The organism is Sessilibacter corallicola (assembly GCF_021290925.1).
GTDB lineage: Bacteria > Pseudomonadota > Gammaproteobacteria > Pseudomonadales > Cellvibrionaceae > Sessilibacter > Sessilibacter corallicola.
This window is the reverse complement of record NZ_JAJSLX010000002.1, coordinates 1,082,401-1,140,071: the sequence shown is the minus strand read 5'-3', so window position 1 is coordinate 1,140,071 and position 57,671 is coordinate 1,082,401. Positions and strand designations below refer to the sequence as shown.

Sequence of the window (57,671 nt, the reverse complement as noted above, 5' to 3'; positions counted from 1 at the left end):
CTTCGTCGCCATTACCGGCTTCAATGACGGAATAATCCGAATCCATTAATTGTTGGCGAACCAATTTTCGAAGGTCGGCGTTGTCTTCTACCAATAACACCAAATTGGTGTCTGATGAATGTGTTAACGTGTTGTCTACCGATTCAGTAATCACTTTATGATCGGTGTGATCTGTGGTTATGGGCAACAACAAATCGACGCGTGCCCCCAACGAGTTATCGTGTCGATTTTGAATACGCAAATACCCTTTTGACTGTTTAACAAAACCGTAAACCATACTTAAACCCAACCCAGAGCCTGCACCGACGGATTTTGTCGTAAAGAACGGCTCATAAGCTTTGCTTAACGCTTCTTCCGAAAACCCTGTACCTTCGTCTAACACGCTAATCATCACATAAGTGCCGGGTTCAACGGTTTCGTCAAATGTGGCCTTTAAAATACACGTCGAATCGGCCTGAATAGAGGTAACCAATAATCGTAATTCGCCCCCATTAGGCATTGCATCGGCCGAATTAAGCACTAAATTTACTAAGGTATCTTCCAATTGCGCCGCATCCACATACACATTGGGCACATTGGAATGTATTTGGGTGTGCAAGCGAATATTTTCTGGCAAGGGCGCAACAAGCAAATCAATTAATTCGCCAATTAAGGTTTCTGGTTTTACAGAAGACGGCTGCAACGGCTGCTTGCGCGCAAACGCGAGTAAACGTTTGGTCATGTCGGCACCGCGTCTTGTAGCACGAATGGCAGGCGTTAAATACGCCAATTGTCCACCGTCCATAGAGTAATGGTTTTGCAACTGCATTAAATTACCCAAAATAATGCTCAGCAAATTATTAAAGTCGTGCGCCAAACCGCCCGACATTTGCCCAACCGCTTTCATTTTACTGGCTTCGGCCATGCGCCGTTCGGCCTCACGCTCGTGGGTAATATCAATCGATAAGGTAAGAAAACCATTGACCTCATTTTTATCATCCAAAAAAGGAATTAATGTTCGCCGCGTAATAATTTCTTTGCCCTGGTACTGCAATCGATACTCATAGACCGGATGCTCGCCTTTTTTAGCTTGATCAATATAAGGACAAATTGTTTGGTACATCTCTTGCCCGAGCACATCCACCAAAGCTTTGCCTTGAATATCGCCCTCAGACTGATGAAAAACTTCTCGATATTTTTCATTCGCAAATACAATATTCAATTGCGAATCGAAATACGCAATTTGTGCAGGTAGCGCATCCAAAATCATACGCTGGCGACGCTCAACAATTTTTAACTCAGTTTGTGTTTTTTCGAGTGAGTCTACCGCTTGCAATAATTGCACATTAGATTCCGACAACTCTCTTGTTCTTGATTTAACACGGACATTTAAGGTATCGATATTATCTTTTAGTCGATCTACCATTAAATCGAAGGATTCTGCCAGGGAACCGATTTCATCATTGCGGTTAATGCCAGTTTTTGCCGACAGGTTACCACGGCTGATTTTATAGGCCGTTAACGACAGTTTTTTAATCGGCGTTGTTAACCATTCGGCAAACAAAAATGCGGCACCAATAGCGGCGATTAATCCCAGCAAACCCATCGCCATAATGCGTTGACTTAACTGAACGGAACTGGCTTTTAAATCATCTAAATAAACCGACGAACTGATATACCAATCAAAGCCCGACAAATGCCGAACCAACGATAATTTTTCGTAAATGTACTGCCCTTGGTCATCTGGCCGATCCCACTTGTAGTAAAGCTCTTCACCAGAATCGGCGGCTTGAATTAAATCTAAGTAAATTGGATTTTGAGTCACGGGATTAAGCAAACGCTTAAAGTTGATGCCGTGAATATTGGGGTTGGGATGAAACAACATATTGCCTGCGGCATCAAACACAAATAAATAGCCGTTTTGGGCAATGGTGACATTTTCTAATGCCTTATTGATTTCTAAAATGGCTTGCTGCTTTTGCGCCTCAACTTCTTGTTCGATATCTTCAATATAAACACCTGCGCCAATCACAAAATTCCACTCGGGATAATTGCGAACGTAGGAGTATTTATCGATAACATCGGTGCTGTCTAAGCGGCTCCATTTGTATTTATAGAAGCCCTCGCCCTGCCCTTTCACCGATTGAATAATGTCGGGAATAATGCGTGTGCCTGTGGGGTCAGAAAAATCAGACATGTCTCGCTGATGAAACCGATCCGACGGGTGAGAAATCAGTTGGGCGTTGTAATCGGCAATCCATAAATAGTCATTATTGCCGAAATTAAATTGCCGCAATTCAGAAAAAATCGTCGCCCAAATTTGTTCTTCTGGAATACCCTGCTTACGACCTTTGTCTAAGGTTGTCTCAATAAAATTTTCGGTGACATTTAAAATTGAGCCCAGCCGCTGCTCGTGGGATTTCAACGTGGTGTCGACGTAGGTCTCGGTGCTGGCGTACATGCGGTTAGCCAAATCATAGACGATATTCAACACCTGACGATTGGCGTGCAGTTCCAGACTGAATACGTTGTCTTTAATCAGCGGAACTGTAAACCAATAAATCGAGCCAAAAATGCTCCCGATTAAGACCATAAGCATTAAAAATAAACGAATTGTAATGGGTGAGCGGCGATACACTATCTATTCTTATTGTTGTTATGTGAATAATTGTTGTGTGGATTTTTCTGTGCCAATCAATGCTCGTAAAGCACAACTGAGAATGTATCACAAAGTTAACAAACCGAGCAGTTTTGTTACATTTCGTTAGATTTCGATATTCTCGGTTAGATTTACCAAACAGTTTCGCAACGATTGTGACTTATCGTCTGCTCTTAACAATATGCAAGTAACGCAACTATTAATGCTGCTATTTAAGTAAATATCTGCGATATAACAATAAGAGCAACGACCCGATGACGCATGCAAAGCAAGATTATATTCTTGAAACTGAGCAACTCACCAAATCATTCAAAGGCTTCACCGCTGTTAGTAGCGTTAATCTGAACATAAAACGCGGCCACATTCATGCACTTATTGGCCCCAATGGCGCCGGTAAAACCACGGTTTTTAACCTTCTGACAAAGTTTTTGCGACCCACCTCTGGCACTATACGATTTAACGGCGAAGACATTACCCGCCTAGAGCCCGCAGCCATTGCCCGCAAAGGCGTTATTCGATCGTTCCAAATCTCCGCCGTTTTCCCACACCTAACGGTACTTGAAAATGTGCGCATTGCACTGCAACGCAAAGAAGGCACCAGCTTTCATTTCTGGAAACACGAATCCGTTCTCAACACGCTCAACCAAAAAGCTCAGGAGCTATTAAAATCCGTTGGCTTAGAGCGTTTTGCTGACACCATTACCGTGGATTTATCCTACGGCCGCAAGCGCGCCCTAGAGATCGCCACCACCCTCGCTCTCGAACCCGAATTAATGTTACTGGATGAACCCACTCAGGGCATGGGTCACGAAGACGTAGGCCTAGTCACGGATCTTATCCAGCAAGTTTCAGAAAACAGAACCATTTTAATGGTTGAGCACAATCTGCACGTTGTCTCCCAGTTAGCGGATCGAATTACTGTATTGCAACGCGGCGCGATTCTGACCGAAGGCGATTACGCCACGGTATCCAGTGATCCCGAAGTGCGAGAAGCCTATTTAGGAACCAGCGACGAAAACCAAGACCAACACAGCTCGGTAGAGGTGGCTTCATGAATCAGCACGTCAACATTGATCACCAAACCCAGGCCCAAACCGGCAATCACCGAGAAAAAATTCGAATCAGCAATTTGCACGCTTTTTACGGCGAATCACACATTCTTCACGGTATCGATATGACCGTTAATCAAGGTGAATTAGTCACTCTGATTGGTCGCAACGGTTCGGGTCGATCAACCACGTTAAAAGCCATCATGAATATGGTGGGTAAACGCAGCGGGCAAATTGTTATTAACGGACAAGACACGCTCAATTTACCAGCGCACAAAATTGCCCATTTAGGGTTGGGGTTTTGCCCGGAAGAACGCGGCATATTCGCGAGTTTAAATGTTGAAGAAAATTTAATGTTACCGCCCAAAGTCCGTTCCGATGGCATGAGCGTTGAAGAAATTTACACCATGTTTCCCAATCTGTTAGAGCGCCGCACCAGCCAGGGCAATAAGCTTTCAGGCGGCGAACAACAGATGCTGGCCTTGGCAAGAATCTTAAGAACCGGTGCCAACATTTTATTGTTAGACGAAATTACCGAAGGTTTAGCGCCGGTTATCGTTCAAAAACTTGGCGAGGTTCTCAATCAATTAAAAGAACGAGGACTCACCATTTTATTGGTGGAACAAAATTTCCGTTTTGCAGCACCGATTGCAGATCGACATTACGTGATGGAACACGGCCACATTGTCGAGGAAGTGAAAGCAAATCAGTTACAAGAAAAAGCTGAGTTATTAAATACATACCTCGGTGTTTAACCCCAAAAGACTTGCCAAAAAAATAATAAAAACTCATTGGAGCCAATCATGAAAACTGTCCGAAAGTCCATCGCGAGCGCAATTACCACTGGCGTTATCGCCACCGCCTTATCCATGAATTCCTTCGCCGTCGCAGATGGGAAAGTAAAACTGGGAATACTCGCCGATATGGGCGGCACCTACGCCGATATTTGCGGAAAAGGCTGTGTTACTGCCGCAGAAATGGCGATTGAAGATTTTGGTGGAAAAGTGCTGGGAAATAAAATCGAACTGGTGTCCGCCGATTCGCAATTAAAACCCGATATTGCTTCTTCGATTGCTCGAAAATGGGTAGAAAATGAAGGCGTCGATACCATCGGTGGTTTGGTTTCCTCGGCGGTTTCGGGCGCGGTTTCAAAAGTGAATGTCGACAATAAAAAAATCACTCTGATTTCTGGCTCGGCCTCAAACACCTTCACCACCAAAACCTGTAATCCCTACAATGTGCATTGGACCTACAACGTTGTCGCGTTGGCTAACGGCACGGTAAAACCGATGGTCGAATCCGGTAAGAAAAATTGGTTTTTCATTACCGCCGATTACAGCTTTGGTCACGCGTTAGAATCGGTAGCTTCAAAAGTAATTAAAGAAAAAGGCGGTAAAGTTGTTGGTCATGTGAGAGCACCACTGGGCACAACGGATTTTTCATCCTACGTGTTGCAAGCTCAAGCATCAGGAGCCGATGTTGTTGCATTGGCTAATGCGGGTAACGATACAGTGAATGCATTAAAAGCGGCCACCGAATTTGGATTAACCGAACAAATGGACATCGCCGGTTTGCTGGTATTTACTCAGAACGCACAGGCGATGGACCCAGCCGTTGCCAGTGGTATGCGATTAACCACGGGTTTTTATTGGGACATTGACGACAAAGCCCGCGATTGGAGCCAGCGCTTTGAACAGCGTCACGGCGGTATACCGAGTATGATTCACGCGGGTGTGTACTCTGCAACCACCCACTATTTAAATTCCGTAAAAGCAGTTGGCAGTGACGATTCCGACAAAGTCATCAAACACATGAAACAAACAAAACCCGATGATTTCTTTTCTAGAAACGCACAACTGCGCGCCGATGGTCGCATGGTTCACGACATGCTGTACGTTGAAATCAAAAAGCAATCGGAACGTAAAAATAAAGGCGACATTTATAACGTCATCAAGGTTATTCCTGGGGAAGAGGCGTACAACCCCATTCAAGCAAGCTGTAACTTTTCTTAACGACATGCTCGGATTTAGGAAACAAGGACGTTTCCCACCTAAAAACAGACACTATTTTTAAGTATTTGTACGGCATTAGAGATTTTCTATGATTACCGTCTTTGGTATTAATTTATTTGCATTATTTGGACAATTATTAGTTGGACTTATTAATGGTTCATTTTATGCGTTATTGAGCCTCGGCTTAGCGATTATTTTTGGCTTACTAAAAATAATTAACTTCGCCCAAGGGGCTTTATACATGTTGGGTGCCTTTTTAGCGTTATTGGCGTTAAAGTATTTGGGCATTAATTATTGGTACGCATTAATACTGGTACCCATAGCGGTTGGAATGGTTGGTATCTTAATGGAACGCTTTTTAATTCGTCCCATTGCAAACGAAGACCACTTATACAGTCTACTGCTTACCTTTGGCTTAGCGTTAATTATTCAAGGCGCGTTCACTCACACCTTTGGTTCATCGGGATTGTCCTATTCGGTTCCCGAAGCATTAAAAGGCGGCACTCGTCTACCGTTTATGTATTTACCGAATTACCGGGCTTGGATCATCGTCGCATCAATCGTTGTTTGTTTTGGCACTTGGTGGATGATCGAAAAAACTCGGCTCGGCGCTTATCTTCGCGCTGGAACTGAAAACCCAAAACTCATGCAAGCATTCGGAATCAACGTGCCATTAATGGTAACTCTTACCTTTGGCTTTGGTGTTGCGCTTGCTGGATTCGCGGGCGTAATGGCGGCACCGGTGTATTCGGTTTCTCCCGACATGGGTTCGAACGTATTAATTGTTGTCTTCGCCATTGTTGTTATTGGTGGCATGGGTTCTATTGGCGGTGCGATTATTACCGGGCTGGGTATGGGTATCATCGAAGGTCTCACCAAGTATTTTTACCCAGAGGCATCAAACACCATTATTTTTCTGGTAATGGTTGTCGTGCTACTACTTAAGCCTGCGGGCTTGTTTGGCAAAGAGGCATAATCATGAACGACACAAAACTCAATCTTATTCTACTTGCCATAGCACTCGTTGCACCCACAATTTTTTATCCGGTGTTTCTCGCTAAAATTTTATGTTTCGCGCTGTTTGCCTGTGCATTCAATTTATTGTTAGGGTACGCGGGATTACTGTCTTTCGGTCACGCCGCCTTTTTAGGAACCGGCGGTTACGTTACCGGTTATTTAATGATTAATACCGGTTTATCCCCTGAACTGGCGATTATTTTAGGGATGATTGCCGGCGGCATGCTCGGTGCAATCTTCGGTAAATTAGCAGTTAAACGCGAAGGCATTTATTTTGCCATGGTTACCTTAGCTCTCGCACAATTAGTGTTCTTCTTCTACTTGCAAGCACCATTCACCAACGGTGAAGACGGCATGCAAGGCGTTCCGCGCGGAGCGGTATTCGGTCTTGTCGATTTAACCAATAATTTCGCCATGTATTATTTTGTACTCGCCATTTTTATACTCGGCTATTGGCTGATTAATCGCACCGTGCATTCACCGTTTGGCCAAGTATTAAAAGCCATCCGTGAAAACGAAGACCGGGCGATATCATTGGGTTATGAAGTGAATCGCTATAAATGGGTGGCCTTTATTATCTCTGCCGCACTGGCATCACTGGCGGGCTCAACCAAAGCGTTGGTCTTTAATTTGGCGTCGCTGACTGATGTTCATTGGCATATGTCGGGCGAAGTTATTTTAATGACTCTCGTCGGCGGCGTTGGCACCATGCTCGGTCCAATTTTAGGGGCAGGATTGGTAGTAACCATGCAAAACTATTTATCCGGCGGCGAACTCGGCAATTACATTCACATTATTATGGGTATCGTCTTTGTTGTTTGTGTACTCAGTTTTAGAAGCGGCATTGTCGGACAATTCTTAAAATTCAAACGTAATAATTTTTAATCGCTCAATTTTCTGAGAGAGTTTCATGACCATTGAACATATTGGTGTTGTCGGTGCAGGACAAATGGGTTTGGGAATTGCGCAAGTTCTCGCAACCGCAGGTTTTAAAGTTACCCTGGTTGATTTAAAACAAAACGTATTAGATAACGCACTCGCAACCATCAACCACAGCCTAAGCAAGCTAAAAAAGAAAGCATTAATTGATAGTGATCCGCAATTAGTAATCGATAACATTCATTGTTGTACTGAGATTAACGAACTCGCTGATTGTGATCTCGCAATCGAAGCGGCGCCCGAAGACGAAACGATTAAATCGACGATTTTTCGGCAATTAGACGAAATCTGTCAAAGCGCGTGCATTATTGCTAGCAACACCTCGTCGCTTTCTATCACTCGCTTGGCCGCGCAAACCCAGCGACCAGAAAAAGTGATTGGTATGCACTTTATGAATCCGGTGCCCATGATGAATCTGGTGGAAATCATCAATGGCTTGCGCACCGATAAAACCACAACGGCTGCAATTATTCAGGTTGCAGAAAAAGCCGGAAAGGTTGCCATCCCCGTCAAGGATAAACCCGCTTTCGTACTAAACCGAATATTGTTACCCATGATCAACGAGGCAATATTTATTCTGGAAGAAGATTGCGCAAGCGCCGAACACATCGACGAGATCATGAAGTTGGGTGCTTCACAACCCATCGGCCCGTTAGCGTTGGCGGATTTAATCGGGCTGGATACGTGCTTAAGCATTATGAAAGTACTGTACGAGAAATTTTCTGATCCCAAGTATCGCCCCGCTCCGTTATTGCAACAAATGGTTGACGCTGGGTATCTGGGAAGAAAAAGCCAACGCGGTTTTTACACGTATTAAAACAGCGTGTTGCACGTTACTTGTAACACGCTGCAAACATTGATCGATACTCCTTGATGACCAATAACGATAAAAGAATTTAAGCGAGGCAAATAAAATGAATACCTATGTGAATAATGAAAACAACACAGTATTTAATGTTGGCTTAGAAAAAAACCAAGCCAATTACGCCGCTTTATCCCCAATCACATTTTTACAACGCGCCGCCAGTGTCTACCCGAATCGCACGGCCACTGTTTACGGAAGCGTTCATCGAACTTGGAAAGAAACCTACGACCGTTGTTTAAAACTTGCCAACGCATTACGCAGCCGAGGCATTAATCCAGGTGATACTGTCTCTATTATCGCCCCCAATTTACCGGAGCATTTTGAAGCCCATTTTGCTATTCCAATGGCGGGCGCCGTTTTAAATTCTATTAATATTCGCCTTGATGCCCAAGCCATTGCGTTTATTTTAGAACACGGCGAAAGTAAAGTGCTGCTGGTCGATAAGGAATTCAGTAGCGTCGTTAAAGCCGCTCTCGAACTCAGCCAAAATAAACCGCTGGTGGTTGACATTGATGACCCAACCTGGGAAGACGGTGAGACAATTGGTTCCATCGATTACGAATCCCTCGTCAACGAAGGAAATCTCGATACCCCCCACTTTGCCGTTCAAGATGAATGGGATGCAATTACCCTCAATTATACTTCCGGCACCACAGGTAATCCCAAAGGCGTTGTTTACCATCACCGTGGCGCTTATTTAAATGCCATCAGCAATTCCATTTCTTGGAGCATGAGCCCACACCCCGTGTATCTTTGGACCTTGCCCATGTTCCACTGCAACGGCTGGTGTTTTCCCTGGACCATTGCCGCAATGACCGGTGTTAACGTTTGCCTAAGACACGTAAGAGCCGACGATATTTTTAATCTGATTAAATCCGAAAAAGTTGGTTACTTTTGTGGCGCGCCCATCGTATTAAACATGCTTAATGCCGCCGACGACGACCTAAAAGCCGGAATAAATCACACAGTAGATGTTATGACCGCAGGCGCCGCGCCTCCGGCTTCGGTGATTGCCGGTATGGAAGAACTCGGCTTTAACGTAACCCACGTTTACGGATTAACAGAAACCTACGGCCCTTCGGTGGTGTGTTCTTGGCACGACGAATGGAACACAAAACCCCTGGAAGAAAAAGCCAAATTAAAAGCCCGCCAAGGCGTGCGCGCACCTATGCTTGATGGTCTTATGGTGGCCGATCCAGTTACGCTTAAACCCGTTCCAAAAGACGGCAAAACCTTGGGTGAAATTTTCATGCAAGGCAATTTAGTCATGAAGGGCTATCTAAAAAACCCTGAAACCACCGATGAATCCTTTTCAGGCGGTTGGTTCCACTCCGGCGATCTCGCTGTTTGGCACCCAGACGGTTACGCAGAAATTAAAGATCGATCCAAAGACATTATCATTTCAGGTGGAGAAAATATTTCTTCCATTGAAATCGAAGACGTGCTCTATCGTCATCCGCACATTCAAGAAGCGGCCGTTGTGGCAAAGAAAGATGAAAAATGGGGAGAAACCCCCTGTGCTTTTGTTGCACTTACGCCCGGTTCAGAAGGCATCAGCGATAAAGACATCATTCAGTATTGTCGCGAACATATGGCGCATTTTAAAGCACCGAAAAATATTGTCTTTGGCACCCTACCGAAAACCTCTACCGGAAAAGTGCAAAAATTTCTGTTAAGAGAAAAAGCCAACCATTTATAACAACATTAAAAATACCAAAAGCTTCAACCTTTAAACGCTTCGCTTAAGGAGCGTTTTTTACCAGCGGAATGAAAAATGAAAATACTAGTTGCTGTTAAGCGCGTTATTGACTACAACGCAAAAGTCAGAGTCAAACCCGACAACTCCGACGTTGACCTAGCCAATATAAAAATGGCAATGAATCCTTTTTGTGAAATTGCTGTTGAAGAAGCCGTGCGTTTAAAAGAGTCTGGGATTGCTACAGAAATTGTGGTGGCATCTATCGGTGAAAAGCCTTGCCAAGAACAGATTCGCTCAGCACTGGCTTTGGGTGCAGACAGAGGAATTCACGTTGAAACCGAAAACACCTCTGATTCTTTAAACGTTGCAAAATTATTAGCTAAAATTGCCGAGCGTGAACAGATCGATTTGATCATTCTTGGCAAGCAAGCCATCGATTCCGACAACAATCAAACCGGGCAAATGTTGGCTGCCTTACTCAACTGTTCTCAGGGAACCTTTGCCTCTAAGGTTTGCGTGGAAAACGAAAAATTACTGGTTACCCGTGAAATTGACGGCGGCTTGCAAACCTTATCACTCACATTACCAGCAGTAGTCACCACGGATTTACGCTTAAACGAACCGCGCTATGCTGCCTTACCTAACATCATGAAAGCAAAACGCAAACCCTTGCAGGTGCTTACGCCCGACGAACTCGGCGTAACACTCAAGCAACACACGCAATTAACAAGCGTTGCAGAACCGGCAAAACGCGAACAAGGCGTTATGGTAAACAGCGTTGATGAACTGATCGAAAAATTGAAATTTGAAGCAAAGGTAATTTAAGAGGCGTTTATGGCAATTTTAGTGACTGCAGAACACGATAATCACACCCTAAAACAATCAACATTAAATACCGTTTCCGCATCAACTCAATTGAACGATGAAATTCATGTGTTAGTCGCAGGCTTCAACTGTCAGGCCGTGGCTGAACAGGCGGCAAAAATTACCGGCGTCAGCAAAGTGCTGTATGCAGACAGTTCCGTTTACGAACACCAACTCGCCGAAAATATCGCCGCACTCATTACCGAGCTGGGTAACGACTATTATTACATTCTTGCTCCGGCAACCAGTAATTATAAAAATATTCTGCCCAGAGTTGCCGCCAAGCTCGACGTAACTCAACTCTCAGACATCACCGCCATTGTCGCCAACGATACTTTCGAGCGGCCAATTTACGCCGGTAACGCCATTGCTACCGTAAAATCCCTAGACCCAGTGAAAGTCATTACTGTGCGCAGTTCCGCGTTTGAAGAAGCCGCATTCAGCGACAGCCAAAACGCAGAAATTATTGCCGTGAACGCTTTACCAGAAACCAACCTTGTCGCGTTCGTTTCTGAACAGGTTGAACAATCGGATCGTCCTGAGTTAAGCAATGCCAATATTATTATTTCTGGCGGTCGTGGTTTGGGCAGCAGTGAAAATTTTGCCTTAATTGAACAGCTCGCCGATCAACTCGGTGCGGCCGTGGGTGCCTCCAGAGCGGCGGTGGATTCAGGCTTTGTCCCCAACGATAAACAAGTGGGCCAAACCGGAAAAATTGTTGCACCGCAATTGTATATTGCCGTGGGTATTTCTGGCGCGATTCAACATTTAGCCGGCATGAAAGATTCGAAAACCATTGTCGCTATCAATAAAGACGAAGAAGCCCCCATTTTTTCCGTCGCCGATTATGGATTGGTCGCTGACTTATTTGAGGTTATTCCTGAATTACGGGAAAAATTACCATAAGCCATCTAGGGCCTGTTCACACTAATTTAACCACACCTGTCGCCCCTAAAACGCGTCAGTCTAGGCGTGAGGAGTGCAGTTTAGCGCGCCGAACAACAACGAATGGCGTGTTTTAGGGGCGACCCTACGGGCTCGGCGTATTTTTCCCGTATTTCGTGTTGCAGCTCGTTCATTTGGAACAACCAAATCACACTCACTGCGCCTAAAATACGAAAAAAATACGCTCCAGCAGGTGTGATTAAATGAGTGTGAACAGGCCCTAGCCTAAAAAAACGTTTTAAAGGTTGAGTGATTTAATTCATCAACCTTTAAATGTATTCATTTATTTACCATCGCCATTATCCAGAATTTGGAGATTTCTCAATGACAACTTACACCGCCCCACTCCAAGATTCTGCGTTTGTGCTAGAACATGTCATTGGTTTCGACCAACTATGCGAAACGCTTAACCACAGCGAGATTACTGTCGATCTTGCAAAAACCATTATTGAAGAAGCAGGCAAATTAGCCAGTGAGGTATTGTCGCCACTGAATATTGTGGGCGATCAACAACATCCCGTCACATCCGCCGGACAAGTCACAGAAACCCCTGGATTTTCACAAGCCTACCAACAATATATCGACAACGGTTGGCCAACCTTAACCGCACCTGAAGAATTCGGCGGCCAGGCGTTACCGAATGTAATTGGAACCGCAGTTAATGAACTGTGGCATTCGGCCAATATGGCCTTTGCCTTGTGCCCAATGCTAAGCCAAGGCGCCATCGAAGCATTAATTGCACACGGCAGCCCCGGATTACAACAACAGTACTTACCCAAACTTATCAGCGGTGAATGGACTGGCACCATGAACCTCACCGAACCCAATGCCGGTTCCGACTTAGCCGCAGTCGCCTGCAAGGCCATTCCCGACGGTAATGCCCTTAAAATTATTGGCCAGAAGATATTTATCACTTGGGGTGATCATCAAATGACACCCAATATTGTGCATTTGGTATTAGCCCGTTTACCAGACGCACCTGCGGGCGTAAAAGGGATTTCTTTATTTATTGTCCCCAAATACATAATCGACGAAAACGGCCAGTTGGGCGAATTAAACGATGTTAATTGTTCGTCGTTAGAACACAAATTAGGTATTCACGGCAGTCCAACCTGTGTGATGAATTTTGGCGACCAAGGCGGCGCTGTAGGCTATTTGGTCGGCGAAGCCAACAAAGGCTTAAGCTATATGTTCACCATGATGAATCACGCTCGGCAATCCGTCGGCCTACAGGGTTTATCCATCTCCGAGCGCGCCTACCAACAAAGCCGTCAATACAGTCAAGAGCGCATTCAAGGCTTGAACGCCCAAGGTGAAAAAGCCGCCATTATTCAACATCCCGACGTTCGCCGCATGTTAATGGCCATGAAAAGCGGCACCGAAGCCATGCGTGCATTGGCACTGACCGCCGCAGCCGATATCGATCTCGCCCACAATAATCAATTTGAGCAAAGTGAAAAACAGCAGCAACAAAAACGCGTAGAACTGCTAACGCCAATCGTCAAAGGCTGGATGACCGAATTTGCCCAAGAACTAACATCATTAAATATACAAGTTCACGGCGGCATGGGATTTGTGGAAGAAACCGGAGCCGCACAGCACTACCGCGATGCGAGAATTTTACCCATCTACGAAGGCACAACTGGAATTCAAGCACTGGATTTAATCGGCAGAAAAACCCTGTCGGATAACGGTCAATCGTTAAAACAGCTGTTAGCAGAAATTCAGTCTACAGCGGAATTACTCACCAATCACGACAACAGCCAACTGCAACAAATTGGCGAAAAACTTGGCCACGCACTCGATCACGCATTAACAGCCACCGATTGGATTTTAGAGAACGCCGCTAATAATAAACTTCTAGCGGGTAACGTAAGCTTCGATAATTTAATGATGATGGGGTATTTAGTTGGAGGCTGGTTACTGGCAAAAAGCGCTCATGCCGCCAGCGTATTAATAGATCAAGAAAACGATTACGGGCACGCGTTCTTAGCAACCAAAATAAACACCGCAGTTTTTTACAGCCACTATTATCTGCCCCGTGTTTCTCAACACAAAGACATTGTCTGCACCGGTTTAGTCTCTATTTTGGATTTAAGCGCGGAACAATTCTGAGGAGAATCCATTATGGAACGAGAACACATGGAATTTGATGTCCTCATTGTGGGTGCTGGTCCTGCGGGATTATCAGCAGCTTGCCGATTAAAACAATTGAATGAAGAATTATCTGTCGCGGTTATTGAGAAAGGCTCCGAAGTTGGCGCGCACATTTTATCGGGCGCAGTCATTGATCCGCGCGCATTAAATGAATTATTCCCGGATTGGAAAAACCAACAGGCACCGGTTACTACCGCCGTGGTGCGCGATGAGATTTATCTGTTAAACAATGACAGCTCTGCCACAAAAATTCCCAATTGGATGGCGCCTAAGTCGTTACACAACAATAATAACTACGCGGTTAGTTTAGGTAACTTGTGCCGTTGGTTGGCGGCACAAGCTGAAGAACTGGGCGTGGATATTTTTCCCGGATTTACCGGCGCCGAAATTATCTATGACGACGACACCGTTAAAGGTATCTACACCGGCGATATGGGTGTTGGTCAAGACAACATGCCCAAAGATTCGTACATGCAAGGCATGGCACTCACTGCAAAATTTACGATTTTCAGCGAGGGTTGCCGAGGCCACTTGGGCAAAGAGTTAATCAACCACTTTGATTTGGATCGAGACCGCGACCCACAACATTACGCCATAGGTTTAAAAGAACTCTGGCAAATAGAACCCGAGCAACACACCCCCGGTCTTGTTATTCACGGCTCAGGCTGGCCTTTGGATAAAAACACCAGCGGCGGATTTTTTCTGTATCACACAGACGATCACCAAATTTCGGTGGGTTTAATTGTCGATTTAAATTACAGCAACCCTTGGTTAAATCCGTATGAAGAATTTCAACGCCTAAAACACCATCCCGTTCTGGCCAAGCATTTAAAAGGTGGCAAACGCATTGCTTACGGCGCCAGAGCAATTACCAAAGGTGGATTTAACTCGTTACCGAAAATGCACTTCCCCGGTGGGTTACTTATTGGCTGCGACGCAGGCACATTGAATGTATCGCGAATCAAGGGTACTCATACAGCAATGAAATCCGGCATGTTGGCTGCGCAAGCAATTAACGATGCAATTAACAATAATTCAACCCAAGCTAATTCTTACGAGCGCTTATTTAAAGACAGTTGGCTTTACGATGAATTATTCAATTCAAGAAACTTCGGTCCCGCACTGCATAAATTCGGCCATTGGCTGGGCGGTGCTTTTAATACCCTTGACCAAAATTTATTGAACAGTAAATTTCCCTTAACACTTCATGACCGACACGAAGACAACGCAAAACTTAAAGAAGCCTCTCAATGCGAGAAAATTCAATACCCTCGCCCGGATGGAATTCTATCATTTGATAAATTGTCGTCCGTTTATTTATCCAATACCAATCATGAAGAAGATCAGCCCTGTCATTTACAACTGAGCAAAGAAGAAATTCCAGTTACCGTGAATATGCCGCTCTACAAAGAACCCGCACAGCGATACTGCCCGGCCGGAGTTTACGAAATTATCGACAATCAGGCAGGCCCGCAATTACAAATCAATGCGCAAAACTGCTTACATTGTAAAACCTGCGATATTAAAGACCCCTGTCAAAACATTCAGTGGGTTCCGCCCGAAGCCGGTGGTGGGCCTAATTACCCTAACATGTGAAATCTATAATTAAAAAAAGCGCCGTTATTACAAGGCGCTTCTAATATTTGAATTCTGATATATTTTTCCATAGCCTTTGCTTTAGGTTTAGGTTTAGGTTTAGGTTTACGACGTAAAATTTTGAAAAGATAAACAGATTCAGAATCTAACAAACCAATGAATTTAAAAGATCCGAGAATTAACAGCCATAACAAATGTTATTAACCACCTACATATTATTTATCAGAGGGATCACTGTTCTCGAAATTCATAACGGCAATGTTTTCAGTTTTAATTCTATTTTAAAATCCGCTGTCTTGATCTAGATTCAACTTTCCTCAATTTCTCTGAATTTCTTTCCATTTCTCTTTATATCTCTTTATTTCTCTTTCTATTATGTGGCCCGCTATATTTCTTAATGTATCCTCAAATTTTGCGCGAACAATTTGAATAAACGATATATCTGAATAATTTTAGTTTTTCTTATAAATAATGCTTGCCCACTCAGATGAGAATATATATCATTTGCGAATAGAAGTTATTAAATTGTTATCTTAAATACCCAGCCAGATTAATCTTTGAACAGATCTTTGCCTGTGGCAGATTGATTTGTTGGCTATTTATCATCTGGAAAATAATGATTTAACGCATTGTCTTGATCGTTTATTCATTACAACAGACAAAAATTTACATACGTAATTTAATTATGAGAGAGGACCGATAGTTTGACGTCACCTGAACAACCTCATATGCCAATTTTGCAACAATTTCTCGATCTTTATTGTGAGCTTTTTAATCACGATGGCTTTGGAGAAATACGTGTAGAAATGCGTATTTTAAGACGCGGCCAAAAAGAAATTATCATTCATTGCGGCAAACAATACCGACACGTTTTAAATTGTGACAACGCACTTGCCAATGAATCAGCTTTAAAACATTTATTAAAACGAGACATTTTAGCGTAATTATTTTCGCTTTACGTTTTTATAAATTAAACAGAATTTAGGGAAAATTTTCAGGAAGATTTCAGCTGGTGAAGCTGAGTGTTAGCGCTGCTCCTGTGGGTGGAGACCGCTAATTGTTATCGCATTAAACACACTTTATTAACCAATCAGTATCAAGCAAATAACGCTTTGATGGTTGCGTGTTTGTGCAGCAATTTCGAGATCCATACTAGGAGTATTTACAATGAACTTAAATGCAAAAAATTTGCTAAAGCGCTTTAAAAAAATCGATGTTGAATCCATCCAAGACGATTCTCTACGTGAAAAAGCACGTAAACTAAAAAGCAAACAAGGTGGTTTCACCCTTTTAGAATTATTGGTTGTTGTTGCTATTCTTGCCGCCATCGCCGGTACTGCCACGATCGCTCTTCAAGACACTGACGCTCGTGCTTCTGCCGCAGCTCACGTTGCTATGATGGACGAATTAAACAAAGGTATTCACACCTTCCGTGTTTTGAATAAAAACCAATTCCCAGACACATTTGATTCTATGCTTGGTGTTGACCTTACTACTGACGGCAACGCCGCAGCAGCAACTTTCCCAGCAAACGAATTGGTTGCTATTGAAGACGCAGGTACCATCGCGTTAACAGCAGATACCGTTACAGCGCTTAACGACATCGGTATTAGCTCTCTTCAATACTTAGATTACGGCAACGCAGCTGACCTAGACGGTGACGGCGACACTACTGACTGTGCAGCAGCAAACGTTGTTGACACCATCGCTTCACGTGCAAACGCTGTTGTTTCTAACAACATCTTCATGACTCCTGCGGCTAACGGTTGCGGTGGTAACCAAACTCTTGCAGCGGGTGACCAAGTGCTTGTTTGGACCGGTGGTTATGAGCGTGTACTTGGCGCAGCGGGCGTTCCATTTGACGGTCTAGGTGGTCCAACGCTTGGTACTGGTACTCCAGGTGAAGCAATTACTGTCGGTGCTGACACCACACCAGTTCTTATGCTCGTTGGCCTTGGCCCATCGTCTACTTTGTTCAACACCAACGACCTTGGCGGTATGACCACAGTTCCTGTTTACCGTCACGTTTCAGAAACTCAATACGGTCGCTTCGCTGCTGTATTTAATATTGGTACCTTCAACGCAGCCACTGCGGGCGGTTACGACACTGCTGATCAAATTACTTTCATTACCGTAATTGATGGCGCTGGCGATACCAAAGAAGAAGAATTGGGTGAATGGGACGGAACTCGTAACACCATCTAAGTCTTTTATTGCTTAGTCTATAAAAAACGGTGGAACTTAGGTTCCGCCGTTTTACGTGCTGCCCCTATTTGATAATGCGAATTTAACGATGTATTTATCAAAAAAAAAAAGTCGCCCAATAACAGCGCAACAAGGTTTCAGTCTGCTGGAATTACTGGTGGTTATCAGTATTTTAGTAGCGCTTGCCGGAATTGGAATTTCGCTGTACGACGGCATTGATCAAACGGAACGTGAAAATTTAACAGAAGTAGAAATTGCCGAGTTAGCCCAAGCCATTCGCCAATTTAATGCCGACACAGGATTTTGGCCGGGATTAATTGATCTCGACGGCGATGGCGATTTTGACGAACACAGCATTGCCTTCGATTGGTCTATTTTAACCGACGTGCAATATTACAATTGGGACACAATTGCACAGCGCGGTTGGCGTGGCCCTTACCTGAGTGAACCGTTAAATACATCGACTATTATCAACGGATTGACGATTGCGTTGTCGGGTTTAAATTCAGGAGCAACGGGGGATTTTGGCCCCAGTAATACAACACTGCTAGATCCATTCAGTAATGCGTACTTATTACTGACATTAAATAATCGCTCCGTTATTGTCAGTGCTGGCATCAACGGTAGCTATGACGAATTTGGCGGCCTAGGTTTAAGTGCGGTCGCAGCAGACGAAGCAGATTTTTATAACAATCTCTGTTCTGGAAATTTTACCACCGACGATATCGTCGCCTGCCCATAAATACGGGCAACGATTTAACCAACATTTTTAACCTGTGAATAACTGCGTAACGCATTACATTGAAATAAGATGTAAGAGGCATTTTGAAATGATTTTTAATATAAGAAAATCCGCTAAAAAAATAAAAACATCATTTCTTTACTTTATTTATGCCGCAACAACTGTATTAGCAATAACAAGCACAGTGAACGCAAAAGGGTTACTTGTCGAAAAAAACTATCTTATCGAAGACCCTCACATTCGAATAGATCTTTCCGATTTAATCAAACAATCAAAGTCGGCTTACTCTGGCAAAATAGCGATCATTGCGCCCAACAACATTAAATTTTTGGCCACGTTAAAAACGCTGCCGGAAGAAAAGCAGTCGAGCTACATCTATACCGCATTAAGCGTTATGAACATTGCGCCAAATACCGAGATTAACTATCAAGCGTTTGTGTCGACACCTGCGGGTACTGAAAAGCAAGAAGTCATTGCGGTGTACCTTACCAATTCCCTGGCAGAAAAAATCAAAAAGACAGACCTCAGTGTTTTTAGAAATACGACGCACACCTGGCACGGCTATCATATTTATGATTACTCAAAAGGCCCGGCCATTGTTGTAGAAAATGTCGATATCGATAATCGCGAGAATACATTGTGAGAATGAATCGCGTATTAACATCAAAAATACCGCTCAAGAATTCCGGCTTTTCATTGCTGGAATTGCTTATTGTGTTGGGCCTAATCGCAACAGCGGCAACCTTAGCTTTATCAGTAGTGGACAATTCCGACAACCAAAATAGATTCGAAGAAACTCGCCGAAAATTAGCGGTTATACAAAACGCCATTTTAGGAACTGACCCAAACGCCAACACTACCAATAATGTCGATGGCTTTGTCAGTGACATGGGCCGTTTGCCATTAAGTTTAAATGAATTACTGACAGAACCCACCGATTGCAACCCGGACACCGCCGGTAACCAAACCTGTGCTTGGCAATTTGATGCTGACTCTGAAATTTGGCACGGCTGGAACGGCCCTTACATTCGCACACTCAACGCCGATTTTCGCGACGGCTGGGGTAATGATTGGAGCTGGGATTTATCCGTTGCCAATCAATTAACTATCGGCAGTTTTGGCCTAGATACCGACACCGATTTAACCACCAATAATTTAACCGGTACCAATATCGACTACGGTGATTCCACACTGCAAACCGTAGCGGTTACCAATAACCAACATCTCGTACCCCTACCGTTTAGTCCTTTATATCTCGATATAAATAGCCCATCGGTTTGCGGGCAATGCCGCGCCGATGGAATAACAACACAGGCCAGTTGCAACGCTGCTGGGTTTTTCTGGGATCCAGAACATTTGTACTGCGTTAATGATGATATCAGTGTCGATTCCGCTGCTGATTGCGACGCTGAAACATCAACGACGTGGGTGCCAGTTTACGGTGACTGTGATATTCCAGGCATAAACCGTGAGTCTAATTGCACATCGGCTGGAGGAACTTGGACTCCAGCGACGGCTTGCACAATACCTCATTACGATTTTACCGACGGAGAAAACGAAATCTGCGCGCGTGTAATTCGAGTCAATCATGGATTAATAACCAATAGCAGTCATAGATCGGATGATACCAATACCATCGATTTAACCGTTAATTTACCTTCCTCAAACGGTGATGATTCTTTTGTGTTTTCGCCAATGATGGAAACCGACGAAGCAACGCCTACTGCTGAGCTTACCTTAGCGCAAGGTCCAATCAGAATCGGTTTGTATATTTATAACGATTTAACCAATACCTGCACCACCAATCCTTTTCCCAGCGCCAGTGCACAAGGGTTATCAGACATTATTCAGTTAAATGCCCATACCGCACCCAATGTTGGTGTTAGCTCCAATCCCATCCAGATTGACTGGAGATCGTCCTTATGAACACTGTTTTGGCTCCGTTAAAATCTCGATGGAATGCGCTGCGCTACGCCAGTAGCGATGAGCAATTAATTGCCGTTCACAATGGCTACTGCCTTTGGTTGGCCCTAGTAAAATTTAAAAAAGTAACCTTTAAAAAAGTAACCTTTAAAAAAGCAACCTTTAAAAAAGTAGCGTCTGGAAAAACCGATAACGAAAATACCAAAAATTCCGATTCGGAAAAAACAGACTCCGAACTCAACACCGAATACCCGGTGATTGAACTCTGTGCACAAAGCAACGATACCGACCCTGCCTACGCGTTAAAAGAAGCCAAAGAACGTCTTGCCGAAAGCGCTGGCAAAAAATTACCTAAATCCGTGGTGTTTATTTCAAGCTTTGCCGTACCCGCGCTATTGGATTTACCCCTCGATCCAGAAAAACCTCGTAAACCTGCGCAAATGGAATCAATGCTCGGTTACGAGCTAGAAACACTGATCGCCGACACCAATGAATATTTTACTATCGGTGCCATTTTACACGGCCGTCATTTAATTACCGAACAGCAAAGAACCAACATCGCTAACGAACTGGAACTGCGTCGCAGCCAAGGCAACAGTCTGGCTCGGTTCGGTGAAGTTGCTATCGACCTTGGTTTTATCTCCAAAGAAGATTTGCACGAATCGCTGAATTATCAAGAGCGCTTGGCTCATTCAAAAACGCACATCGCCTGTGGTTGGCAACTGCACAGTTACGAACGTGAAGACGAAACCTATCACCAGTGGTTAACCGCCGGTATCGAAGCAAAAATTCGAAAAACCTGGTACAACGCCTTTGTACACAACGGTTTTAAAGTCAGCAATATCGTACCACTCGCCACCTGTGCATCTAACGTGGCGCACACTCATGGGATCGACAAATTTGCAATCGTCGAAACCAGCATGGATTACATTGCGGCTTATTCGTGTATTAATAATAAAATAACCAACTTACAAATCCAGGCTCGACCCGCCAACTCAAATTTAGACCAACAACTCGAATCCATCATCACAGAAATTACCCGTGAAGAGTGCGATATCGTTTGGTATACCAGTTATCAAGATCCGTCAGCCAAAACAACGTTTCTGGCAACACTTGCCAATAAAGTACAACGTGATATCAGAGTATTAAATTCAGTTCACTCAGATATCCTTACGTCGGAAACTGGTACGTCGGATACTGGTACATCTGTAATATCTACCACTAAAACGGCCACGTCTAAAACAGACACGTCAAAATCAGGCGGTTCGCATTTAGATATACCTCACGCAATCCATTGTGCCATTTTGGGATTGGCCATTAAAAACCATAAGTTTGGTATTTTTGGTCTCGAAAACGAACACATTAGCCTGCCGCTTATTCCACCAAAAGAACCAGCGCCGCCAGTGTGGAAAAACATCGACGTGTATCGATTGGGAATTCCCGCCGCATTATTTTTTGCATTAATTATTCACGGCGTTTACTCGGTTTGGCTGCAAGATGATTTAAAGCAAGAACTCGCCGCGCTCGATGAAGAATACCGACAAAAGCTCGCACTGAATCGACAACTCAGCAGCATTAACGGTGAATTCAAAAAGAAAGAGCAAGAGCTTGAAACGTTAGAAAAAGAATTTAAGAGTCAATCAGAGCAGCTGGATCGATTATCCAATCGAGTGATGTCTCGCACCCGTTTGGTACCAAGATTACTAAAAACAGTTGCGCTGAGCGTTTCAAATAATGTCATGATCGACAAACTGCAAGAACCCAGACGCAACAGTCGCGATCGATTCAATTTAACGGCTTGGGCAACCGACAACCCCAGCGCCACGGAATTTATTGAGCGCCTGCAACAAGCCGTTGCAAGATTAAACTACCGAGTCGTCGACCCTGATATTCAATCGGGTATCGGACGTTTTGGACTGAATGGCTACACCATTAATTTATGGTTAGTGCCCAATGTCAGTACCGCAAAAACCGATAAATCCGTCGTCTCGGCTCTTTCAACGATCAGTATCAACGAGAGGTCACCGCAATGAAATCTCTCTGGTTAAAGCTCAGTAAAACACAACAAAATCAATTATTGATTTTGATCACTGCCGTTATGCTTGCCGGTTACGGACTGTGGTATAGCGATGTCTATAAAGACATTGCCGACACCGAAAATAGAATAAACCGCCGTTTAGACCGCATTGAAAACCGGGCCGAAACCGTTGTTCAGCCGAAAAGTACGGTTGGTCTTGAAAAACAAATCGAAGAAATGAGTGGTAAATTCGAACAAGACAAACAGAGTTTACGTCGGTTATTACAGCGATTCACGCCCATCGAAAACTCGCAAGAACAGCAAAAGCTGCGCCGAGAATTAAGTGACCTCGCCAACAGTTTGGGCATGCGAGTGATTAAACTCGAAGGCTCACTGAAACGCTCTGACGATATTAACAACGCACCAGAGGTCGATCAGGAATCAGACGTAGACCGTGTGTACGGCAGACCCTTATTAATCTTTGAAGCTTGGGGCAGCTATTTTGCCGTACAAACTTTACTGGATGAATTAAACACGCTCAGCTACACGGTTGCACCGATTCGTTTTCAAGTGATCGCCGACGAACCCAATATGAACGCTCGCCAAGCGTTGGAAGTACAGCAATTGCTGCGCGTAGAAATGGTGCTCGCCATATGAATCGGTCATTACAAGCACTGTTAGAACAGGCAAGAAAACAAAAAGCCTCAGACATTCATATTTCTGAAAACGCACCCGTATCATTTCGGGTGCACGGTAAATTAATCACCGAAGGCGAAACACTGACGCAAGATGAGGTTAGATCACTGTTTCTCGGTTTAACCAGCCAGTATCAAGAGCCCGAAAAAACAGAGGCTAAAGCACACACATCATTGCCGGAAACTCAATTACAGCAAACTCTCGACTCCCACGGCAGTGTCGATTTTGGTTACACCTGTGAGCAAGGGCATCGATATCGAATTAACGCCTATCAGTGTCTGGGATCACTGGCGATTGCCTTGCGGCATTTAAACAATAATTTCCAAAGCTTGAGCGATTTGCATTTACCTCGGGCAATAGAAAATTTAACCGAGACACTCAGTGGCTTGGTGTTGGTGTGTGGGGCAACAGGTTCAGGTAAATCAACAACACTGGCGTCGTTAATTCACGACATTGCCCACAAACGCCCGGTTCATATTATTACCATTGAAGATCCTGTGGAGTTTATTCATCGCCCGTCAAAAGCTGTGATTCACCAACGGGAAATGGGACGGGATTTTACGGAATTCCCCCACGCCGTTCGCGCTGCTCTGCGAGAAGATCCCGATGTTTTAATGGTCGGCGAAATGCGCGATCTTGAAACCATTCGTGCAGCATTAACCGCGGCAGAAACAGGCCACTTAGTATTTTCCACGCTCCACACGAACGACGCGGTCAGTTCTATTGAACGTCTTATTGGCGCGTTTCCGGGTAACGAACAAGACTTGGCAAGAGTTCGATTGTCGCGTTGTTTGCGTGCAGTGGTTGCACAACATTTATTGCCGACCAGCAACGGCTTAGGCCGAGTCCCGGCGGTAGAAGTGTTACTGAAAAATTCTGCCGTCAGTAATTTAATTGAGAACGACAAGACGCGTCAGTTGTACTCCACCATAGAAAGTAATCGTTCACAGGGCATGCAAACTCTAGATCAATCCTTAGCAGATTTGGTGTCTAACCGATGGATTAGCTTAGAGCTTGCACAAAGTTACGCACGTCAACCCAATACCCTAAAAGAGCTTGTCGCTCAGGTGGGAGGACAATCCAGTGTCTATCAATGAAGCTACATTAGTGAACGCACTGGTGCACGCTAATTTATTAAAGCCCGAAGACGTAGCGCAAGCCAAACGCGTGGCACGACACGATCGGTTATCGCTGTCAGAAATTATCGGCAGAGATTATCGAATAGCACGCACGGTAATGTATCAAGCCGTTGCCGAGCAACGTAAACTGAATTTTTTACCGCTGTCAAAATTAAGTGTCGATAACGATGTTTTAGCAAAAATACCGGATCAACTGCTGCAACGGCGTTTGGTATTGCCCGTTAAACGCAACGAGCAACTTATTCTTGCAATGGCAGATCCCGACGATCACGTCGCCATTGATAATTTCAAACGCATACTCAATCACTCTTTTTCCATCGCACTGGCCGAGCCTGTTTCTATAAAATCGGTATTGCAAAAAGAGATTGCCATTACCAACCCTTTGGGTGATCAAGACCCGGTGGAATTGTTCGATGAATTAATGAAAGAAGCGTTTGTCTGCAACGCTTCCGATATTCATTTGAAACCCGAAAAAGACGAACTGAAAGTCTCACTGCGTGTTGATGGTCGCCTTATTCCTTACCCTAAATTATTGAATTCGGACGAAGCCGGATTACTGGTGAATCGCATTAAAGTGCTCGCCAGTCTCGATATTTCGGAACAACGCATGCCACAAGATGGCGGTTTTTCCTATGAAATCAGTGATTGGAATTTATCGGCATTTGATCTTCGTGTGGCAACACTGCCCTGCCGTTTTGGCGAACGCGTGACCTTACGTATTTTAGGGCAAGAAGCTGAATTGCTCGGCATAGAAAATTTAGATTTAAATCCTAAAATTAGAACTCGACTGGAAGAACTCTTAAATTATCCCAACGGACTGGTGTTGGTAACCGGACCGACGGGCAGTGGTAAATCGACTACGCTTTACGCCGCCCTACGCGAAATCGACCGAAACGAATACAACGTCTTAACCATCGAAGATCCCATCGAGCAAGTGTTAGAAGATGCAACACAAGTGCAAGTAAGCATGAAAGTTAGTTTTGCTCAAGCCTTGCGTTCTTTTTTACGGCATGACCCAGATGTTATTTTAGTGGGTGAGGTACGAGATTTTGATACCGCCGAAACCGCATTAAAAGCGTCGATGACCGGGCATTTGGTGTTGTCGACCTTGCACACCAACAATGCCATTGCATCTGTGAGTCGATTACAAAATCTCGGTTGTGAGCATTTTATGATTGCCTCAACCTTAAAGTTGGTCATTGCCCAGCGGTTAGTCAGAAGATTGTGCAGAAAATGCAAACAAAAAGAACCGCTAAACGCGCACCTACAAAATTTATTTCACGTTGATCATATTTATTCAGCCAAAGGTTGCCCGGCTTGCATGGGTACGGGTTACAAAGGCCGTATTGGATTGCATGAAATGTTTTGGGTCGATCAAGAAATGGCTCGATTAATTGCCTCCGGTGTCAACGAAGACGAAATAAGATCAAGAGCTACCGATCAATTGTACACGCTGTGGCAAGACGCCATTCATAAAGTGGTGCTTGGTGAAACATCCATTGAAGAAATTCGACCGTTCCAAGACTTAAACAGTTACAGCGGAAGCTTGGTTAATAACACCGACACACTGCAAATTGAAACCGGTATGTCGTCAATTAAAGAGGACATTGCATGACCAGTTTTGCCTACGTTGCCATGCAAAATCACAAGGAAGTTCGCGGCAGTATTGACGCTGCGAACGAACAGGATGCTGTGAAATTACTGCGTTCTCAAGGCATGTTTATTATCGATCTAAAATTGGGATCAAATTCCGATGGTATTAATTGGCGAGCCGCACTGGAAAAATGCAAACCCAGTTATTGGACGCCGACCAATAAGCGCGACTATATACAATTGTATCGCCAACTCAGCTTAATGCTGATGTCGGGTCATACTTTATTAGAAGCACTCGATCTGAGCGCGGATTTAGCCTCAAAAGCCAAACTCAGCGCAACCCTTCGTAGAATACGAACCGAAATTCAGCACGGAAAATCTTTTGCAGAAGCACTGGCGTTGTTTCCGAAAACGTTTCCACCCCAAGCCATTGAATTAGTACGCAGTGCAGAAATCAGCGGCGAACTTGATCAGGTATTGCATCGTCTGGCGATTGAGCAAGAACGAGCAGCAGATTTAAAACGACAGCTCGTTACCGCAATGATCTATCCGGTTATTGTTATTTCATTGACCATAGGTTTATTGGTATTAATGGCGGTATGGGTACTGCCAAAAATGAAAGTGTTTATTGAAGGTCGGGCATTGGATTTACCCGCAAGCACTCAAAAAATGATGGCTTTTTCAGACCTGTTAACGTACCACGGACTCACGGTACTTATTGTATTTATTGCCGGCATATTTTCTTTGCTTGCGTTCTACACCACCGCGTTGGGTAAAAAAATATTCGACCGTATTATTTTATCGCTACCATTAATTGGCAACGCGGTATTAACCGAAAATATGGCGCGCGCGGGTTGGTCATTAGCATTATTAACCTCCAGCGGCGTTACCATTATTGATTCACTAAAAATCTGCGAACGCATCAGCGGCAACGCGTCACTGAAAAAAAGCTACCACCGAGCAGCCGACAAAGTATTTAACGGATCTTCCCTTGCCTTAGCAATCTCGCAGCCATTTATTCCAGAGCTGTTTCGTAAAATGGCATCCGTTGGGGAAAAAAGCGGTGAACTCGAACGAGTCATGGAAGAAATGGGTAATTATTACAGCCAAGAATTACAAGCCAGTATCAAAAGAATGCTGGCGTTTATCGAGCCGACCTTACTATTGATGGTAGGCATACCGGTTGCGTTTGTTTATTTGTCCATTTTTCAGCTTATTTTTGCCGTTTCCACCGGAGGAAATTAACCGTGTTAGAGTCATCGAAAAACACGATCATACCCTGTACCTTCGTATTTTTAAGCGTGTTAACGGCTATTAAAATTCAGGCGCAAACGTCGCTTCCATCGCAGCCGTCTGATCCAAATCTTAACAATCGAGCGTTACCGATTTCCACGCAGAATAATCGAGATTACTCCGCCTTCACCGTTATTGGCCGCGATCCATTCGCCGTAACCCCACAAATGCTCGATAACGAAAATTTTAAACTCAAGCAAGACATTGACTTCGTACCAATCACGGGAGACTTAAAACTTCCGAAAATGCGCTTAAAAGGTGTTATTACTGGCGTCGACGAAAACGATCCACTCACTGCACTTTTAGAAATCGACGGCTTAGGCGTCTTTGTGGTGCGCGAAGGCGACACAGTCGGCTTAAATGGAATTGGCAATGGACGAGACGTAATTTTAATTGAATCAATTTCTCGTTTAAGTCTAGTCGTACGTACGGGATTGTACGGCGGTGTATCAGAACAGAGGTTTGTAATCCGATGAATCGAACATTTTATTCGACCATCCTAGTGGTTTTATTGGCGTCCTCAACTATCTCCTTCTCAACTATCGCCTTTTCAACTGCCGCTTTCTCAAAAGAGCAACGGCTTGGCACGGTTGAATTTAAAGACGCCGACGTCGGCGATGCGGTACGTGTTATTAGCGAAATGGCACAAGTCAATATTGTTGCAACCGAGGCCGCAAAAACCGAGAAAGTATCGATTTATTTAAAAGATACCACGGTTGAAGGAGTTATCGATGGCATCTGTCGTGTTAGCGGCTTGTGGTATCGCAGAGACAAAGAACACAACATTTACTACATTTTGACCGAAGACGAATTCAATCGCGAAATTGTTGTACAAAAAGATTTTATTACCAAAATTTACGAGCTAAAACATCAGAATGTCTCCGACGCTGCCAACGCTATTGAATCACTCTATGGCGATCGCGTTGAATTGACCGAGCCTAGCGAAAATGCCAGTTACGAATTAGAAGGCGACATTGGCGGTGGCGAAGGTGCCGGTGTGGGCGGTAACCGCAACAACGCCACTAATCGAAATAATAACAACCGAAACAATCGCAACAACCGAGTACAAATTGTTGGCGGTAACAACGCGCGCGATCAAGACGCGGTCGAAGTGAGACGAGACTTTTTCGACGGTAACCAGTTAAATTCTGGGGAATCCGTCAACATCAGTGAATCGCAGCTTATTCAATCAAGAGTTCGACAAGAGCCCCCTATTTTTGTCACTTGGAATTATTTGCACAATCTATTGTTAATTCGTACCAGCGACGCATCCGTTATTAGTGACATCAATAAACTCATCAAAAGTATTGACCGCCCGGCTCAACAAGTATTACTGGAAGTGAAAATATTAAGAGCTAATTTAGGGCAAGAAGAACGTTCAATTTTTGATTACGCGTATCAACAAGGTCAAATTCAAACAGGCCAAGACGGTGACGGAGATCCTATTTTTGCACCGCGACGATTATTGAACTTAGGTAATTTTCCCGTAGAAGGTGGTGCGTTCTTGGCACAGCTTACCGGTAGCGAATTGAGTGCAACCATCGAATGGTTGCACACGCAAAACCGAATCAATTTAGTGGCGCAACCGAATGTAATCTCGGCTAACAACAAAGAAGCTCGGTTAACCATCGGCGAGGATCGCGTCATTGTTACCGGTGCAACCACTGATATTATTACTAACGAATCCACCACTATTGTTAATATCGATCTAGAAACTGATACTCGAATTATCGGCACCGAATTAAGTATTTGGCCACGCATTAATGACGATAAAACCGTTACCTTAGACATCGAACAAAGCAGCACCACCCTAAACGAAGGCGTCACCAATTTACCGGTATCATCAGGGTTGGGCACCGTTACTAACGTTGCCATTGATTCGGTAACGGAATCGACCATTGAACTTACCGCAGTGGCTCGCCACGGCGCCACCATTGCCGTCGGTGGTATGATCGAAACCGAAACACAAGAAATTAAAGAAAAAGTACCTTTGCTAGGTGATATTCCTGCTTTGGGCAAACTGTTTCGTCGTGATCTCGATAACGACACTCGCAGTGAATTAATTGTATTAATCACACCTTGGATATCGGAAAACGCGTTAACAGCCCACGAAGTCAATCAAAAACGAATTACTCAGTGGACCAATAACAAAGACCTGAATCATCATCTTGAAACACCAGAAACGGATAAAAGCGAGGCAACACCTTGGCCCAATGCACTAAAAACCCGTGCCGTAGGTGCCATCAAATATTCAGCGCAACGATTACAACAGTTACAAACAAACTCAGAAATCGAATTACCCAAATGCTCAACAGAATTTAATTTCGGCCAAGCCAGATTTACCGATTGGAAAATCAATGAATGGGTTACCGTTGATGCAGTCGGGCATTGTCAAAATAACGATCTTTATTTAACCCACGCTATTGTAAAAAACGAGTCAAACCACATTCAGCAACTGCGACCAATTTTATTTAACCAGGGCTGGATTGCCTCCAGCGGTGAAAGCGCAACGCTAAAACCCAAAGAAAAAGCAACCTTGTTTTTAGTGTCTAGCCAACCGCCTGAGTGGATTTTGGAAAAGAGCAGCGAGCTGTTTTTCTACGGCGAAGGATCTATCACGCACTAGAGACGAACTAAAGATTAATACTCTAGAAACTAATTCTCCAGAAACTAATGCTCTAAAAAATAGAGTAACGGGAATGACAAATGACGACTAAGTTTATTATTTTTGCAATCAGTGCCTGTTTTATATTTTTGGTAGGCTGCGCTCAACATCCAGGCGCAGCCAAGACTGCCAAAGAAGCGGATTCATTCGGCAACAGATTGAACGACGATAATTCCGTAGTGATTTATATGTATCCTCAAGTGGGTAATGTCAATGAAGGAAAATACCTTCGCATTCCTATAACGGCTACTGAAACACAATAACAACTGCTTTTATCCAATCACCGTGATTTGGAGTTTACTATGGTTACCAATATTAAATCGAATTACCTAATTAAAACGAACGGCAATACTCAAAGTGATCAGTACAAATCACGCTATCAAAAAATAAAGAATGTTGTGCTGATTTTGTGTCTTATCGGCAGTATCGCAAGCTTGGGCTATGTGTATTATTTTTCTTACTGGAAAATGTACACCGGTTACGGCGACGATCCGACAGATTTATTAACCCTGGAAGATAAAGATCCAAAATCACTGTCGGCGGGCGATTTAACCCATTTTAAGTTTGGTAATATTTCCTTTGAGCAAGAAGCATATAATCTTCACTGGAAATTAGCGGCCTTGTTTGACAATGGTGACGGCGTATTCGAACGACCGTTCAGTGAAGCCATTGCCTCGGGTTATCGACATGACGCCGACGGCTTAGGCCCACTGTACAACGCGGAATCTTGCGAAGGTTGCCATATTGCCGATGGGCGCGCTGCGCCGCCGCAGGCACCGGGTGATCCCCTGGAAGGTTTATTGTTTCGAGTCAGCATCCCCGGGACCAACCAATACGGCGGCCCCAAAGCGCATCCAGTTTACGGCACCCAGCTGGCAGATAAAGCCATCAAGGGCCATTTACCGGAAGTGATTCCAACAATCCGCTACGAAGAAATACCCGGTACTTTCCCCGACGGAACAAGCTACCGTTTAAGAAAACCAATCTACACGTTTGAAAACGCGTTTTATGGCGATATCGAGGCCGATGCTATGACATCTCCTCGCATTGCACCGGCAATGATTGGTATGGGTTTATTAGACGCAATTAGCACACAAGAAATGATTGCCCGCTCAGACCCCGAAGATAAAAACAACGACGGAATTTCCGGCGAAGTCAATTGGGTTTGGGATCACGAAAGAGAACAATTAGCAGTAGGCAAATACGGTTGGAAAGCCGAGACGGCAACCTTGCGTCAACAAATTGCAGATGCGGCCATTAATGATATGGGTATTTCTAATGCCGTATTCACCGAGCAAAATTGCACCGCTGAACAAACACAATGTTTATCCGCGCTAAACGGCACCACCAATGATCCCCACGAACTGACCGATCAACAATTAAATGAACTTGAAATTTATTTGGAATTTTTAGCCGTTCCAGCACGCGATCCGGTCGATCATCCTGTAGCGTTGAAAGGAGAAAATTTATTTTCACAAGCAGGCTGCAACAGTTGCCATTTCGATACCTGGACTACTGGCGATGAACACCGTCAGTGGCGATTAAGAAACCAAGTAATTCACCCATACACCGATTTATTGCTTCATGATTTAGGTGAAGGTCTTGCCGATCATCGACCAACGTTTAACGCCAACGGTCGTGAATGGCGAACCGCGCCTTTGTGGGGAATTGGTATGACCGAACGCGTCAATGGTCACACGTATTTTCTTCACGATGGCAGAGCAAGAAATCTAGAAGAAGCCATTCTATGGCACGGTGGCGAGGCAGAAAATGCAAAGCAAGCTTACATGAATTTTTCAAAAGAAGATCGAGAATCACTCATCACATTTTTGAAAACACTGTAACTGCCGCTGATGTAAAAACAACAATGCTTTAATACAGAAATATTTATTGCAGTTAAGAGAGATAACCATGCAAGATACTGTCAGTCAGTTAAGAAGCGCATTAAATCGTATTATTGTTGGTAAAGAAGAGCACATCGAACTGCTACTGTGTTGTCTCTTTTCCGGCGGTCATCTATTACTGGAAGATCGCCCTGGAACCGGAAAAACCTTATTAAGTTCGGCATTAGCCGTGTTAACAGGTTTGGATTACAAAAGAATTCAATGCACAAACGACATGATGCCGAGTGACGTTTTAGGCACGCGAGTATACGATTTAAAATCCCAAGAATTTCACATGCACAAAGGTCCGGTATTTTGTCAGCTTTTACACGCTGACGAAATCAACCGTGCAACGCCAAAAACCCAGAGTGCTCTGTTAGAGGCTATGGCTGAACATCAAGTCACCATAGACGGCGATACCTTTCACTTACCTAATCCGTTTTTTGTTGTTGCTACACAAAACCCCAGCACTCACCAAGGCACCTTCCCGCTTCCTGAAGCTCAACTCGATCGATTTACCCTTCGATTAAGTTTGGGCTACGCCGAGGCAGACAGTGAAGCGCAAATTTTATTTGGCACCAATCCTAAGCAGCAATTACAACAAGAGACGGCGGTTTGTAATACCGACGACATTTTAAAAATTCAGCAACAAGTAGCGTCGGTACACGTCAGTGAAACACTGTGTAAGTACGTACAAAAACTGCTGCAATACACACGCGATTGCGGTGAATTTGAAGACGGATTGTCGACCCGCGCAGGCCAAGCGCTTATTCAAACCGCCAGAGCTAAAGCTTATTTAAACCAAGAAGATTTTGTTCTTCCCATACACATTCAAGACGTGTTTGACGCAGTGGCATCGCATCGATTAGTCCATAAAAATTACGTCGCCAATAATACGTCAAGCACCAACCATATCCTCGAAAAGGTTGCGGTGTGAGATCACTCCTGACGTCAAACTCCGAATCCGTTCAAAATAACAAATCAGCGTTTCGTTTCAATCCAACCGGCTTTGGTTGGGTTGTTATCGTATTGATTTGCCTATCGTGGACATTAGCCGTCAATTACAACAACAATTTACTGTATGCGGTGTTAAGCCTTTGGGTGTCATTGTTAATTACGACGGTCTTATTTTCTTGGTATCAATTTAAATCAGTAGAATTTTCTGGCTGGCAAACCGATCATATCTACGCGGACAATTACAACGAGATAAAACTATCGATTAATAAATCCAGTTTTGAAGGCAAATTTTATTTAAATAATCACATCAGTAACGCCCTTATCTGGATTTGTAAACCCTCCGATCCCGGCAGACAGACGTTAACGTCACCCGATTTAAACGCCATTGACAGTTTCGGCTTGTGGCGCTTTTCTAAGAATATTCCCAATCTGGAAAACCAGGTAGTTTTAGCCAATCCGTTAGAGCATCAAAAATTAGAAACCACCACCAACAATCAAGCAAACGTGCTAGAAAAAGAAGATATTGCCGCTTTAAAAAGCTATCACAGTGACGACAGCTACCGAGAAATCGATTGGAAAGCAACCGCAAGAGCGGGCGAGCTGATCTCAAGAGAATGGGAAGGCAATCAAAATTCGAGCATTCATCATCTGAGTTGGTGGGATCTAGAATCTCTGTCGGTAAAGCAAAAAAAAGAAACATTAACAGCGTGGGTAATTGAACTGTATAACCAACAACAGGGCTGGAGTTTAGAAATTCCCAATTACACCTTTGATAGTGATAACAGTGCCAAACATCGCGATCAGTGTTTATACAGAATTGCTGAGGCGAGTGTATGACGAACATTTTTCAACACTATAAAAAACCAGATTTTCTCAATCTTTGGTTAATCTTGGGTCTCGTTCATTCGTTACCGCTTTTTGTGATTCTTTTTTTAACACTCTTTTCCCTCAGTTATCCGTTTTTCTCACCGGCAATACGAGCAAAACACAAGCTCGTTATTTCCGTGAGCTTAATTGTTGGATTGGCGCTAATCACTTTTACTGTAAAACCCTTAGTTGGCGGGACCACACTTCTCGCATTTATTGCTCTAGTCAGCGTATTAAAGCGTGCCGAACTGCACACAGATCGCGATCGCTGGATTTACATCACCGCAATCAGTCTAACTGTGATGCTTAATTTAGTGCATTGGAACAATATGATTGCACTGCTTCATTTAATCGCACTGTTTTTACTGATTGTATTTTTTATAAAATCGCAGAAAAACCTCAACCAAAAAAGCTTCCACTCGCTAAAAATAGGCTTTTGGGTATTACCGCTAGCAATAGGTATTTTTTTGCTGTTTCCTAGAATAACAGGACCATTATGGAATTTCGGTATTGCGTTTAACATGCCAATCAAAGTCTATGAACATCAGTTGAATTCGAAAATAGAAGAGTCGGACGACGAGAACTACGACGGTGAGATGTCGAATTTACAAGCGCAGAATAAAGTGATTTTATTAGCAGAATTCAGCTTAACAACGCCCAGTAAGAAATCCCTGTATTGGCGCGGCCGAGTCAGCTACCGCTACGAAGACGGACAATGGCTTGATTCAATTTACCGAACCACACGCGCCCAGAGAATGTCGTCTGCCTACCGAGACATCGGTGAGTACCAGCAGCTTTTACAATACCAAAAAACGCCAGTGAGCCTGAAAGTCAAAGTAGCGGCCAATCGCCAAAACTGGTTGTACGCTCCTGACCTTCCACTGCACAACGTTCAAGAAAGCTTTATTAGTAAAGACGGACAACTGTTGTCGATAAGACCATTGCTGTCCGAATTTAACTACTCCATCAGCAGCGTTATTGACGGTAGTTTTCGGCCGGTTAAAAAACCTGATATCGACAAAGACATAGAACTCCCACCAAACCACGCAGAGTCTATGCAGCTGTTAGCCCAACAATGGAGTGAAGACTTCGCGGCGCAAGATCACTCCGTGCTTGCTAATCGATCACATTTTATCAAAACACAATTGATTCATTTACTGAACAACCCACCGGATTGGCTCGGCGTAAAACCGCCCTATTCGGCCAACAAACTGGAAAATATCATTGGTCATTCAATGCTAATGGTTCAATTAGCAGACATTCCAGCAAGAATGGTATCCGGTTACCGAGGTGGTGATTCCGTTGCCTTAACCGAAGTAGTTGTGGTGCGACAAAAACACAGACACCACTGGTTAGAGATTTGGGATAAAAATTTCGGTTGGACCAAACTCGATATCAAAGATTTACTCACCGCCAATCAAAATTACAGCCTGAATCGTCGGCAAAACGAATCCAATGAGACCACAAAAGAGAGTATTGAATCGCAGATAAGCAATCAAATTGCACTGGATAATAAAAACAGTCAAAGCTGGTGGAAATCAGTGGAAAACTGGTTGCAAGAATACAAACCTGATTCGGCTGGACCTAACGTTTCCAGCCCAGGATTGCAATCAGATAAATACGCTTCACTGATTAATATACTGGTGTATTGCTTAGCGATAGCCACATTGCTGTTAATTTGGGTGCTCGCATTCAACTTTTACAAAAAATACCGCAATCAACAAACACCCCATGAAAGAGCTTGGACAATGTTAGAAACCACATTACAAACGGCGGGCGTTTTACGTCAGCCTTGGCAATGCCCAACTGTATTAATCGACCAGGTAGAAAAAACAAATTCAAATTGGAACACTACGGCTAATCAATTGATATATAAACATTTAAAATTTACGTATGGTGTATCAAAAAATTCTGAGGAAGAACAGCAATTCTACAACGACGTTAAAGCATTTATCATTAAATTAAAAACTGTAAAGCGAAATCAAACCTAAATAAATCTTATAGAAAACGGCGATAGAAAAGACAAAAAAGACAGACAAAGAAAGATAGAAGGGAAAGGGAAAAAATAGAAGAAAGGAAAAACCAGAATAAATATAAACAGTAAGATAAAAAATATCTTTAAACATTTAACTCAGTAGACAAATATACTATTGCCACTGAGTTAAATGATAGAAAAACCAGAGAGTTAATTACTCAGATTTTTCTTCGATTAGAGGCTTGCTCCAACGATTGTGAGAAGCTTCTTTATCCAGCGGAGTACCAGCAATAGAGTTGGTGTAGTTACTGATCAACTTAACAGACAAAGCCAAAATAACTTCTAGCGCTTGCTGATCGTTGTAGCCTGCATCAAAAAACTCTTGCAGTTGCATTTGAGAAACTTTACCACGATTTGCAATCATACGACGAGTAAATTCACTCAACGCATTTTGCTTAGCGTTTGACAACTTACCACCGCCACGCAAAGCTTCGATATCGTCTTTGCTCAAACCGCTTTGCTCAGCCAAAATAGTGTGCCAAGGTACACAGTAGTTACATTCGTTTTCAAAGTTAGCCGTCATGTAAACGACTTGGCGCTCTTGCTCATCCAGTGAAGAGGTATTAAAACCATCCCACATGAAAGTATAACCAGCCAAAAGCTGTGGGCTTAAAGCCATGACTTTTTCAACATTTGGAATCAAGCCGAAGTTTTGTTCAGCTTTTTCTAACCATTCAACAGAATCTTTTGGTGCATTGTCTTTTTCAAACAACGGAAAGTGTGACATTTATCTCTCCTTTCTTAGCTTTTTATGAGCTCTTAACTGAGTAGGTGAAAGCAACCGAATTTATAATTGTATTGTTTCAGCTACTTAGATTTATCTGAATACCAGGTTTATCTGAATACCGGGTTTACTCTAAATACCAGGCTTATATCAAATAAAGTGTTATTGCTAATATTAGAAAACTCTGGGTTTACCGAGCTTTCTGCAATTATCAAAAATTACTCGGCCATTAATTTCTTAACATCTGCCAGGCTCAGTGCATTACCACCAACACCCCACTGGCCGTCTTTCACTTCTTCAATAACAACCCAAGTTACATCGCGTAATTTTTCGCTAGTAACTTCGGTAACACTGCTGGTAATTTTTTCGATTAAATCTTTAGACTGCTGAGCGTCTAGCTCATCTTCGAATACTTTAACGGTAATAAGTGGCATATTTTTCTCTCAAAAATGCAATTATGTCGATGAATGTACAAAAAGATAACCTCATTACAGTAACCAGTCAAACTATTTTTTAACAGTTATTTTAATAATTGTGATTGCGTCGGCCTACGAAATGGCTGAAATATATACTTCATAAGGATTTCACAAAACCGTTAAACTAGATCAAAAATCAATCACCACCACCTTCATGAATATGCCTCTAAATTTTGCAATACGTCGAAAAAACAAGCAGACACATAGAGACCTACATGAGAATCGCCTATAGATATTTAAGGGGGACTAACATCGATCCGAGATTATTGAGAGAAGGTATTTAATGATAATGATCAAGTGAGGGCAGCATTTGATAGCAAATGCCCCATATTGGGGAAGATATAACAAAACCTATTAGACGCTGAACCTGCTTCTTTCAACGCATACATCCCGATTCACTTTGATAAAATTTTTACTATTTTGATGGTCAATTTTTAATAAAAGAATCAGCTGTTTGCTTACAGTTATAGCAGCTGACTTTAATAATGCTATTACTAACACATCAAAGAAAACGGGTGGATAAAACTCAATCGAATAAGAATGGCGTAAAAATTATTGAGTAAAATTTACGTTAAATAAAAAGCAGCCTCTATTCTCTTAAAAAGATCAAAAAACAGAATCGTCATAGATAATAAAAACTAGTAAAAATAACAGTAGCCTAAGTAAATCAATAAAAAAGTCACATACATTTATTGTTATTTGCTTACACCAGAAGCTATGCCCTATAGAATCAACTCATCCTGAGACAATCGGTAATCTAGTGTAATTGTTTTACTGTTATAACAATCAGTACCATCATTTCCGATGAATATTCCTTTTCATCAAACGAGCAACAATTAAAGCAATAGATACGCTCTATATAAGTATGGTCAGTTTTTCGAATAAACAATTTGTTAACTATTTAGCCAAAAAAGTTTTGGGTCAATTAGCACACCGTAATTCAAACCCTAGGCAACATTAAATTGTTTATAAGCAGCGGTAAGTATCAACAATGACGAATCAACTTTCTTTTATAAAGGATAAAACACTACTTTCTGGAAGGTACGAAATTCTAGAAAAAATTGGAGAAGGTGGTTTTGGCGAAGTCTTTAAAGCTTTGCATACTGCCACTAATCAATACGTCGCCGTAAAATTTCTGACCATCAAGCCAACCAGTTCAATAGAACAAAAACAACGTTACATTGACCGATTCGAACGCGAAGCCGATTTCTGCGGCCAACTGAATCACCCCAATATTGTGAAATTACTCGATAAAGGCCAAACCGATGACCAACATCTATTTGCCATCTACGAATATATAGAGGGTGTTACGTTAAAAGATTATCTGCTTGAACACGGTTCGATGAGTACTGCGTTAACTGCAGAACTTATGATGCAAGTATTGGATGCGCTTTCTTATGCTCATTCGAAGGGCATCATCCATCGAGATATTAAACCCGCAAATATTATGCTCGTGGAGTTTGGCGCGCAAATACACGCAAAAGTATTGGATTTTGGAATTGGTGCAATCTCAAGTGATGCAAAGCATGACGATTATCAAAGTTTAACTCTCACGCAAGAGACACTCGGTACGCCGTCATACAGCTCCCCAGAACAATTGAGAGGAGAGCCTGTTAGTGATAAGAGCGATCTTTATGTATGGGCTTTGGTGTTTATTGAATGTTTGACGGGTCGACCTGCGGTTTCAGGCTCAAGTCTCGCGTCAATATTTCATAAGCAACTCGCCGCCAACAGTATTCCCCTACCAACCGCATTAATCAGTCACCCACTCGGCGAATTATTGAGAAAACTACTGATAAAAAACCGGTATGATCGCTATGGTAACGCCGTTCAAGTTTACAGTGATTTAAAAAATATTAATGTCAATACACTCGTTGGTGACATTCACCCTGCAAATTCAACCAATCAATATTCGCCGGATTCCATTACCCACCAAACGGACATCGATGAGACCCAATTAATATCTTTTCAATACACCAATTTAACAGAACGAAGACAAATTTGTGTATTGTGTTTTTCTCTGAATATCCATACAGATCAGTCGACAACAGATGTAGAAGTTCTGACAACCTTATTAGAAGATCAAAATAACTTGTGTTCTGACCTAGCTGCTCGTTATGGAGGTTATAGCTCTGGCAAGCTTGGAAACATATCAATGTTTTATTTTGGTTACCCCAGTAGTAGTGATAATGACAGCCGCCTTTGCGCACGTGCTGCTCTGGAAATACTGTGCGATATTCAAAATAAAAACAGACTTTTGACGCAAAAAAGAGGTTTACAGTTTTCTTTATCAGTGGGTATGCACACCGGTATTATGTCGCTATCGGATAATTCTATTCCAGTTGGCATGGTGGCCAATCTAGCATTAGAAATATGCAGTAAAGCTCCGAAAAATGAAATATTGTGCACATCAGAATTCGCAGAGCTCGTTGCAAAACAGGTCTTTATCGAGCAAAGCCAAGTAAGTTACGAACAATTTAACGGTGTCAAAAAAACGTGTAAAACCATAATTGGCGAACGTTCCACTGAAGCACTCGGTCTCGGTAAAGCAATCTATGATGCCACAGACTTTATTGGTCGCGATCAAGAAATATCCCATGTAATTGAAGCCATCAATAAAGACACTGGCAAAAACTTCTTTTTCAGTGGAGAAGCTGGCGTTGGGAAGTCAAGGTTACTTGCCGAGATAAAAAAACTCACCTTTCCAATCAAGCAACTGGTGTTTCAATTTTTACCCGAAAACAAACACAACGCCCTACAACCATTTATCGATTATATTACCCAAAGTCTCGATAAAACCTACAGTAGTAGTCACGATAAAATCGAATTCATTTCCGCTGTTGTAAAAGAGCTTTCACCAAAAGATTATTACTCGTCCATGCTATTAAGCTGTAGCTGGATGAATATTTCTGTAGATATTGAGCCTGACCAGCGCGAACCATTACCGCCAGACCAACAAAAGTCCATCTTGTTTAAGGTAGTAAGCACTATCTTAGTACGCTTATCAGATGATAACGACAAAGCTATTTATATCTGTGAAGACCTCCATTGGGCAGACCCAACCAGTTTAGAATTTTTGGCTTATCTCTCAATACAACAGAATAACAACGGAAACAAACAGTACTTACTGTGTTCATCTAGAAATCCGCTTTCGGAGCATTCCGAACTTTCTGACGATTATTTCTCAGAAATTAAAGTCAAACGATTTGACGAAGCAACCAATAAGGTATTCATAAATAACCGATTCAACAGTCAATCGGTATCTGAAAGCGTGGTCAATACACTGATCTCGAAATCCGAAGGGATACCGCTTTTCCTAGACGAACTGATATTGATGCTACAAAACAAGAAATTAGTTTCTGTCATCAATAATCAGATCAGTTTTAATAAGCAATTTAATGAAAATCTGCTGCCAGGAAGCTTACAAGAATCACTTCAGCAGAAACTAAGCAATTTAACGCAATCGTTAGAAACTGCACAGTTTGCCTCCGCTATAGGAAGAGAATTTAGCTATAGCTTGCTCACTTGCAGCATGAGTACCTCAGAAGAAAACATTCAAATTCAACTACAAGAACTTATTGAACAAGAAGTCATTTACCGTCAACGTATTTTAGGCAATGAAATCTATTTATTTAAACATGCTTTAATTCGAGATGTTGCTTATCAATCGACACCTAAAACGCTACTAACTGAAATACACGATAATATCGCAATTGCCATGCAAACTCACACTGGCTATCGGGATAACGTACAACGTATTGCTACCCACTATTCCCAAGCTGGTAAATTCGAAACCGCAGTAGAACTTGCCGATACTTATTTCTCTGCCCAAACAAACACATTTGCTAACGTGGAACTTGTCGAATTTGGTCACCAAGTACTTTCTTGGATTGATCATATTGAAGATCAGTTGGTTCAGTTGAAATATAATGTGTCAGTTCTTTCACTACTCTTGCCAGCAGAATTATCGATAAACGGTTACGGTTCTAAAGAACTCGATACATGGCTCAACAAAATCGCCGACATAGATGACAACTTAACAAACAAACTCTCCAGCGATGAAAAGAAATATCTAGAAACTCTTAATTATAAAAGAGAATGGAATAAATTCTTAGTCTATCACCACCATACGTTGAGAAAGGAAGCTCGATCCTATGGGGAAAAACTAGTAAAAAAGGCCATTGAAAGGAAAGATGTAATTACTGAACAACTGGTTTTATCTGGGTTGTCACAAGCTTATATGTTCGATGGCGACCTAGACTTGTCAATTGAAGGGTTTAATAAAACCCTTTCATTATACAAACCTGAACACCACAAAATTCTATCATTGGAATACGGATTTGATGTTAAACCCCATAGTTTAGCGCTGGCTTCTTTGTCTTATCTACATATAGGAAAAATAGAGTTAGCAATTCAAAGTGTTGAGAATGCAGTTGATTACTGTGAATCTAACCCTAAAATCACATCCCCCATATCGACAACAATAGCATATGTATTTTTAGCGCTATGCAATTACATGCTAGGCTTTGAAAATCGTGTCATAGAGGTTTGTAGAAACTACTACAACAATCACCACGATGTAGACAATCCTATTTTCTATGAGAAATTTATAGCGTGCTTGTACTTTTCAGCAACGAACGACCTATCAGTATCACACAAAGCTTTAGATGATCTGATGTATAACAGTCATGCATTTGCTACAGGTTGGTATTCTCACTTTTTAGCAAAGAAGTATTTATTAAATGGCAAGACCTCAGTCGCATTAAATCTAATCAAGGAATCAATTAAAGTCGTAGAAAAAGCAAACGAGAAATCTTGCTTACCTATTTCAATGAACTGCTTAGCGTTATGTGAATATAAAAAACAAAGTAAATTCACTAAAGATATCGAATTAATTCTATCAAATTCACTATCAATGGCCACCAAACAAAAAGCATCACTAATTGAATATGAAACATTAAAATATTTTAAACACATGCAACCATCTTACATTGAAAACAACAACCTCTGCGGACGCTTAGAAAAATTAAACAAAAAATTTGAAAAATACGAATCACTGAACAATTCAATCAATAAATTTTTCAACTAAAAACAACACCACATCAAGGAAAAACAATGCACACACCGAGAATGAACACAAAGAACTCAATGATGCAATTGAGGCTTGCTTATCTATTTTGTTTAACAAAATCCTGGGAAAATTCCGATGAAGGACGCATGTTTAGGGACCACCTCACTAGCGGAAAGGACCTGTTTCCTTTTTTTCAAAGTAAGGTCCCTGGATTTTCGGTTAACTGGACTCATCTTGAATTTTCGGTAACCAGAAGTGAACAATCGAATAATCATGTCCTGTGGAACCCTGAGTTGGTACAAGGCTGGGTTGGTCCTATGGACCATATGGAGTTAACACTACCAGCAAAGCCTAATATAGAACCAAATCAACTTGCCCACGCATTGGCTCAATATTATTTACTATTCCCTACTCCATTTGGGCCAACACAAGAAATAGAAGAAGATGATTCCGACGTTATGATGGAAGCACTGCCCACCGATTTAGGTGAATCGCCAGAATCGATTCTGGATTTTGGAGGTGTTATTCTTAGAGCTGTCAGTGTCGGTTGGAGTCATCCAGAATTTTTCGAAGAACTAATAAAAGCGTCTAATGAAACAGGAAATGCTACACCAATATTAACTAAATACCTAGGCTGGCAAAACCCATTTAACTTTCAACTGCGATTTAAAATATCGTCTGACTTTACTTATACACCTACTGATTCTCCGAATAAATTGGGTTGGAAAAACATTCCAACAACTAAAATTGGTGTTTGGTACCCAGAACCACCAACAGAAGCAGAAATTCAACCAATTGCTCTTACAGCGTATAACGAAGATGGCCCAGGGTATCCAATGAGTTGTAGCTAGTTGTAGGACTTATATCAATATAACTATCGAAGAAACAACAGGTTTAAAATTAACATGTTTAACGAAGCACAAAAAATACACGATTGCGACCGCCACTTAATCGAACCCAATAAAGTATGGTCTGAATACGTGGCAACTAAGTACTACAAACGCTCTCCCGTGGAGCTTCGTTTAGCATTGCAGAAGGGGATAACCCCTTCTGCTGGCTCAAAGACGAATACCAGTGAGTATTTTATCGCTGGCAAACCTGTATTGGATAATTGGACGGACACGTTATTATCAGGTACTAGAGATCAAAGTGATGAACTTGCTGATAACTTACACCAAACCATTTCAGGTTCCTCGCAACTTACATCAATGGATAAATCTGGAATTTATAGCGCCAGTATTTTCCCAACGTTTACTGGATACATTGTCAATCACAACGCTGTCGATTCTGAAACATCTATAGCCTACGCACAGGGTTATAATAATTGGCTAGAAGACTACTGTGACGCCGATAAAAATCGATTAATACCGGTGGGAGTAATTAGCCGTCACGATCCTTCTACTATGGTAAATCAATTGGAAACCATTCTGGAAAAAGGCTGGAAAAATATCACGCTTCGACCGGAACCTATTCAAGGGTTGACGCTAGGCGATCCGAGTTATGAGCATTTTTGGCAGTGTTGTGCCGAACATAATGTCAGTGTTTCGCTTCATGGCGGAACGCATCTAGCCCAACCCGATGTCGCCGGCAAACAACGATTTAATACACGCTTTGCCATGCATGCGTGTTCACATCCAATGGAAATTCAAATGGCCTTTTTGTCATTATTGGATTCCGGTGTGCTCGAAAAAAATCCAACACTAAAAATCGCTTTTTTAGAAGCCGGCGCTTCGTGGTTGCCATCGTGGTTATGGCGCTTGGATAATATTTGTTACCCTGAGTTTCCAAGCTTAATTAAAAATCATATCACTATGTTACCGTCAGAATATTTCAAACGTAATTGTTGGATAACGATAGAAATTGGTGAACCTTGCTTAGATGAAGTAATTAAAATAATTGGTGTAGAAAAACTACTTTATGGTTCGGATTTTCCACATATGGATCACATACAATTCGATCTTAATGGAAATTTAACGGAAAAATTTCAATTAAAAGAAGAAGAAATCAGCATCATACTCAATCAAAACGCTACAAATTTCTTTACTATTTAAAAACCAGTAGATCATAACAAACAATCAAGCTTCGAATACTATGCATATACCTCTACAGTTTCATCCTCGTTTTATAACATTCTCTATCCCTGGAAAAGGCGTATACGCTATTTCAGAGCTTGATTGCTTTTTTCTGACAGAAAAATCATACCCTTTTATTCAATCATTGTTTGATAAACACAAATCTAACAGCCAAGCCCTCAATTTTTCCGCATACAACTCACAGGTGTATGGATTAATTAAAAATAATATTCTCTGCCACACCACAGATGAGCATAAATACGTCACTCCGACGTCAATAAAGATGGCACGCCATACGTTCGAGCACTGGGATTTAGTCAATTATTCATGTGCACACGAATACTGGAAAAATCTATGGATTGAAATTGTCCACGGCATCTATAAAAAACACAAAGATACGCCAAAGCTAACCGTTATTTTCACTGACGATTTTCTAACTCCGAGCATTTCAGATCAATTTTCTAATGACAATCTAAATTGTGTTATTAAAATTACCGGGGAAAACTATTGGATAAGCCCGCTGTTTTTTGGTTCGAAAAGAGAAAACTTCAACAAGCTATGTCAACGAGTAGAAAACAATCAATCTGTAAAAAAATTCTTTCAACGTCAAGGTGTAAATGAAAGCTATCAATACTTTCCGTTTGAACAAAAATCAAAACTAGGACAGAAACAGGAGCAATTAATCGCACACTGTTTGGCTTCAATGATAGATGATTCCAGATCGACACTCGCTGTCATTAACAGTCAAAAGAATACGATTGACCACCATCCGGGTTTGCTTCCTCTCACTGATAAAAATAATGGCAACACCGTTGAAGTACAACTGAACGATTCTAGTAGCCAGTTTTCAGAAGACGGTGGATCGCGTATTGTTCATCCGTCCGATACGGTAGAGCGTATATCATCGTATGTGAGCCCAATCAGTGGTTTAATTACTTATTTTACGACCATCGGAGCCGAAACTAATCCTTTAATTACCATCTATAAAACTGCATTTAGCACGACTCCGTACCCAGAGACAGATGAGTACTCTATTGAGGATAGTTATCTGCAAATCTGTTTAGGAAAAGGAATCACCAAAGAACAAAGCCAGGCCAGCGCTTTGTCAGAAGCATTAGAAAGGCAAGCAGCTTTATTTGATGATCAGGATATCAAAGAATTTACCTTAGCTTCGCCTCAAGAAATTGAAGGACGGTATTATCTTTTTAATCAATTACACCATTTAAGCGATTATCAATACGATCACTATCGAGCAGAATACGAAAACTCCAGTGCAGATTTACGCACGTTGCGTTATGACAATACGCCTATCTATTGGAAAAAGATTTGGTCATTAACTCACAGTAACGAAGTGCAAATTCCAGCAGTGAAGTGTTACAAGTACACACCGTTATTGGATTCAAAATTCGGCCGTTGGAACTCGAATGGCTGTGCTTCTGGCAATAGCGTTGAAGAAGCTGTTTTACAAGGGTTGTTTGAATTAATTGAGCGCGATGCTTCGGCAATCTGGTGGTACAACCAAATTTCTAGAGCCTCCTACAATTTAGACCAAATACCCGGTAAGCACAGAGAAATATTCGAACAAACATTTTCGGATAAATACGAATATTGGGTGCTAGACATCACAAGTGATCTAGGTATTCCGGTTATGGTAGCCGTATGCAAAGATAAGAAGACTCAACAAATGTGCTTTGGTTTTGGTTGTCATCTACAACCGCTATTGGCAGCTCAGCGAGCACTGACGGAACTTTGCCAAATATTGGCGATTAAACATAAAAACAGTGCTGTATTTGATTTTAATAATTTTTATGAAAGTGAATTTTTATGCCCCAACGCATCTGCTGCTCCAGCCGAATACAAAATTCAACCAACCGGTAATTTCAAAACAGACATTAATTCCATAGTACAAGCGCTTTCGGAATGTAATATTGAAACACTCGTACTTAACTATAATAGGAAGGAATCACCATTGTGCTGTGTGAAGGTGTTCACACCTGGACTTTGCCATATCTGGCCGGAATTCGGAAACGAGCGACTGTATACGGTTCCTTTAAAAATGGGTTGGCTTGAAGAATGTAATACTGAGAATTCTCTCAACCCCACCCCTCTGTTGATATAAAGCTATCGGATATAAAGCCAGCCCCCAATAAAACCATTGGTACCGTAATTGGTACCAATGAATTGTCCCGAGAATTCTATCTTTGCCATTTGCGCCGTTGAGTCAGTAAAAATTGATTATTAACCGCGACTCTTAACAGTTCGCCCCAAAATAAGCCACTTAGCATTACCTGCCACAAAAACTCCCCATTTCAATCACTATTCAGCTGTATTGGATAATCGATTCAGGTGCACAAATAAATTTCAACCTCTAAATTGGTGCAATCCACTCCAATATTGATCTAAATATACCGATTAAATGGCTATTTGCTGTGTATATGCCTTTTGGCATTTTAATTGCGAGGTCTGTGTTGCCTCCAAATAAAACTAATGATTCTGAACCGCAGCAATATCAGTTGGCACCTTAACACTTATATTAGGAGTAATTTCACAATGGCTTATTTAGAACCAAGCGAGTTTGCCAAAAAAATGGTAGACGCAGGCGAGCAAAAAATATTTATGTCAACCAAAGACACGTTTATTCGTGCTTTTATGGCTGGAGCCATTCTTGGCCTTGCAGCATTTTTTGCTATCACAGTCATTACCAAAACCGGTAACCCAGTTCTCGGCGCGGTTTTATTCCCAGTCGGATTTATCATGTTGTATCTGATGAAGTTCGATTTGTTGACCGGTGTATTTACTCTAGTACCTCTCGCACTTATTGATAAAAGACCTGGTTGTGATATGTCTGGTCTGCTTCGCAACTGGGGTTTGGTATTTTTAGGAAACTTCGCAGGTGCACTCACGACCGCATTTTTTGCCTCGTTTATTTTAACCTACGGTTATCAAATTGACGGCGGCGCGGTAGCCGAAAAAGTGGCAACAATCGGTGAATCGCGGACATTAGGCTACAAAGAACACGGTGTTCTCGGTTGGTTTACTATCTTTATTCGCGGCATGTTGTGTAACTGGATGGTGTCGATGGGTGTTGTTGGTGCAATGATTTCCACCTCAGCAATCAGTAAAATTTTCGCGATGTGGATGCCAATCATGTTGTTCTTCTACATGGTTTTCGAACACTCTATCGTGAACATGTTCCTTTTCCCATTCTCTCTAATTATGGGTGGCGATTTTAACTTGGTGGATTACTTCCTATGGAATGAAATCCCAACCGCTTTGGGTAACCTAGTAGGTGGATTCTTATTGGTAGGATTACCAATTTATTTCACTCACGTTCGTGAAAGCAAAGCACGTACTGCAAAAGATAAAAAAGCAGATGCGGTAGCTGCACTGTAATCAATTTAGTACTTATTGATTTTTAGCTTATCCAAACCCAGGGTTCTTACAGAACTCTGGGTTTATTTATTTAGGAGCCTCTGATTAATCTCAAAATTACTCAGCGTGATCTCAAGCGTGCAGTTGCAAGGCGCCGTTTGCAATTAATGGCCCTTTCTATAACAGACAGTGTGGCCTTAATAAAAACGGCAACGCCGCAAATGTGCGCTTGAGCTCTCGCCCCCAGGGGCTTGCAGGTTTTTCCTGTTGTACTTTGTAGATTTAACCCGTTAGAACTTTATGATCAGGAATTATTAAGGAAAAACTCAACGGCCTGAGTGATCTTGAGATTAATCAGAGGCTCCCATAATGATGAATAACACACTAAAAATACGTACGGGCCAATTCAGTGATAAGGGCCGCAAAGCCGTTAACCAAGATTATCACGGTGTCTGTATTCCAGAAGACGCTGCACTCAATACCAAGGGCGTTGCCATTGCTTTGGCAGACGGCATCAGTAGCAGTAACGTCAGTCAAGAAGCCAGTCGCACCGCGGTTACCAGCTTTTTTGATGATTACTACAGCACGTCGGAATCTTGGAGTGTAAAAAAATCCGTACAGTGTGTGTTAAATGCGATTAATTCCTGGCTGTATTCCCAAACTCGGCGCAGCAGCTACCGTTATAATTTAGACAAAGGCTATGTTTGTACCTTCAGTGGAATGGTGATCAAGTCGTCGACTGCACACGTATTCCATGTGGGTGATTCACGGATTTATCAACTGCACGGTAATTCTTTAGAAACACTAACCAAAGAACACCGCATTTATGTATCGAGTAGCCAACATTATCTTCAGCGAGCAATGGGCATGGGGGAATTTGTCGATTTTGATTACTCCCAAATTGCTATTGAAGCTGGCAGTACATTTTTTCTGACAACCGATGGAATTTACGAGTTTTTAACCGATGAAGAAATGACGTCTATTTTTCATCAACACAGTGATGATCTGGATTTAGCCGCAAAGAAGATTGTTCAACTCGCCCACGACAAAGGCAGTAACGACAATTTAACCTTTCAAATTCTCTGCGTTGATGATCTGCCCAGTTTGGACGCATCCGAAATTTCGCAATCCGTGCACCAGTTGTCATTCCCGCCGGTATTGGAAGCGCGACAACAGTTTGATGGCTTCTCTATTATTCGCCCGCTCTATCACAGCGCACGCAGCCACGTTTATTTGGTGGTTGATAACACAACTAAACAACAAATGGTGTTGAAAGCGCCTGCGCAAGAATACCAAAACAACGAACAATTTTTAGAGCGTTTTTTAATTGAAGAATGGATTGCTCAACGCATCAACAGTGCACATGTGTTAAAACCGTGCAGGCTCACTCGTCCTAAAACGTACATTTACGTTGCTACGGAATACATTGAGGGGCAAACATTAACTCAATGGATGATTGATAATCCCAAACCCAGCCTTGAACAGGTACGAGAAATCATCGAGCAAATCGCGAAAGGTTTGTTAGCGTTTCACCGTTTAGAAATGCTGCACCAAGATTTACGCCCAGAAAATATCATGATTGATAATACCGGAACCGTAAAAATTATCGATTTTGGTTCAACTTGGGTTGCCGGACTGGAGGAAATTTCTTCGACGATGAGTCGCAACGAAATTCTAGGTACGGCTCAATACACGGCACCGGAATACTTTATTGGCGAATATGGGACGTCGTTGTCAGATCAGTTTTCGCTTGCTGTGATCGCCTATCAAATGTTATCTGGACGACTGCCTTACGGTACTGAAATCGCCAAAACCCGCAGTCGTTCCGCACAAAAACGGTTAAAGTATCGAAGTGTGTTGGATGAAAATAGAGAAACGCCAGCGTGGGTAGATTTTACGTTACGCAAAGCGCTAAATACCGACCCAGGCAAACGTTATGAGGTAACCAGTGAATTCTTAACCGATTTACGTTATCCCAATAAGGCCTTCGTCAACCAAACGAAGGCACCATTAATTGAGCGAAATCCGGTTTTATTTTGGCAAGGGCTGTCTGCTCTTTTAACGGTCATTATTATTTACTTACTGTACTCTCAACAGTAAGTAAATGCTAAATAATGATTCTTTGGATTAATTGTAATCGCCAACATCCAGTTCATTCATAAATTTCAGTAGAACCCCGTTGGTCCAACCAAAACCTTCCTGAACGGAATATTCTCCCCCAGAACCTGAACAACCAACGGATTCTACGTTGTACTTCTCCCAAAATTTTCCTGTCGTGTGATAGGTATCGACATTATTTTTCACCCATCGTAATGCACCTTCAACGGCATCGTCATTAAATCCATAATTACGTAAACCTTGATACGTAAACCATTGCATGGGCGCCCAACCATTGGGGGAATCCCACTGTTGCCCAGTGACCTGTTCTGTCGTCACCCAGCCGCCGAGTTTTAACAGTTTTTCTCGGATAGTTTTTGCAACCGCCTCGGCTTGATTATCGGTAGCGACCTTAAAAAATAACGGCACTGAGGTTGCAATTGACAATACCGGAGACTGCGAAAAATCATTGAGGGTTAAGTCCACAAAGCTCTCTTGCTCTTCACTGAAAAATAGCTCTTGAATAAGTGTTTTGCGGCGTTTGGCTTGCTGACTTATGCGATCAGCGGCTGAATGGTTATCCTCCAATGTGTACGATTTAGCCAATACAGATTCCAGCTTAAACATAACAACATTAAGATCGATGGGAATAATCTGGGTTGTATTGATGGAATGTAACGAGGTGTAGTCACTCAACCAGCGAGAAGAAAAATCCCAGCCCGATTCGCACGCTGCTCGTAAGTTTCTGAACAGATCCGACGCTTGGCAATCACACTCGTTGGCTAAGCGAATGTCTTCCAAATAGCTTTCGTCGCGAGGCGCACAGGATTCATCCCAATACCGATTTAGGAAAGTATCTTGGTACTTAATAACCCGTTTTTCTGAGTCTCCGTGATTCAACAAAGACTCCGCCCCTGCCATCCAAAATGCGTATTCTTTTTCTAATTGCGGTAGATATCGAGTGTAGATCGCCTCGTCTTGTTGCTGCTCGGCGAACAGTTCAACCATCAAGGCAAACAAAGGTAATTGCGAGCGCGTGGCGTAGTAAGAGCGGTTACCATTGGGAATATGCCCAACGTGATCAATCAAATAAGCAAAGTTTTCGATCATACTTTCAACCATCGACAATTTGCCCGATTCAATTAATCCGAGCATGGTGAAGTATGAATCCCAATAGTAGATTTCTTTAAAACGGCCTCCGGGCACTATAAACGGTTTTGGTAGACTGATTAGGGAAGACTGCGCATCGATTTTTTTATCGCTACAGGTTTTATCATCACGTGTGTTATTGCCGCGAGACAACTGTTGCCACAGATTTTCAATTTCGCTTCTTACAGATTCTAATGAGTTATTCGAAGGTGATTCGACCTCGTGATAGTGAGGCAACTGAAAATTGTCGGTAACAAAATGCAATAAATCAAAATCAGGTTCGGCAGATTGAACCTGGTAATCCTGATTAATTTTTTCACAATCGTATTTGGGAATTGCATCAACAAACGTTTTTGAATCTGAAAATATTTCAGATAATTGCACGTCTTTAAATAAATCAGCGTAAATCGTACTCGGTTTATACACAGTTTTTACTCAATTAATACATTAATGCGTAGAGCCGACAGCACCGGCACTATTCATAGTGTTCGAGGAATGTGATGTTTTTTTCTTCAAGCAATACAAAGAAAACAACAACAAAGAAATCGGTAACAGGGAGAAATAAAATGCAGTTTTACCGCCAAAAAATTCAAACAGCGTTCCAGTAACTATCGATCCTGTAGTGCCACCTAAAGCCGAAAATACAACAATCAAACCCGTCATAGGCGCGTGCTGACGAACCGGCAGGCTGGAGAGAATCACGGAATTGATGGCTGGATAAACTGGCGCTAAACAAAAACCAACCAACGGAAAAATAAACGCGGCAAGCGGTGCATCTGACCAACCGGTAATCACGGTATTGGACGATTGCCCAGCCAATGGCAAAACAATCAACACAAGCACGGCTGCCAGTACCAGCGCAATAGTGAGCGTTTTAAACCAGTCTACCCACTGGAAAACTAACGCAGCAACGAATCGGCCCAAGGCAGTCGACGCCGCCAAGATACTGGCCATTTGAATGCTTAACGATGTCGGAAGATTGAGAATGGTATTATTAAACGTCGGCAACCACGACATAATGCTTTGTTCAATTAATACATAAATAAATGCACAAACAATAAAGATCAGTACCAACGGCTTGATACTTAATTGAATCATTTCGCTAAAGTCTTCAACCAGCGAGGGATTGTCACCTTCGCTGTGAATTTGCGATTCATCCAAACGCGTAAACAACATCAACAAGAATGCGAAGAATGTTAAACCTGCAATTAAGTAATAAACATCTAACCAGGCCATAGAGCCAGGGTTTGCGTCGTCCACAAACTGACTAAAAACAAAAAACCCAGACAACACACCAACCATAAAAAATGATTCTAAAAAGTTCATCCAACTGACGTGATCTTTGGAATCAGACGTGACTAAACCAAGCGACGCAAACACAGAGACCTTGATTAATGCGAAGCTAATACCGATAGCAGCGAACATTAATTTGGTCATCCAAAATACAGGAATTTGCGGCATTAACAGAGAAACCACGGTTACGATTGCCAGTGCCAACAACATGCATTTTTTATAGCCAATGCGCACCACAAAAGAAGCCACTAAAAATGACGTAATTGCGATGCTTAAGTCTTTGAATGCCTCTAAGACGCTCGCCGCCGACTCGGTTACTCCGTAGGTGTTTTGTACCTGCAAAATAACAGTGCCGACACTGTTGAGCAAAATACCAAAGACAAAATAGTTGATGAACAAAGATAACTTGATCGTCTGGTTATTCATTCTCGTTTCTCTTTAAACTTAGCGGGTTGTTAGGATCGTACTTTTTACGACACTCTTTTTACAACACAGTAACGGTAATATTGGAAAGAAAAAAACTCGCAACCAACTGGGGTTACGAGTCAATCACAACCAACCTCTCGATATTTACTAGTGATTAAAAAGTGTAACCTACGCTAAATTTTGCAGAGCGCGGTAAAATGGTTCTACCGTTTTCAGCGACGCCCACAACACGCGGATCACCTTCGGTTAAGGCATCTTCATCGGTTATGTTATCGATCGCCAACTGAAAGTTGAGATTTTCAGATACTTCTAGAATCACACCCAGATCAAACTTTTCGTAGCTGTCCAAAACCTGCTGGTTTTCTGGGTCAGAAAAACGATCGTCAATAACGGTCGCTGATCCATAAACCGTTGCAATTACATCTTCGCTGATGTCGAACTCGTAGCTCGGTGTTACGCGCAATTGCCAACCCGGTTGTCTGGGTGCTTCATTACCTTCGTTTGCTGCGGTGGTAGATTCCGTAATTTCCGTCTCTTGGATTGTTGCGTTCAATGTGAGTGAGAAACCGTAATCGGTCACGTAATCGGCGTCTAATTCAAGACCGTAGGCTTCGTTCTTGGTGACTTGAACTGGAGCACCCGGTTGCGTCACGCTTTGCGCACCATCAACGGTATTAAAAAATGTAGTTGCATAAAAACCGATATTATCGGTCGCCAATTTGTAACCCAACTCGTATTGATCGATGTCTTTAATTAAATCGCCACCGCTTTGGAAGACATCGAAATTATCGCGAAAATCATCGAAGAAAGGCATTTTGCTACCGGAATTCACCCGGAAAAATACCCCAGAATTTTCGTTCAGTGATAAATTAGCGCCCAATGTCCAAGACAATTCGGTTTCACTGTAATCGACAAAGTTATCAATGGTGCCGTCTAACCCCTGATCGGCAGTGTATTCAATTTCATGGGTTTCTCGACGTAAACCGATATCCAACGTGATGTTATCGGTGGCAAACCATTCACTGGCAACATAAAACGCGTCGGTTCGGCCATCGCCACTGCTGTTTAAATCAAAATTAAATCCGCAACCTAAATCGGCCAAAATTCCCGGTGTTGTACAATCGATATCGGTAATTTCACCGCCGGGGGCAACCTCAAGATAACGATCGTCGTTACCAATGGACCACCAATCGTCGGAAGAATAGGTTGAGGCGTAATAACCTACCGTGAAGCTGACGTTGTCCCAAGTTTTTGACAAGGTTAAATCATTGGTGAAGGCTTCAATTTCTTTTTGTACCACCCAAAAACCGACGCGTTGTACATAGGTGTCTGCGTCTAAGGTTCGTCCGGTACCAACGGTAGTTGCACTGGCTAAACCTAAATCACCAATTTGTCTTGCTTGACCGCTGGGCACCAGGCCGAGGGTATTGGCATCGCCACTGGTGTAACTGAAGCGATCAACAAAAGTCCAGCCGTCACTTAAATCAAATTCAACACTACCGCCAAAGACATTACCGTCCCAACCGCGGCCATCGCCAAAATTAAACGATTGCGATGTGTTGTCTGGGCCAAACTCGATTGTGGTTTGTCGATTTAAGGTACCTACGTAAGTAAATTCGCTGTCCACGCCCGGAACACCAATAGGCGCAGGTAAATACCAGGTTCCGTGATCGTCGGTATCGCGCAGCCAAAAATTAATTTCGCCGTCGTCCAATTCTTTGGTGATATTAACCGTAAATTGTCGGCCTTCTTCTGCGTTAAATCCTGCATCCCGAATACCCGGCGAGCTAGAAATGTAACCGCCAACCATATAATACAAACCGTCGGAAAGCGCGCCGCTCACGACGCCGTCAAAACGTTGTAGGTCGTAATCAGACGTTGTGTATTTAACCGAACCTTCGGTCTCTTCGCCCCCTTGCTTTAAAACAAAGTTGGTTGTTAAACCCGGTTGGCCATTCGATAACACGGGGTTTGGTCCACCGCGTAAACCTTCGACTCGTTCAATGGTATCGTCAATTCTAAATAACGTGGTATTTTCTAAAAAAGATAAGGTTGGCGGCGGAAAAATAGGTGCGCCATTGACTTGAACCGTCACAAATTCCGCATCGCCAGATGCCGGGAATCCGCGTACAAAAATATTGGCACCACTGACGCCACCGGAGCTTTCAACAACAACGCCCGGAATGGATTTTAATAAATCGGCTGTGCTTTTGGGTGAGAACTTGGTGATGTCATCAGCGCTGACCGTGCTAATGGCAAAGCTAGAATCAATTTTACTTTTTTCCAGTCCCCCAGGATTACCGGTTACTACCACTTCTTCAAGTATTGAAGAAGTCTCGGCTGCGGTCGCCCCGTGTGCTGCAATAACCCCTGCGATTACCATTGCCAAGGTAGCGGGTGGAAATTGAATGGTGTTGAAGAGTGCTGTTTTTTTTATTTTCATATCGTGCCTCGACCTAGTTTAACAATTGGCTCCACAAAAAATGCCATAGTTGCTGACTACGCGACGATCACATCCTTACTGCTTAAAAGGCTGCGACGGTTGCCGCACAGTGCTCTCTCATGTGATGTTGGGTAAGATACAACCTTATGAAATGCATTTCAACAATTCAATGAAATGCATTTCATTATTTTTTCAGATCTTATTGAATCACCGTTTCAGGCGTGATTTTGAATGATTGTAGTCAATTATGCAGGTATCACAGATAAAACGCGGTTCACAACGGCAATTTGAATTGCCCAAATTAGCAATGCCATTCATTGGCATTTGAAGTAATATTTAAGGAAAAGGTAATAAACCTTATACGGACGCCTACATACTGATAAAAACGGCGGCGTATTCATAACAAGATTGAATTAAGGTGGTCTATTTGTATCAGATACGTCAGTTGCAAGGATTAAGTTATGTCTGCTAAGCAACCTGTTACCATGGGCGATATCGCTCGACTAGCGAACGTCTCTAAACCAACCGTTTCAAGAGCCCTGAGCGACAGCCCGTTGGTAAACGAAGAAACCAAAGAACACGTTCGGGCAATCGCGCGCAAACACGGTTACGCCGTTAACCGCAACGCTCAAAAACTACGACATAAACGCACCAATACCATTGCGGTATCTCTCGATTATCAATCATTAAGACGCAATCACGTGGCCGACCCCTTTATTTTTGAACTCCTTGCCGGGGTTTCAGAAGTATTAGGCGAAGAAAACCAAGATTTATTGCTGTGCGCGCCTAGCCACAACAACATAGAAACCTTTCAACACATGCTTGCCTCTCGCGGCGCCGATGGTTTTATTTTTTTAGGTCAAGGCCATCGTGAAGATATGCTAGAAGCGCTGGCAAAATACGGCGCCCCCATGATTGTATGGGGAGCCAGTTCTGAAGATACGCCCTATTGTGTTGTTGGCAGCGATAATTTTTTAGGTGGTGTTTTAGCTGGGCAATATTTATTGCAACACCAACGTAAAAACTTTTTATTTGTTGGCGATACAACATTTAAAGAAATTTATGGTCGCCGCAACGGTTTACAAAAAGCCATTGACGAAAGTAACCAAACCGTAGAAGTCAAAGATTTAGCGCTCAATAATTTTTCGTATGAATCTGTCTTCGAACAGGCGAATATTTTTTTAGATAATAATAAAACCTATCCAGACGCAATTTTTGCCTTTAACGATAACGCTGCCATGGCATTTATTCATGCGCTTCGATTACGTGGCGTTTCTATTCCAGAAGACGTATCGATTGTTGGCTATAACGACATAGCGCCAACACGCTACTTTAATCCACCCATTTCTACCGTTCGCCAAGATCCATATCAAGCAGGAAAGCTGTTAGTAAAAAAATTGATGGAAAAACTCGACGGTAACACACCAGAATCTGAAGTGATAAAAACCGAGCTGATTGTGCGTGAGACTTGAGGAAGTTGGGCTTTAAAAGCGATTATTTACAAGGACGTAAAATGCCTATCGTAAAAGCAGCGATGTTTGCTTCTTTCCTTCTTATTACTTTAATTATAGTGCTGCATTTCGGGTTAAATTGGGTAGCATTCGATATTGTTGTTCTATTGATTATGGGCGTGATATTTATCGTCGGCTCTATTTGGGGATACAAACAAATGTATTCAGAGAATGATTAATTGCTTATTTTCTAACGAAAGCTAACTGTCACAGATGTTTTCTATTTCTGGACTTTTAACGCACGCATTTTCGCTTTTAAAGCCGCGTTAATCGCTTTGGCTTGAGACGTATTAGGATTAGCTTCTTGAGATAAAACGGTATATTGTTGTTTCTCACATTTACATGTGTATCAGAGTGTTTTTTACTCATACATTATTATCTCCGTCCATTACTTATTCATCACCGGAATCGGGTATGACCATATTACCATTTTTGTCCGATCGGCCTGACGCTAACTGATCTGGCTCTTCGAGGTGGCGCTTAGTTTTCATATCCGCCATAGCTCTTTTAGCTGTGGCCAATGCTTTTTGAGAATCAGATTTTTGACTATTTGCCTTTTTTTGTTTTTCTGACAGCTGCTTTACATTGCTCACTATGACAATCTCCGGATGCATAATCTTTAGGTGGTTTGCTCCTATATCTATGCAAAAACTACCCCGCACAAAAATTCGAAACTTCCTGCTTTGGAATATTTATCTCATCAATATTTATTTTTCCGTCAGGATGCTGAAATGACATTGAGGTTAATTTAATTCGAACCCAATCTGTATAAGAAAAAGAACCGCTTGTGATACGAACCAGCCCTTCCCCTTCAGATGCTTTTGTAACAATACTCTTATCGGCTTCACATTGAATATCATTGCCTTTGTATAGAGAAATTTCACACTCTTTATCCTGATAGTGTATTAAATCAATGAGTTTAACAAACTCACCTGGATTGAATTCACCATTCGTTTTCGGCAAATCTATAATTAACAACCATCGACTATCTTCGGACGAGGCGTAAAAGCTATGGCAGGCAGACCAAAATTCTGAGAATTCTCCTAAGCTTTTGTCATTGTGATTAACGTAAAAATCACTATTACTTTGGTTTATAGAGCAACCAAGCGATAAAATTGAAAGTGTTAAAACCAAGAAATATCGAATCATAAGAGTTATTAATCTGCCATTTAAACTTTTTATTTCATGTATTTATCGAACCATTCGATCATCATTTCTGGATGTTTACCAAAATAGTTATA

At 42.5% G+C, this 57,671-nt stretch carries 45 protein-coding genes (2 of these 45 only partly in view); 36 read left to right on the top strand and 9 right to left on the bottom strand.

Annotated elements, in window-relative coordinates; translation table 11 throughout:
- Positions 1–2,578: the 5' portion of a cache domain-containing protein gene (locus tag LU361_RS12135; RefSeq protein ID WP_233089107.1), read on the bottom strand. 275 nt of this gene lie to the left of the window's left edge; the window shows 2,578 of its 2,853 coding nt (coding positions 1–2,578); the start codon lies at positions 2,576–2,578; its stop codon lies off the left edge, out of view.
- 314 nt (positions 2,579–2,892) lie between these two features.
- Here LU361_RS12135 and LU361_RS12130 point away from each other — a divergent pair, with 314 nt between their 5' ends.
- From LU361_RS12130 to LU361_RS11995, 28 genes are all read left to right on the top strand, one after another.
- A complete protein-coding gene (locus LU361_RS12130; protein WP_233089106.1) occupies positions 2,893–3,693 on the top strand; it encodes an ABC transporter ATP-binding protein in 801 nt (266 codons plus the stop codon).
- Entirely contained in the window at positions 3,690–4,442 is a 753-nt protein-coding gene (locus LU361_RS12125) for an ABC transporter ATP-binding protein (RefSeq protein ID WP_233089105.1), read from the top strand. The genes LU361_RS12130 and LU361_RS12125 overlap by 4 nt, the downstream gene beginning before the upstream one ends.
- A gap of 48 nt (positions 4,443–4,490) precedes the next feature.
- Entirely contained in the window at positions 4,491–5,699 is a 1,209-nt protein-coding gene (locus LU361_RS12120) for an ABC transporter substrate-binding protein (RefSeq protein WP_233089104.1), read from the top strand.
- A gap of 88 nt (positions 5,700–5,787) precedes the next feature.
- Positions 5,788–6,675, top strand: coding sequence for a branched-chain amino acid ABC transporter permease (locus LU361_RS12115; protein ID WP_233089103.1), 888 nt, complete (start codon positions 5,788–5,790; stop codon positions 6,673–6,675).
- 2 nt (positions 6,676–6,677) lie between these two features.
- Complete coding sequence (locus LU361_RS12110; RefSeq protein WP_233089102.1) at positions 6,678–7,601, top strand: branched-chain amino acid ABC transporter permease; 924 nt, start codon at positions 6,678–6,680, stop codon at positions 7,599–7,601.
- A gap of 25 nt (positions 7,602–7,626) precedes the next feature.
- Positions 7,627–8,472, top strand: a complete 846-nt coding sequence (locus LU361_RS12105; RefSeq protein WP_233089101.1) for a 3-hydroxybutyryl-CoA dehydrogenase — start codon at positions 7,627–7,629, stop codon at positions 8,470–8,472.
- A 97-nt stretch (positions 8,473–8,569) separates the two neighbouring features.
- Positions 8,570–10,219, top strand: a complete 1,650-nt coding sequence (locus tag LU361_RS12100; RefSeq protein WP_233089100.1) for an acyl-CoA synthetase — start codon at positions 8,570–8,572, stop codon at positions 10,217–10,219.
- 75 nt (positions 10,220–10,294) lie between these two features.
- On the top strand, positions 10,295–11,044 hold the full coding sequence (locus LU361_RS12095; RefSeq protein ID WP_233089099.1) for an electron transfer flavoprotein subunit beta/FixA family protein: 750 nt from the start codon (positions 10,295–10,297) through the stop codon (positions 11,042–11,044).
- Between the two features lie 9 nt (positions 11,045–11,053).
- On the top strand, positions 11,054–11,989 hold the full coding sequence (locus LU361_RS12090; RefSeq protein ID WP_233089098.1) for an electron transfer flavoprotein subunit alpha/FixB family protein: 936 nt from the start codon (positions 11,054–11,056) through the stop codon (positions 11,987–11,989).
- A gap of 363 nt (positions 11,990–12,352) precedes the next feature.
- The gene (locus LU361_RS12085) at positions 12,353–14,143 is read left to right on the top strand and encodes an acyl-CoA dehydrogenase (RefSeq protein WP_233089097.1); all 1,791 of its coding nucleotides are present in this window, start codon (positions 12,353–12,355) and stop codon (positions 14,141–14,143) included.
- Positions 14,144–14,155: 12 nt separating this feature from the next.
- Positions 14,156–15,781, top strand: a complete 1,626-nt coding sequence (locus LU361_RS12080; protein ID WP_233089096.1) for an electron transfer flavoprotein-ubiquinone oxidoreductase — start codon at positions 14,156–14,158, stop codon at positions 15,779–15,781.
- 704 nt (positions 15,782–16,485) lie between these two features.
- Positions 16,486–16,725 carry a hypothetical protein gene (locus LU361_RS12075; protein ID WP_233089095.1) on the top strand — a complete coding sequence of 80 codons (240 nt, stop codon included), beginning with the start codon at positions 16,486–16,488 and terminating at the stop codon, positions 16,723–16,725.
- Between the two features lie 223 nt (positions 16,726–16,948).
- A complete protein-coding gene (locus LU361_RS12070; protein ID WP_233089094.1) occupies positions 16,949–17,986 on the top strand; it encodes a type II secretion system protein in 1,038 nt (345 codons plus the stop codon).
- 88 nt (positions 17,987–18,074) lie between these two features.
- Entirely contained in the window at positions 18,075–18,728 is a 654-nt protein-coding gene (locus tag LU361_RS12065) for a type II secretion system protein (RefSeq protein ID WP_233089093.1), read from the top strand.
- An 88-nt stretch (positions 18,729–18,816) separates the two neighbouring features.
- Complete coding sequence (locus LU361_RS12060) at positions 18,817–19,371, top strand: hypothetical protein (protein ID WP_233089092.1); 555 nt, start codon at positions 18,817–18,819, stop codon at positions 19,369–19,371.
- Positions 19,372–19,373: 2 nt separating this feature from the next.
- Entirely contained in the window at positions 19,374–20,654 is a 1,281-nt protein-coding gene (locus tag LU361_RS12055; protein ID WP_233089091.1) for a prepilin-type N-terminal cleavage/methylation domain-containing protein, read from the top strand.
- Complete coding sequence (locus tag LU361_RS12050; protein WP_233089090.1) at positions 20,651–22,684, top strand: coiled-coil domain-containing protein; 2,034 nt, start codon at positions 20,651–20,653, stop codon at positions 22,682–22,684. The genes LU361_RS12055 and LU361_RS12050 overlap by 4 nt, the downstream gene beginning before the upstream one ends.
- Positions 22,681–23,325: a hypothetical protein gene (locus LU361_RS12045; protein ID WP_233089089.1), complete on the top strand. Its 645-nt coding sequence runs from the start codon at positions 22,681–22,683 to the stop codon at positions 23,323–23,325. The genes LU361_RS12050 and LU361_RS12045 overlap by 4 nt, the downstream gene beginning before the upstream one ends.
- A complete protein-coding gene (locus LU361_RS12040) occupies positions 23,322–24,461 on the top strand; it encodes a type IV pilus twitching motility protein PilT (protein WP_233089088.1) in 1,140 nt (379 codons plus the stop codon). The genes LU361_RS12045 and LU361_RS12040 overlap by 4 nt, the downstream gene beginning before the upstream one ends.
- Positions 24,448–26,118, top strand: coding sequence for a GspE/PulE family protein (locus LU361_RS12035; protein WP_233089087.1), 1,671 nt, complete (start codon positions 24,448–24,450; stop codon positions 26,116–26,118). Before LU361_RS12040 ends, LU361_RS12035 begins: the two co-directional genes overlap by 14 nt.
- Positions 26,115–27,341 (top strand): type II secretion system F family protein, encoded by a 1,227-nt coding sequence (locus LU361_RS12030; RefSeq protein WP_233089086.1) that lies wholly within the window; start codon positions 26,115–26,117, stop codon positions 27,339–27,341. The genes LU361_RS12035 and LU361_RS12030 overlap by 4 nt, the downstream gene beginning before the upstream one ends.
- A 2-nt stretch (positions 27,342–27,343) precedes the next feature.
- Positions 27,344–27,865, top strand: a complete 522-nt coding sequence (locus LU361_RS12025) for a hypothetical protein (RefSeq protein WP_233089085.1) — start codon at positions 27,344–27,346, stop codon at positions 27,863–27,865.
- On the top strand, positions 27,862–30,015 hold the full coding sequence (locus tag LU361_RS12020) for a type II secretion system protein GspD (RefSeq protein WP_233089084.1): 2,154 nt from the start codon (positions 27,862–27,864) through the stop codon (positions 30,013–30,015). The genes LU361_RS12025 and LU361_RS12020 overlap by 4 nt, the downstream gene beginning before the upstream one ends.
- A gap of 80 nt (positions 30,016–30,095) precedes the next feature.
- Positions 30,096–30,317, top strand: coding sequence for a hypothetical protein (locus LU361_RS12015; protein WP_233089083.1), 222 nt, complete (start codon positions 30,096–30,098; stop codon positions 30,315–30,317).
- A gap of 39 nt (positions 30,318–30,356) precedes the next feature.
- Entirely contained in the window at positions 30,357–31,898 is a 1,542-nt protein-coding gene (locus tag LU361_RS12010) for a di-heme oxidoreductase family protein (RefSeq protein WP_233089082.1), read from the top strand.
- Between the two features lie 67 nt (positions 31,899–31,965).
- Positions 31,966–32,874, top strand: coding sequence for an AAA family ATPase (locus tag LU361_RS12005; RefSeq protein WP_233089081.1), 909 nt, complete (start codon positions 31,966–31,968; stop codon positions 32,872–32,874).
- On the top strand, positions 32,871–33,731 hold the full coding sequence (locus LU361_RS20340) for a DUF58 domain-containing protein (RefSeq protein WP_233089080.1): 861 nt from the start codon (positions 32,871–32,873) through the stop codon (positions 33,729–33,731). The genes LU361_RS12005 and LU361_RS20340 overlap by 4 nt, the downstream gene beginning before the upstream one ends.
- Complete coding sequence (locus LU361_RS11995; RefSeq protein WP_233089079.1) at positions 33,728–35,752, top strand: transglutaminase TgpA family protein; 2,025 nt, start codon at positions 33,728–33,730, stop codon at positions 35,750–35,752. The genes LU361_RS20340 and LU361_RS11995 overlap by 4 nt, the downstream gene beginning before the upstream one ends.
- Before the next feature lie 198 nt (positions 35,753–35,950).
- On the opposite strand, the gene LU361_RS11990 is transcribed toward LU361_RS11995, so the two are convergent.
- Positions 35,951–36,523: a carboxymuconolactone decarboxylase family protein gene (locus LU361_RS11990; protein WP_233089078.1), complete on the bottom strand. Its 573-nt coding sequence runs from the start codon at positions 36,521–36,523 to the stop codon at positions 35,951–35,953.
- Positions 36,524–36,738: 215 nt separating this feature from the next.
- The gene (locus LU361_RS11985) at positions 36,739–36,954 is read right to left on the bottom strand and encodes a tautomerase family protein (protein ID WP_233089077.1); all 216 of its coding nucleotides are present in this window, start codon (positions 36,952–36,954) and stop codon (positions 36,739–36,741) included.
- A 1,033-nt stretch (positions 36,955–37,987) separates the two neighbouring features.
- Here LU361_RS11985 and LU361_RS11980 point away from each other — a divergent pair.
- The 6 genes from LU361_RS11980 (at position 37,988) to LU361_RS11955 (ending at position 49,611) form a co-directional block, all read left to right on the top strand.
- Positions 37,988–42,085, top strand: a complete 4,098-nt coding sequence (locus LU361_RS11980) for a TOMM system kinase/cyclase fusion protein (RefSeq protein ID WP_233089076.1) — start codon at positions 37,988–37,990, stop codon at positions 42,083–42,085.
- A gap of 26 nt (positions 42,086–42,111) precedes the next feature.
- A complete protein-coding gene (locus LU361_RS11975) occupies positions 42,112–42,918 on the top strand; it encodes a BMA_0021/BMA_0022 family TOMM bacteriocin (protein ID WP_233089075.1) in 807 nt (268 codons plus the stop codon).
- A gap of 54 nt (positions 42,919–42,972) precedes the next feature.
- Positions 42,973–44,118, top strand: a complete 1,146-nt coding sequence (locus LU361_RS11970; RefSeq protein ID WP_233089074.1) for an amidohydrolase family protein — start codon at positions 42,973–42,975, stop codon at positions 44,116–44,118.
- A 40-nt stretch (positions 44,119–44,158) separates the two neighbouring features.
- Positions 44,159–46,258: a YcaO-like family protein gene (locus LU361_RS11965; RefSeq protein ID WP_233089073.1), complete on the top strand. Its 2,100-nt coding sequence runs from the start codon at positions 44,159–44,161 to the stop codon at positions 46,256–46,258.
- 431 nt (positions 46,259–46,689) lie between these two features.
- Positions 46,690–47,532, top strand: a complete 843-nt coding sequence (locus tag LU361_RS11960) for a formate/nitrite transporter family protein (protein WP_233089072.1) — start codon at positions 46,690–46,692, stop codon at positions 47,530–47,532.
- A 348-nt stretch (positions 47,533–47,880) separates the two neighbouring features.
- Positions 47,881–49,611 carry a bifunctional protein-serine/threonine kinase/phosphatase gene (locus LU361_RS11955; protein WP_233089071.1) on the top strand — a complete coding sequence of 577 codons (1,731 nt, stop codon included), beginning with the start codon at positions 47,881–47,883 and terminating at the stop codon, positions 49,609–49,611.
- Positions 49,612–49,638: 27 nt separating this feature from the next.
- On the opposite strand, the gene treF is transcribed toward LU361_RS11955, so the two are convergent.
- The 3 genes from treF to LU361_RS11940 all read right to left on the bottom strand — a co-directional run bounded on the left by treF (position 49,639) and on the right by LU361_RS11940 (position 54,919).
- Positions 49,639–51,183, bottom strand: a complete 1,545-nt coding sequence (gene treF, locus LU361_RS11950) for an alpha,alpha-trehalase TreF (protein WP_233089070.1) — start codon at positions 51,181–51,183, stop codon at positions 49,639–49,641.
- A 21-nt stretch (positions 51,184–51,204) separates the two neighbouring features.
- Complete coding sequence (locus LU361_RS11945) at positions 51,205–52,476, bottom strand: MFS transporter (protein ID WP_233089069.1); 1,272 nt, start codon at positions 52,474–52,476, stop codon at positions 51,205–51,207.
- A gap of 154 nt (positions 52,477–52,630) precedes the next feature.
- Positions 52,631–54,919 carry a TonB-dependent receptor gene (locus LU361_RS11940; RefSeq protein ID WP_233089068.1) on the bottom strand — a complete coding sequence of 763 codons (2,289 nt, stop codon included), beginning with the start codon at positions 54,917–54,919 and terminating at the stop codon, positions 52,631–52,633.
- Positions 54,920–55,380: 461 nt separating this feature from the next.
- Between LU361_RS11940 and LU361_RS11935 the strand changes: the two genes are divergently transcribed.
- Complete coding sequence (locus tag LU361_RS11935) at positions 55,381–56,391, top strand: LacI family DNA-binding transcriptional regulator (RefSeq protein ID WP_233089067.1); 1,011 nt, start codon at positions 55,381–55,383, stop codon at positions 56,389–56,391.
- A 41-nt stretch (positions 56,392–56,432) separates the two neighbouring features.
- Complete coding sequence (locus LU361_RS11930) at positions 56,433–56,609, top strand: hypothetical protein (protein ID WP_233089066.1); 177 nt, start codon at positions 56,433–56,435, stop codon at positions 56,607–56,609.
- 213 nt (positions 56,610–56,822) lie between these two features.
- Here the strand turns inward: LU361_RS11930 and LU361_RS11925 are convergent, their stop codons facing one another.
- The 3 genes in view from LU361_RS11925 to LU361_RS11915 are tightly spaced (at most 58 nt apart) and all read right to left on the bottom strand, a layout consistent with a single transcriptional unit that may run on beyond the window.
- Positions 56,823–57,023: a hypothetical protein gene (locus LU361_RS11925; RefSeq protein ID WP_233089065.1), complete on the bottom strand. Its 201-nt coding sequence runs from the start codon at positions 57,021–57,023 to the stop codon at positions 56,823–56,825.
- A gap of 58 nt (positions 57,024–57,081) precedes the next feature.
- Positions 57,082–57,579 carry a hypothetical protein gene (locus LU361_RS11920; RefSeq protein ID WP_233089064.1) on the bottom strand — a complete coding sequence of 166 codons (498 nt, stop codon included), beginning with the start codon at positions 57,577–57,579 and terminating at the stop codon, positions 57,082–57,084.
- Positions 57,580–57,608: 29 nt separating this feature from the next.
- Positions 57,609–57,671, bottom strand: partial view of a hypothetical protein gene (locus LU361_RS11915; protein WP_233089063.1) — the final stretch only. It continues 87 nt past the right edge of the window; only the last 63 of its 150 coding nucleotides appear in the window; its start codon lies off the right edge, out of view; it ends in the stop codon at positions 57,609–57,611.

Coding starts and splice junctions, on each gene's coding strand:
- LU361_RS12015 (WP_233089083.1), top strand. CDS start 30,096: ATGACGACTAAGTTTATTATTTTTGCAATCAGTGCCTGTTTTATATTT.
- LU361_RS12100 (WP_233089100.1), top strand. CDS start 8,570: ATGAATACCTATGTGAATAATGAAAACAACACAGTATTTAATGTTGGC.
- LU361_RS11995 (WP_233089079.1), top strand. CDS start 33,728: ATGACGAACATTTTTCAACACTATAAAAAACCAGATTTTCTCAATCTT.
- LU361_RS12090 (WP_233089098.1), top strand. CDS start 11,054: ATGGCAATTTTAGTGACTGCAGAACACGATAATCACACCCTAAAACAA.
- LU361_RS12095 (WP_233089099.1), top strand. CDS start 10,295: ATGAAAATACTAGTTGCTGTTAAGCGCGTTATTGACTACAACGCAAAA.
- LU361_RS11970 (WP_233089074.1), top strand. CDS start 42,973: ATGTTTAACGAAGCACAAAAAATACACGATTGCGACCGCCACTTAATC.
- LU361_RS12080 (WP_233089096.1), top strand. CDS start 14,156: ATGGAACGAGAACACATGGAATTTGATGTCCTCATTGTGGGTGCTGGT.
- LU361_RS12020 (WP_233089084.1), top strand. CDS start 27,862: ATGAATCGAACATTTTATTCGACCATCCTAGTGGTTTTATTGGCGTCC.
- LU361_RS12050 (WP_233089090.1), top strand. CDS start 20,651: ATGAACACTGTTTTGGCTCCGTTAAAATCTCGATGGAATGCGCTGCGC.
- LU361_RS11975 (WP_233089075.1), top strand. CDS start 42,112: ATGCACACACCGAGAATGAACACAAAGAACTCAATGATGCAATTGAGG.
- LU361_RS12045 (WP_233089089.1), top strand. CDS start 22,681: ATGAAATCTCTCTGGTTAAAGCTCAGTAAAACACAACAAAATCAATTA.
- LU361_RS11985 (WP_233089077.1), bottom strand. CDS start 36,954: ATGCCACTTATTACCGTTAAAGTATTCGAAGATGAGCTAGACGCTCAG.
- LU361_RS11960 (WP_233089072.1), top strand. CDS start 46,690: ATGGCTTATTTAGAACCAAGCGAGTTTGCCAAAAAAATGGTAGACGCA.
- LU361_RS12010 (WP_233089082.1), top strand. CDS start 30,357: ATGGTTACCAATATTAAATCGAATTACCTAATTAAAACGAACGGCAAT.
- LU361_RS12030 (WP_233089086.1), top strand. CDS start 26,115: ATGACCAGTTTTGCCTACGTTGCCATGCAAAATCACAAGGAAGTTCGC.
- LU361_RS11965 (WP_233089073.1), top strand. CDS start 44,159: ATGCATATACCTCTACAGTTTCATCCTCGTTTTATAACATTCTCTATC.
- LU361_RS12125 (WP_233089105.1), top strand. CDS start 3,690: ATGAATCAGCACGTCAACATTGATCACCAAACCCAGGCCCAAACCGGC.
- LU361_RS11945 (WP_233089069.1), bottom strand. CDS start 52,476: ATGAATAACCAGACGATCAAGTTATCTTTGTTCATCAACTATTTTGTC.
- LU361_RS11930 (WP_233089066.1), top strand. CDS start 56,433: ATGCCTATCGTAAAAGCAGCGATGTTTGCTTCTTTCCTTCTTATTACT.
- LU361_RS12120 (WP_233089104.1), top strand. CDS start 4,491: ATGAAAACTGTCCGAAAGTCCATCGCGAGCGCAATTACCACTGGCGTT.
- LU361_RS11940 (WP_233089068.1), bottom strand. CDS start 54,919: ATGAAAATAAAAAAAACAGCACTCTTCAACACCATTCAATTTCCACCC.
- LU361_RS12040 (WP_233089088.1), top strand. CDS start 23,322: ATGAATCGGTCATTACAAGCACTGTTAGAACAGGCAAGAAAACAAAAA.
- LU361_RS12005 (WP_233089081.1), top strand. CDS start 31,966: ATGCAAGATACTGTCAGTCAGTTAAGAAGCGCATTAAATCGTATTATT.
- LU361_RS11920 (WP_233089064.1), bottom strand. CDS start 57,579: ATGATTCGATATTTCTTGGTTTTAACACTTTCAATTTTATCGCTTGGT.
- LU361_RS12055 (WP_233089091.1), top strand. CDS start 19,374: ATGAATCGCGTATTAACATCAAAAATACCGCTCAAGAATTCCGGCTTT.
- LU361_RS12110 (WP_233089102.1), top strand. CDS start 6,678: ATGAACGACACAAAACTCAATCTTATTCTACTTGCCATAGCACTCGTT.
- LU361_RS12105 (WP_233089101.1), top strand. CDS start 7,627: ATGACCATTGAACATATTGGTGTTGTCGGTGCAGGACAAATGGGTTTG.
- LU361_RS12060 (WP_233089092.1), top strand. CDS start 18,817: ATGATTTTTAATATAAGAAAATCCGCTAAAAAAATAAAAACATCATTT.
- LU361_RS11955 (WP_233089071.1), top strand. CDS start 47,881: ATGATGAATAACACACTAAAAATACGTACGGGCCAATTCAGTGATAAG.
- LU361_RS12115 (WP_233089103.1), top strand. CDS start 5,788: ATGATTACCGTCTTTGGTATTAATTTATTTGCATTATTTGGACAATTA.
- LU361_RS12130 (WP_233089106.1), top strand. CDS start 2,893: ATGACGCATGCAAAGCAAGATTATATTCTTGAAACTGAGCAACTCACC.
- LU361_RS11935 (WP_233089067.1), top strand. CDS start 55,381: ATGTCTGCTAAGCAACCTGTTACCATGGGCGATATCGCTCGACTAGCG.
- LU361_RS12085 (WP_233089097.1), top strand. CDS start 12,353: ATGACAACTTACACCGCCCCACTCCAAGATTCTGCGTTTGTGCTAGAA.
- LU361_RS11990 (WP_233089078.1), bottom strand. CDS start 36,523: ATGTCACACTTTCCGTTGTTTGAAAAAGACAATGCACCAAAAGATTCT.
- LU361_RS11980 (WP_233089076.1), top strand. CDS start 37,988: ATGACGAATCAACTTTCTTTTATAAAGGATAAAACACTACTTTCTGGA.
- LU361_RS12065 (WP_233089093.1), top strand. CDS start 18,075: ATGTATTTATCAAAAAAAAAAAGTCGCCCAATAACAGCGCAACAAGGT.
- LU361_RS12070 (WP_233089094.1), top strand. CDS start 16,949: ATGAACTTAAATGCAAAAAATTTGCTAAAGCGCTTTAAAAAAATCGAT.